Genomic DNA, 57671 nt, shown 5'->3' on the forward strand with positions numbered 1-57671 from the left:
GTCAAGAGCAGCTCCCGCGCATCAAGAACCTGGGCATCGTGGTCAGTTGCGATCCCATGTTCCTGGACCGCAGCTACACTTGGCTGGATGTCTACGGCAAGGACAAGGCTAACCGCATCGGTCCCATCGCCAGCATGATCAAAGCCGGGATTATGCCCACCGCCGAGTCCGAAGTCAACGTCGAGAGCGGCAGCGGCCCCACCTACTTCGCTCACCAGATCCACTTCCTCACCCGCAAGAACAGCAAGGGTGATTCCGTGGCTCCGGAAGAGGCCGTGGACCGCTTCCAGCTGATGAAGATGATGACCACTTGGGCTTCGTACTTCACCCTGAAGGAGAAAGAAATGGGCACGCTCGAGCCGGGCAAGTACGCCGACTTCGCGGTGCTCAGCAAGGATTACTTCACGGTGCCCGAGGCCGAAATTCCCGCCATCTTTCCGCTGGCAACTTTCATGGGCGGCAAGGAAACCGTCCTCCGCAAGGAGTTGGCGGCTGAACTGGGAGTCCAGCCCATCGGTCCGCAGCTGAATTTCAAGTTTGCCACTGAGTTCTCTTCCGGCGGCGGCGAGTAGTTTCACCTGCAACGTGTCTCAAGCAAACGGCCGGGGAGCAATCCCCGGCCGTTTTGTTTTGCGTGGAGTGCGGTGGAGACGAATTTATTTCGCTTGGACAGTGAACTAAAGCATTTCAAGGGTTACCGAAGAGCGGCTTTGAGCCCCGGCAGGGGCGACGAGAAAGTAGCCCACGGCGTGAGCCGTGGGTAACTGACGGGAACAAGAGGCGAGCCCCGGTAGGGGCGAAAGAGCTTCGGCTCCCTCTCTTTCGCCCCTGCCGGGGCTGCTCTTCCTTTTAGGTTTCCTAACCCACGGCTCGCGCCGTGGGCTACTTTCTTTCGTCCCTGACGGGACTCCAAACACAATCCGTTCCGCTACCCCAACTGTAAAAATGAACTAGCGTGCCGGCCAATGCCATGCCGGCTTCTCCGCCAAGTGGTCGTGTCCAGCGAGGTGTGTTTCACTCAATTGTTTTTCAAGGCGAATCGAGCGGCACTCTTTCAGCTGATTGAGATTCGAGATCAACCCATCCGCGTGTGAGACCACTGCGACCTGGGTGCGTTTTGCTGTCTGGGTGATCAGGCGAGCAAGAGGTGGAAGCAGATCGGGGTGCAAGCTGGTCTCCGGCTCGTTCAGCACGAGCAAGGCTGGCGGCCGTGGCGTGAGCAGCGCCGCAATCCATAGCAGATAGCGCAGCGTGCCGTCGGAAAGCTCTCCCGCGGTGAGTGGGCGCAGCAGGCCGTGCTGGCGCATCTTCAGGATGAACCGCCCGCCGATATCCTCGACTTCAAGACTGCTGCGCGGGAACGCGTCGTGGACCGCCGAGTTAAGCTCGGCGCCATCGCCAATCTCACGGATGGTCTGAATGGCCGCCGCAAGATCGTGCCCGTCGTCGCTGAGCACGGGTGTGTGTGTGCCCACTTGTGGTGCTCGGGCGGAGGCTAGCGGGTCGCTGCGGAAATGGTCGTAGAATCGCCAGCCGCGAATGGCGTCGCGCAAGACCAATATCTCCGGGGTGCGGCGCGGATCGGCAATACACGTCATCATGCCTTCGAAGCCTGCCAGGTGGTTCGCCACAACTTCCCACTCGCCGGATTCTCTGCGCGTGCGCACCACCGAACGGTTTCGGTCCACTAACAATGTGGATGGCCGCAGATGCGGGCCATGCCAGATGCACTCACGTTTAATCTCTGGGTCGAGAGAGAACATGGAAGCCTTGCGTGGCGAATAACCCATGCCGGGGGTAGGCAACCCAAAGTCTATGGCGTAACCATATTCGTCACTGGAGAATCCCAGCCGCAGGCTGACTGGCTCCATCCGTGGGCTTCCTTGGATTGGCGCGCTGCCACGCACCATTTCCCGGCTGAACTTTTCCGGCCCGGCCCACAAGGTGGAGGATAGACCGCCTTCATTGGCGAGCCACGGGATGACTCCTCCCTGCGCTGTGGTGGCCAGCAACTGAAGCGCACGATACAGGCTAGACTTGCCCGTGCCATTGGCGCCCGTAATGAGATTCAGGCGTCCCAGCGGGACGACCAGATTTCGCAGTGAACGGTAATTGGCAACAGCTAATGTAGTCAGCATCGGCCTATTTTAGCAAAGCTGAAAGCACCAAGACCAGACCGTGGGGGCGGCCCTTCACGTTACATCAGGTTGAGGGTCGAGGGTTAGAAGATGTACTTCAGCGCGAACTGCATTTAGCGGGCCAAGCCGCGCGTCCCGGAGATGTGGCCAGCCGGCGTTTTCAGGTTGATCCGGACAATGTTCTGAAACGAGTTTTGAAACGAAAATCACCTTAAACATTACACCCGGGACGACGCCCCTCTGTCAGGTAATTCTGAGGACACAAGTTATTGTAAAATAAGGCAAGTAGACGAGATTGGAGGCTATGATTGCGCGGAAGTGAAGCTTTGAATTTTATAATATGCATACTGTGGAATAATTGAGATACTGAATGCATATTAGTAAACAAATTATGATAATTGAATATTTATAAATAACATTATTGCTAATTATGTGTTGCAAAACGCTGTTTTGTGTTGACAGTACTGTACCTCCTGCTTAAACTCAAATTACGGAGTGACATATCGAGTTTCAACTTTGTGAAGCTGGCGCCGCGCGATTTCCCGACTGCGCGCCGCGCTATCACAGGAAGAGAAGCTGAAAGGCAAACTTGTTCATTGCCAAATTGTTCTGTGGCAATTACAATATCCGTTCTTTTGTTTCGACGCCACCGCAGCTATAATTTTTGAACTAACTTTAGTGAACCAAGAATAGAGGAGCAATCGATGTCGAGTGAACTGAGAAATTTTCTAGAGCTCTCCTACGATGAGTTGGAGGATTTTAACCTTCAGGCCAAGGAGCAGCGCAAGAATCGCGTTTCCAACGAGGTGATCCGCGAAGCGCGCCTGAAATACTTGAAGGATGAAAAGCGGATCAAGGCCGTTACCGTGCTGTTCAGCGATCTCGAAGGCCGTCTGCACATGCTCGACTATGACAAGAAGTTTCTGCTCGGCAGTTGGGACAATCTCACTTTTGACGGCTCCTCCATCCGCGGCTTCACCGCGCAGCGCGAGAGCGATCTGCGCCTGGGCATGGACTGGGGTTCGTTCTACTGGGCGCCCTCCGATGTGTTTGGCGGCGGCAAAGTCCTGATGTTCGGAGAAGTCATCGACAAGGACGGCTCGCCCTACGTCGGCGATATCCGCGGCGTGCTGAAGAGCTACTCGCAACAGCAGTTCAAGAAAAACGGCTACACCCTCAACGCCGCCAACGAAATTGAAGGCTTCATCTTCAAAGGCCCGGATGCCGAGCGCAGCTATCATGACACCGGCAAGTTCGAGTACGTCAACACCGGCGGCTACTATCATTCGCTGCCCGGCGATCCGCTGCGCAACTTCATCGACACTTCAGCGGAAGTGCAGCGCGCCATGGGCTTCCAGAATGAGAAGGATCACCCGGAAGTTGCTCCTTCGCAGTTTGAGATCAACTACGGTTATGGCGAAGTCGTACAGGCTGCCGACCAGATTCAGCTCTATAAGCTGATCTGCCGTCAGGTGGCACGCAACATGGGACTCACGGCCAGCTTTTTGCCCAAGCCTGTCGTTGGCGTCAACGGTTCCGGCATGCACACCAACGTCTCCGTCAGCAAGGACGATAAGAATCTGTTCTGGGATCCTAAGGGCGAGGAGAAGCTCTCCAAGATGGGCTGGGGCTTCGTCGATCGCATTCTGACTCACGGCAATGACATTTGCCTGATGCTCAACTCCAGCGTCAACGCCTATCGCCGCCTCGATCCGCATTTTGAAGCGCCCAATCAGATCATAGCCTCGGCAGTGGATCGTGGCTCCATGGTGCGCATCCCTATCGGCAACCACCGCTCGATGCGCGTGGAAGTCCGCTCGGTCGGTCCGGACGCCAATCCCTACATGGTACTGTACTCGGTGTTTAAGACGGGCCTCGATGGCGAGACCTCCAAGATCAAGGACCTGCGCCAGGCCAAGCGCTACCTGCCGGACAACATCTACACCGCCATGGAAAACTTCAACAAAGCCAGTTGGACCACGAAGATGCTCGGCAGCGAGGTGAAGGGCCGTTTTGCGGACCTGAAACAGGCCTCCGCCGACCGCTGCCCGCGTCTGCTGGGCAGCATTGTGAAGACGCAGGAAGTGCAGTTCCACCACGAGGTCTACAACCAGTACCTCTGGAACCAGTTCTAGGCAGAAGCGAAGTCCGCCTCTGTTTGATGGTGCGGCCTCAATTCGATTGTTAGGAAGGAACGGCGGCTCGGCGATTTTCAGTCTGGCCGCCGCTGAATAGAAGTAACCAGTTCAAAACAGATACGCCCGCCAGCGCAGCGCTCACTGCCTTGGCGGGCATTTTTTGTGACAGTGCCGCGCGCGTCAGCAAGCGGACCAATGGAACGACCAAGTGCGGATTACTTTCCTTAGCTCCTACTCAATCACCCGGTGCTTAAAACTTTTTTTGCCCGAGGCATAGTCCGCCACCACGTCGCCGTGCCCGCGCAGCTTCCATTTGTATGTCGTTAATCCTTCCAACCCCACCGGCCCGCGCGCGTGGACTTTTCCGTTGCTGACGCCGATCTCCGCGCCCAGCCCATAGCGGAAGCCATCGGCGAAGCGCGTCGAGGCGTTGTGATAGACTCCCGCGGAATCCACTTCGTTCAGGAAGCGCTCCGCCGCGCCGGTGTCTTCGGTAACGATGGCGTCGGTGTGCTTCGATCCGTAGCGGTTGATATGCTCGATGGCCTCATCGAGTCCCGTGACGATTTTCACGGAGATAATCAAATCCGAGTACTCCGTCCGCCAATCCTGTTCCGTCGCGGCTTTCAGCGCGGCGATGTCGCCACCACTCGCCTTCAGAACAACCAATGTTTTCGGGCAGCCGCGCACTTCAACCTTCGCCTCGCTAAATCGCGCCATCATGGGCGAAAGAAATTTCGCCGCAATGGCTTCGTCCACCAGCAGCGTCTCGGCGGCATTGCACACCGCCGGATACTGAACCTTGGAATCGAAGGTGATCGAAATCGCTTTTTCCAGATCGGCGGCTCGATCCACATAGACATGGCAAACGCCCTCGCCGTGTCCCAGCACCGGAATGCGGCTGTTCTGCATCACGTAATGGACCAGCTCGTAGGAGCCGCGCGGGACAATCAGATCGACATCCTGATCCATCGTGAGCAACTGCGCGAACTCCTCGCGCGAGCGGATCCTCTGCACGGCGTCCGATGGCACGGCGGGGAAGCGCTCGAGCGCCGTGCGCCACACGTTGACGATTACCTCGTTGGTATGCGCCGACTCCGATCCACCCTTCATGATCACGGCGTTGCTGCTTTTCAGCGTGAGCGAGGCTACTTGCGAAATCACTTCGGGCCGTGACTCAAATACAATTCCGATGACGCCCAGCGCGCAGGACTCCTTCACCAGAACGAGTCCGTCATCCAACTCTGTTGCGCCGAGCCTGCGGCCCAACGGATCGGGCAGGCGAGTAACGTCGCGCACGCGCAGCGCCATCTCCTGCACGCCAGCGTTGGATACGCGCAACCGCTTCAGCATTGGCGCCGACATTTTGCCCGCCGCGACTTCCTTCTCCGCGGCGGCGCAATCAATGGCGTTGGCCGCCACAATCTCCGCCGATGCCTGCTCCAGCCCGTCGGCCACGGCGAGCAGCACTTCGTTGCGCACGGCATTCGACATCCGCGCCAGCCGCCGCGATGCGGCCCTCGCGCGCGCCGCGATCTCTCGCACGGATTGCTCTACGGTGGAAATTGTGGTGGCGCCGGTCGCGGGAGTCATATCATTTCCTGAAGAACTATCCGTAGAGGGTCAATTTCAAATTTGTAAAACGTCAGGGCACGGTTTCAACCGTGCCGTAATAGCGAATGCTAAAAGCGGTTTTAACCGCTGAGGGCGGCGCCTCAGGGGCTAAAGCCACCCGCTGTGGCGAGTCGGTTCGGCATGGCTAGCCATGCCCTGACGTCGAACTGACCCACTACCGACCAATCACATCATGCCCGCTACATGAGCACGATGTTATCACGCCGAACCACGATCAGCGAGCCGCCGCCCTTGCCGGCCCAGCCCTTCTTGCCGCCGAGTGATCCTTCGGCTTCGTCGCTTGCGCACGTTGCGATGCCGCGCGCGAACTCGTGTCCCTGGCGATCCACGATGCTGATCACGTCCTTGGCGGCGAATCGGCTTTCGATGCGCACGACGCCTGAAATCAGCAGACTGGTCTGGCCTTCATTGAGTGCGGCTTTCGCTGCGGCGCTCACCATGACGCAGCCCTGCACGTCGGCGGCGAAGGCGATCCAGCGGTGCTTGCCCTTCATCTTCTTGCGTGGCAGGAATGCCGTGCCGACGGCCTCGCCCTTGAACACGCGATCCAGCACGCCCGGCATTCGGCCATCGGCAATCACCGCCGTGCCGCCGCAACGCATGGCGATGTCGGCCGCTTCGAGCTTCGAGGTCATGCCGCCGCGTCCGCCGCCGGAAGGTCCCGCCGCGAGTTTGCGCAACTCTGGCGTGATCTCGACTACCAGTGAAATCACCTCGGCGGGTGCGGCATTCTTATGGCCTGCCCCGCGCGACGGCATTTTGCTCAACAGGCCATCCACGTTGGTCAGCAACGCCAGTGCATCGGCCTCCAGCCCGCTCATCACCAGCGCGGCGAGACGGTCGTTGTCGCTGAATGCGGCGGTGCGTCCGCCGGCGGCGATGGCCTGCAACTCGGCGGTTGAGACGGTGTCATTCTCATTGATGATGGGCAGCACGCCGAACTGCAGTAGTTTGTCGATGGTGTGGCACAAATTCGAGTAGCGCCGCCACACCGCGAAGTCCGACTCGGTGAGCAACACCTGCGCCACCTTCACGCCGAATGCGCCGAACATTTCCTTATACGCGTTCATTAAGAGGCTCTGTCCCACGGCGGCGCAGGCCTGCTTGGTGACCACGTCCAGTTTGCGCGAGGAGCGCAATCCCAGCCACGCGCGACCGAGGCCCACGGCGCCCGACGACACCAGAATCACCTGACGCCCTGACTTCATCAGCGTACTGATGGACTGGGCAATCGGCTCGACGCGTTCACGGCACATGCCGCCTTCGCGATCCGTTACGGTCGAGGTGCCGAGCTTGACCACGATGCGCCGCGCGCCCTTCAAAAGGCGTGCGCGCTCATCGGCTTGCTCATGCAGTTGAGTCATCTCGTTTTCACCGGTTCTCGTGGCACCGCTTGATAGAAGCCGTCTGCTTCTACAACCTGCACCGGAATATCAAACAACTCGCTCAGTCGCGCGCTGGACAGCACCGTGTCCTTCGCGCCGTCGGCCACTACCGCGCCGCGCCGCAGCAGGATCACGCGGCCAATCTCCGGCGGGATCTCGTGAATATGCTGCGTTACCAGTATCACCGTCGTCCCCGCGCGCATCAATTCGCGCACAGTCTGGAGATATTGGAAGCAGGCCTTCAGGTCGAGACCCGTGGTCGGCTCGTCGAGCAGCAGCGCGGCGGGGCGATGAATCAGCGCGCGCCCCAGCAGCAGGCGGCGCTGCTGTCCCGTGGACATCTCCCCGAACGGGCGGTCGCGCAGTTCGCTGACGCCGAGTTCCTGAAGGATTTGCTCCGCCTGTGTCCTCTGCTCTGGCGTGGGCACCTGGCCCGGCCACAGGTCAATGCTTGAGTAGAGGCCGGAGAGAATTACCTTGAGGCCGCTGGTGTGCGGCAGATACTCCTGCTGCAAATCGCCGGAGACGATGCCCAGATGCGCGCGCAAGTCCCAGACGTTCCAGTCCTCGCTGCCAAATATGCGCACCGCGCTATCAGGTGCAAGCACCGGATAAACCTCACGCGCCAGCAGCTTCATCAGCGTGGTTTTACCCGCGCCGTTGGGGCCGAGTAGGGCGGTGTGGCAACCCTCATCGATGCGCAGGTTGAGCCGCTCGAAGACCAGGTTCTCGCCCCGGTAAATGGTCGCGTTTTGTATTTCCAGAATTCGGGTCATGAATCGTTCGCTCAATCCTTGATTGTACACAGGGAATTTACCCGATTGCGAGGAAACGAGCGGATCAGAGCCCCGACCGCGAGGGAGGGGGCACCTTCATCACTAAGGGATTCAAGACCTGTGAATAGAGCTTACTTTCGGGAATCACTCGGACAACTGGTACTGACCACTTTCGAGCGTGCCCCCTCCCTGGCGGTCGGGGCTCTGATCCGTACGGGATTCTTTAGCTAGTCCTTCAGCTCGGGCAGGGTCTTCCAATCCGGCGGCTTGGGAATGGATTGGAGATAGGCGTAGATATTCGCCACATCCGTGTCCTTCAGATACTTGTCCGTATAAGGCGGCATCTGACCCTTGGGCTCTCGAATGTATTTGATGAATGCGGCGAAGGGAATGGGGTTTGGCGCGAGCCGCGCTCCCGCTCCACCCTGTCCCATATAGCTGTGGCACTGGTAGCAGCCCACATCGGAGAACCGCTTCTTGCCCGCCACGGCGTCGCCCTTGGGAGCCGCCGCAGCCTGCGCGTGGGCGGATGCTGTGCCCATCATTGCGGCAACTACCAGCAGCGAGGTTCCCGAAAGAGTTTTCTTCATCTGGTTCATCACTCGTCTCTCCTCGATTCGTCGGGGCTCTGATCCCGGCTGCACTACCTGGGCTGCACAACCGTATCGATCAGCGCCGGCTGACCCTTTTCGACCACGGCGATGGCGCGCTTCAGCGCCGGGCCAATTTCCTTGGGATCGGTGATGGGTCCCTCGGCGTACCAGCCCATGCTCTGCGCCAGCTTCGCGTAGTCGATATTCGGATTGGCGATTTCGTTGCCGATGCTGGCGTTGGTGATCTCGCGGTCATAACGGTTGGCCATGCGCTGCAGGTGCATCACTTCCTGATGATAGGCGCGATTGTTGTTCATGATGTTCAGCATGGGAATCTTGTGATGCGCCGCGGTCCACAGCACACCGGGGGCGTACATCATGTCGCCGTCGTTCTGGATGTTGATGCTGAGGCGACCATATTTCTTGTTGGCCAGCGCCGCGCCCACCGCCGCCGGTGAGCTGTAACCTACGCCCGCGCCGCCCGAGCCGCCATTGTGATGGTAGGGCTTGTTGAAGTCCCACAGTCGCTTGGCCCATCCGCCGCCGCCCACCAGCGACCAGTCCTTGGTCTTGATCTGCTGCCAAACTTCCGCTGCCAGCCGCGCCGTGCTGATGGGGCTCGAGTCCCAGGCCAACGCCGCTTCCTGCTTGGTGCGCTCGGCGGCGAGACGGTTGGCTTCGGCGATCTTCTTGCCGCGAGCCTCAAAGAAAATGCGGCGGTCCGGCGTGATGAGCTTCTTCACCGCTTCGATCAACGCGGGCAGAGTGGCCTCGGCGTCGGCGGCCATGGCGATGTCTACTTCGCGCATACGCTGGAAGTCCTGATAGTTGCTCTTGATGTAGAGGTCGGAGGCGGAGATGGTGATGACCTTCACGCCCGCTTTGGTGTTGGACGACGCGCTGCGATGCAACTGGTCGCGCATGGAGTTCGTCGCGCCCCAGATGTCGCTGTGTTCGAGCGCCAGAATCACGTCGGCGTTGCGCACGTTGCCGCCGGAGGCAAGCGGATGCCGCGACGGGAAATTCACGCGCCCGCCGCCATCATTCACGGCAGCTTGCAGTGTCTCGGCCAACTCCACCAGCAACTCCGCGCCGCGCGGCGTGCGTGCCACGCGATCAGCTAGGATCACCGGATACTCGGCGTTCACCAGGAGCTTGGCCGCCTCGGCCACCGCGCCGGTATCGCCCTGCGGCGGCGACGGGATGGTCAGCTTGGGGATGCGGAACTTTTCATTCGGGCTGATGGGCTTCTCTTGCAAATCCGAGTCGGCCACAATCGCCACGGGACCCATGGGCGGGGTCATGGCCAGTTTGTAGGCGCGCACGGCGGACTCAGCGAAGTGCGTCAGCGAGACGGGCATGTCGTCCCACTTCGTATAATCGCGCACCATGGCGGCGCAGTCCTGCACGCTGTGGTACCACTCGGCCCCGGGCCTTCTGGTTGCCGCGTCAAAACTATTTCCCAGAATCATGTAGACCGGCACGCGGTCGCAGTAAGCGTTGTAGATCGCCATCGCGGCGTGCTGCAATCCCACCGTGCCGTGCGCGAAGATCAACATGGGCTTGCCGGCGATCTTGTAATAGCCGTGGGCCATGGCCACCGACGACTCTTCGTGGCAGCAGGTCAGCCACTCGGGCGCGACGTTCTTGCCGTAATTGATCAGCGACTCCTGCAGGCCGCGGAAACTGGAGCCCGGATTGGAGGCGACGAACTCGAAGTCAAGCGTCTTGAGCACGTCGGTCATAAAGTCCGCCCCGCCGCGCTCACCGACCAAAACTTCAGCGTGCTCGGTGGCATCAGCAGCAGGCTCGGCGGCGGGCTTGGCGGCGACTTGCGCGCTGGCCAGCGTGGACTGCGCGACCATGGAAGCAGCGGCGGCAGCAGCGCCACCAGCGGCCATCTTCAGAAAGTCGCGGCGGTCGTTGGGATTCTGGGCGCCGTTTTGTGGGCCATTCTGTGGAGTAGACTGCGCACCATTCTGGGGCACGCCCGCGCCTTCATTCTTGCCTGCTTGTTCCTTCATGGGATTCACCTTTCTTCTCTTCGGGCATTTGCCATCTGGCGGCTTCCGCCGAGGTCTCAGTGAGACCGATGTTACTGAACGTAAAGGCCGCTGTCAATAAATATAGGCGGGAAAATTGTGGAGAAAAGTGTTGTCATCCTGAGCGCAGGCCCGAAGGGCCTGACCGTGAATAGCCGTAGGTTTCAACCTGCGGGTTGCGGTTCCATCTCAACATTTGTATGCAACCCCGGCTAGGGGTTGACCGCCATCCGAATATGTACGGCCCCGTCAGGGCCGGTGGGGTGGTGAGTGTCGTCGACCGCAGGTTGAAACCTACGGGAAGGTTCCCCATTAATGTATCAGCCCCGGAGGAGCTGACCAGTTCGGCAGATGGACAACCCCTCGCGGGGTTGGTGAGATGTGGGTCCAATCTGTCCGTAGGTTCCACCTACGGCTATTCACGGTGTTGCCCTCCGGGCCATTAGTCGCGGAACGATTCGTCCATCCGAACAGTGGTGTTCAGGCAAATACGGATTCCCGTTCCAGTATTTCAGCCCCGGCAGGGGCGATAAGAAAGTAGCCCCGGGCGCAAGCCCGGGGTACACAGGTAGATGAAATGCCAAGCCCCGGGAGGGGCGAAAGAGAATTGGGACTTCGTGAGTCTTTCTTTCGCCCCTACCGGGGCTGATCGTTTCTATCTACCATCGCAACCAACGGCTCGCGCCGTGGGCTACTTTCTTGCCGCCCCTGCCGGGGCTCACGGCTCATGCTTGCTCCAGGTTGTTTCTGCTTCAGGCCTTTAGGCCTGGTGCGGCGATCATAAGAAATAGAGCCACGTCGCAGTGCGAAGCCCCCTTTTGTCTAGCCCAGTCCTTCAGGGCTGGGTCAACAATCCCCATAAAAAAAATAGCCCCCTTCAGGGGGCTTCGCTGCGAACCGTTTGTGCGTCCAAAGATGCTCGCGGCGCAAGCCCCGCAAACGGGGCTGTAATTTTCTGGCGATCGCAAACCCAGCGCTGAAGCGCGGGGCTAGACAAAATGCAAACCAAATTCGGCGCTTTAGCGCCGAATTGCTAGATTCCCAACTCCACCGCCACTGCGTCGGCGAGCGGGGCCAGCGTTTCGTAATCGAAGCGGAAGCGGATGCCTGCGGCGTCGAACAACTCGGGCAGGCGGCGCGATCCTCCCAGCGACAATGCCTGGCGATAGCGCCGCACGGCATCGGGATAATCCTTGCGGCTGCGCTGCCACACCTGCAGTGCGCCAAGCTGCGCGATGCCGTACTCGATGTAATAAAACGGCACCTCGAACAGGTGCAGTTGTTGATGCCAGCGGTAAGACCGCTGCTCGGCGTAGCCGCCCCAATCGACGATGGTGGAGAAGCGGTCGTAGGTCTCGATCCACGCTTCGCGGCGCTCGTCGCGCGAGTGCGTGGGGTTGGTGTAGGCCCAGTGCTGGAAGGCGTCGATGATGGCGATCCAGGGCAGCAGCGAGACCGTCTCTTCCAGGCGGCTGGTGCGCGCGCGCTGCAATTCGTCGGGGGTTTTGTAGAACGCATCGAGGTGGGGTAGCGCCAACAGTTCCATGGACATGGACGCCACTTCGCAGAACTCCATCGGCGCGTGCCGGTAGTGCAGCACGGGGAGGTCGCGCGCGGCGATGGCGTGGAAGGCGTGCCCGCCTTCGTGCAGCAGCGTGCGCACATCGTCGTCGCGCCCGGCGGCGTTCATGAAGATAAACGGCACACGACGCTCTTCAAGCGTGCTCTGGTAGCCGCCCGGCGCTTTGCCTTTGCGACTTTCGAGGTCGAGCAGATTGTCCTCGGCCATGAAGCGGAACTGCGCGCTCAACTCCGGATCGACGCGCGTGAAGATATCGGCCACTCCCGAGACCAGGTGCGCGGCGTCCGCGAAGGGCCGCAGCGGCGCACGGCCTTGCGGATCTACTTTGGTATCCCATGGGCGCAGCGCGTCGCCCTTTTTACCAAGTCCCATCTGCGCGCGGCGTTTCTCGTGTATGCGTCGGACCAGCGGCAGAATGGCCCGCTCGACGCCGGAGTGAAACTCGAAGCAATGCTCGGGAGTGTAATCAAAGCGCTGCTTGGCCTCGAAGGCATAGTCTCGGTAGTTGTCAAAGCCCGCGTTGGTCGCGACGCGGTGGCGCAGCGGGATCATCTGATCGTAGAGGCCGTCGAGGGCCTCGCGGTCCTGCAGATAGCGCGCCGAAATTTTCTCCCAAGCCTGCTGGCGCAGCGCGCGATCCGTGCCGTCCATGTACTTGCCGGCCTGCGGCAGCGTGAGCTCCTTGCCTTCCATCTCGACAGTCATCGCGCCGACGATCTTCTGATATTCCGCGCCGAGCAACTGGTCCTGCGTCTCCAGCGGGATGTTCTCTTCGCGGAATAGCTTGATGTGGTTCTCCACCATGCGGTCCATCAGGGCATAGCGCTCGCGCGGCAGCTCCAGCCGCCGCGGGTTGGCGAGGTAAGCCTTCTCGAGCTCCTGATCAATGGGCTTGATCTTCGGCTCAATCTCCTCGATGAAGTGCTTGAAGGCGGCCTCGCGCTCGGCGTCATCGGTCTGCAAAGTCATGTTGATGTGGCGGCGCGCACCCTCCTCGTTGATGGCGGCCCACAACTCGAAGTAGTCGGCGAGCCACTGCTCCAACTCAACTGGCGTCTGCGGGCTGCGGTCTCGCAAGGCGAGAAACAACGGCTCGACCTGCGCCCACTCACCCAGGTTCGCGTCTTGAGGAACGAAGCGGCGCGGATAAGTGCGCTGCGGATCAAATGGCGCGATGGGCGGCGAGGTGAGTTGAGTCATGAGGCGATCCTCCGGCAGAGCATTCAGTAAAGGGCTGGGGCCGTTTCGGTCTAAACAATTCTATCAGGATGCGGGGTGTGTCTTTATCCAGCGGGCAGAGAGATAACCGCCGAGCGTACCGAGCAGCAGCCAGAAGACCGCATTGGTGGTGATCGAGGCGATCTGGAATTGGCGGATCAGATCGTCCGGGACGATCTGGTTCTGGATGTCGTGAGGCGCGCCAATTACGTGCGGCAACACCAGCACTATAAGCCCCGCAATACGCACTAGCCAACCCTGCTTGCACTCCCCGAGCAGCAGCAGACCGCCTGCGGTGGCGGCCGCGGTGGCCAGCCACCAAAGCTGGCGCGACTGAAGGTCAGCGGCCATCATGCCGGGAGGCTCAGGCGGCAGTCCCAGCGATGGCGCAAGGACGAAGCAGGCGAGGCCCGCCAAACCCCAGCGCAGGCCGCGCATCGTGCTCATGGGCGCGCTCCACAGCGTGGCCAGTCCAAACAGCAGGGCTGCAAAACCAATGCCGGTGAGCACGGTCGACAGCGCGGTCAACGAAATGCGTTGCCATCCCTCGGCTGGCTCCCAGGAAGCGTTCCTCGGCGAATCAGTCGGAGCCGGTTCCTCGGGGGCGTGTGATTGTTCCGCACGTGCTTCGTAAATTTCGGCGGACTGGATGATGGGATGTATCGTCAGATGCTGCAGGGCGAACAACACGAGGCCGGAAATTGATCCGGAGATCAGCGCCACCCACATGATTTTACGGAACTGGGCCACGGCGTTAGACCATCGCCTAATGGCAGGGGAAGCCCGCAGCGTGGCGGCTGTCATGCGTGGCATTGTGCGCGGCGGATATCTGCGAGAAGCCCACGCCGATGACCATAAGAAAGCCGAAGATCATCACCGCCAGACCGGGCAGCCACGCGGTGGCCTGCGCGGTTCGCGATTGTGCCTGTTCAAGTGCGGCTGTTGCTTGCATTGGTTCCTCCTGCGATGTCCTTCACAATAGCACATACCCATGCAGAGTGTACATTGTCAGCAGGGCACTTGCATCATTCATTCGTAACCAGAAAAAATCCCTTTCAGGGATACCCGGCCTTTTCTGCGTCCGGTGGCCATCCAGGAGTTTACTTGCCAAACGCTTACTTCGCAGCCGCGCGCAACTCCACCGGCTTGCCGTGGGGCGTGTGGCGATAGGCGTCGGCCCAGGCTTCCTTGCGTTCGAGCAGCGCGGACTCGGTGGTCAGCGACTTCTCTTTCACCAACCGCTCAAGCGCAGCTAGCCAATATTCATAGTAACGCGAGCCGTCATCGGGATGACCGGCATCCGCGGCGGCTTTCAACTCATCGGCGAGCGCCGCGGCCCACTCTTTCCAGGTGAAGTGGCCCTGCTCGGAGAGCTTCACAGCCATGGCGAAGGCCTGCGCCTGCCAAGGCTCGGCGAACACCGGCCCGCCTTCGTCGCGCGGCAGCGGCGGCAAGGCCGCGATCTTCTCAGCCAACGGAGTGGATTCATTGGTAGTCATCGTGTGGTACTCCATCCCTTAGGCGATCGTGTAATTGCTGGCCTTCACCAAGCGTCAGGCCGGTTCCAAATGATCGTCCCAAAGATCGAGATAAACCGAATCCTGTGGCTTGGCCTGATCGCCCCACAACTCATGCGCGAGGAAACGCACCGAGTAGCAGTGATGCGGCTTCTCGCCGAGAAAGTGGGCCATGGTGTCGGCGAAGGCGAAGACGCCGTTGTCTCGCACGATGGTTCCCTGTTTGCCGCGAGCGTAACGAGGCAGGCGCGTGTGCCCCGTCGGATGTATGTTGCGCGCGCGCACGCGCTGGCCTTGGCGAAACTTCGGCGCGACCTGCGGCATCGTGGCGGGAGCGCCTCCCTTCAGCAATGCCGGAATATTGTCTACGGTCACCGGGGGATTCGCCTTGGCTAAACCCGGCGCGGGCTTACCGCTGTCCGCTTCAGCCCGAGTGATCAGGCCGCGCGTTACCAGCAATTCGATCAGCCCCGCGTACCAGCGTTCGTAGTAGCTCATGCGCAGATAGTCGGCGGGTGGGATCAACTCCTTCACATGGCGCGAAGCGTCGGTGTTCCATTTGCGCCAGGCGCCCAGAGCGCGGTTCATCACATAGACGCGCCCTTCCCACGGAGCATGAAAGACCGGCTCATTTTCCTCGTAACGGATAGGGCCCATGCCGTGCATGCCGCCCATGTCATGTACGCCGTTCATCGCGCGCCTCCCTTCGGCAGGAGCGCCTGGCTGACGCCGATCATCGAGTTGCGCGTCACCAGATCTGCGAGTTGCTCCTCGCTCATGTTCTCGGTGCCCGCCGGGCGCTCCGGCAATACGAGATAACGCTGTTCCGCCGTGCTGTCCCAGACGCGGACCTCGGAATCTTCCGCCACCGCGGCACCAAACTCTTTCAGCACGCCGCGTGGATCGATCACCGCGCGCGAGCGATAGGGGGCCGACTTATACCACACCGGCGGCAGCCCCAGCACCGCCCAGGGATAGCAGGAGCACAGCGTGCAGACAACCATATTGTGTACCTTGGGAGTGTTCTCCAGCGCCACCATGTGAGCGTTGGCGCTGATGAATCCGAACTCGGCGATGGCCTTGTCGGCGTCGGCCAGCAGGCGCTGTTTGAAGGCTGGATCGCTCCAGGCTTTGGCCACGATGCGCGCCCCGTTGCGCGGGCCAATCTTGTTTTCGTAGGTGTCCACCAGCACGTCGAGCGCGGCGCGGTCCACCAATCCCTTTTCCACAAGCAGCGATTCGAGCGACTTGACGCGCAGGGTCAGGTCGGAGGGAACGTCCTGATGATCGTGCTCCTGACCATGAGCGTGGTTGGGCAACGCCGACGCACCGGCAGCGGCTCCCACCGCGGTACTCGTTGTCTTTAGAAATTCCCGGCGCGATGACTCCTTGCGCGATGACTCCATGATATGTTCCTTTCCGGCGCTTCGTGGTCAGTCCTTCATGGGCCGATTAGGCAGCAGTATACATCATTCTGCATCGACCGGCAGTAGAGTTGGCTGGCTGGAGACGGATTCAATTGTTTGGTTGAGAAGGCAGGCGAGGGTGGCTGCGGCCCGTGCCATCGCGAGAACATGTTTCCACGACGGCGCCAAGCCGCAGGCTTGGGAGGGATTCCCGGCCCCGTCAGCCACCGTCAGACTTTCGCCGGACAGTGGGTGGCAGGGCAGGGAACTTTTGCGGACTCGAAAAATGTTTGCAGGATACTTCCGTCCGAAGCAGAGTCGCCCGGACGGTCTGGATTTTTACCTTCCCGTATCCGTCGCGCCCGCGGTTGTGGCGATGAGCAAACGGGCGTGAAATGGTTCCAACCTTGCGGTTCCGTCGGAATCGTCAGAAGCAGCGGGATGTGCGGAATAGGCGGGCCAAATTACCGGTGACTCTGAAAGTTTGTAGTTTGGCCATGGCCGCGAATCCTGCAAATTTTGATAGAAGATTCCGAGGCCGGGTGCGGCATTCGGGATGTGGTTTTTTGCGGTCGGCTCACTCGCGGGAGCGCTGCTCTCCTCGGCGGCGACATTCGCCGGGTCGCTTGCCGGCTCCTCCGGCGTGCTGGCCTCGATGCGGCCGGGCGTGACGACGTCGCGCTGCGCTACCGCCTCAAATCCCACCGTGCGATTGCGGCCCGCCTTGCGGTCGCGAACCGGCGAGCGCAGCAGGAGCATCACGCGAACCATCTGCGGGTCGGGTGCGACAGGAAGTTCGCCCGTGAGGTCGCCGTCGAAGGTGAACACGGGCAGTCCGCCATTGTCGACGCGCTCGGCGATGGTTTCATAGATGGAAGCCGGCACGGAGCCATCGGCATTCTTGGTAACCGCGCTGCGCTGGAGGTTCTCTCCCTGCAGGCGATACTCGATGCGCTCGACCGAGCCGTTGTTGTCCACGTCGGCTTCAAAGACGATCTGCTCGCCGGTAGCCAGCAGGAACGCGCGGGCCGCGACACGATTGGAGTTGGTGAAGTCGAGCGTGGCATCGGAACCGTCCACTGGCAATGCGGGCGATCCGGCCAGGCGTACCTCCGCCGCAATTTGATCGACGGTTTCGCGACCATCGAGCACCATCTGACGGTAGATTTCCTCGTTGGTCGAGCGGCTGCCGTTCTTCTTGTGGACCAACGTCATCACGCCCGTTGATACAAAGGTGAATAGAGAAGTGACTAGAAGCACTTCTCCCATGGTGAATCCGCGCTGCGAAGTTAGTTGCATACTTTCCTCCACGCCCTGGTTCAGGCCGGTCCTGGCTCGCTCGTAAAACACCTCGATGTCGTTGGCTGGAACGAGTATCCGGCTTCGGACACTACGCCACACTGCATCACGGAGGAGTAGGCACTTGAAGGACCAAACTATGAAGACAGGCACGGCGGCGGCGGATTGCTCCTACCAGATTGAATGTAAGTGTGTTGATCGTGATTTGCGTGGGAGCGTGAGATGGTTGCCCGCGCGGAGGGCTGTCACGATTCTGGCGAATTAGTCAGTAGAATGACGTGCCAAGCGGGCTAGAAATAAATTTTGATGGCTAGCTGAACGTGGCGCGGCTGCTCATTGAGCGGCGAAGCGCTGGGCAAGGATGAGCCAACACCTTGGCGTCCATACTGCGCTTCGCCGAATTGGGAGGACTCAAAACGCGGGTCTGGATTGCTTAAATTGGTGTGATTGAATACGTTGAACATCTCCAGGCGGAACTGCAGATTTACTTGCTCACCGAGTTGCGAAAGCGCAAAGCTGCGCGCGAGCGATAAATCCACGTTCCAGAATCCAGGGCCGCGAAATGCGTTGCGCGCCGAACTGCCGACCTTGCTGGAGACGGGTCGCTTGAACTTGGCGCGATCCAAAAACACAACTCCTCCCGCAATGGGAGTCGGATTTTTCAGAGTCGCATCGCTGGATTTGCCTCCATCGAAGTCGAGTCGATTGTCTAACAACTGGCCCGAACCCGGCTCAAGGTAGTAATAAGATCCCGGATCGAGCGGATCCAGAAACACGGGCTGGCGCGTGGCCGCCGAATAAGAGAATCCGGATCGGAAGCCAGCCAGCGCACTGACCTGCCATCCGGACATGGCCCTGGGCAGACCGCGCAGCAATGGTGCCTGAGCCGTGAAATTGAACACCAGACTATGCCGCTGGTCAAAATCGGAGTATCCGTAATCGGAGTTGGTATCCATCTGGCGGACGAAGGAGGACGAAGACTGAAAGATGGAGAATGAAAGGTCTGCCAGCCGCGCCCGCCGCTCGGACGATTTGCGGCGGAATGGGTCGCTCTGAACGTCCCGGCTGCGCGAGTAGCTATAGGACGCTTGAAACTGCAATCCCGTTCTCCACCTGCGATTGACGGCAAGCTGCATGGCTGCGTTGTCGGAATGGCTCTGATTGCTGCGAAAGTTAATGTCGGGCAGCGAGGGATTGAAGCGTCCCTCGAAGTTGCTTGCGGTAACCGGTCGCGCATAGCTGCGATTGATAATGTCGGAGGCCGCCAGCTTTCTTCCGAGCGCGCCAGTGTGATTGATTTCGATCAAAGTATCGGCGGCGATCTCGTGCTGGATCCCGACGAACCAGCTCTGGGCATACGGCGTGCGAAGATTTTGATCGATGGCAATCGCCGACGTCGGTTCGCTAGAACTGGCCGTGGGGATACCGTTGCGTACCGGCAACGTGTATTGAAAGCGCGGCGGAGCTCCTGGGAAATTGGCCAGAAACCGCAACTGAAGATTGTTGCTGCGCGAATCCATCCAGAAATTGTTGAAGATGCGGTCGAAGAAAATGCCGTAGCTGCCGCGCAAAACGCTGCGGCCCGAGCCGGTGAGATCCACGGCGAAGCCGACACGTGGCGCGAAGTTGTTACGGTCCGGCCGGTAGAGTTCCGCTTGCTGCATCCTGCCGCCGGCAATGCGTTCGGCGGGGGTGGCGCCGGAGCCGAAGACAAAGTTGAAATCCTGTGTGCCATTGCGCGGGTTGGGTGCGCCGAATAGCTCCCAGCGAACGCCCAGATTCACGGTCATGCGGGCCCCAAGTTTCCAATGGTCATGCACGAATGCCGCCCATTCATTCTGAAAATAGTTGCGGCGGAAATCCGCGTCCTCGGCGGGACGGCCCGTCTGGCGATTCAAAGTAATGATGACGCTTTCCGGCAGGTCGAACAGGAAGTTCAGGAGGCTGGGGAACCCATAGGCGCCATCGCGCGCCGGGGAGAGCAGCGAGTCATGCAGGAACGGACGCCATTCAAGCCCGAGCGAAAGCGCATGCCGACCAACGAGGCGGTTGTAGTTGTCGAGCACGTGAAAGATGGTATCGCGGAAGGCGTAATCATATGCCGCTTCGCTGCCGGGTAGCAGCACGCCGTCATTGGAGCTAAGAGTGGGGATCTCCGAGTGCGGGCGAATGAAGCGGACGCTGTTGCGGTTCATGCCGAACTTGAACTCATTGGTTCCGCCGAGCAGGTCACGCGTGTAATTCAAACTCAGATTCTGTCCGCGAATGACCAGCGGCGCGTTGAGATTAGGGTACGGGCTGAACGCAAAATCATCCTGCGTGTTCTGGGAAAATGCATAGCGACCGCTGAGGCGATCGCTTCCGTTGGGAGAGGCGTAGTCGGTGCGGCCCAGCAGGAAGTTGTTGCGCTGCACAAACGGGAGGACGTAGTCCTTCTGGATGACTGCCTGATTCGTGGCCAGCGGAGTTCCCCCCGGCGGCGGGAACAGACCGAATAGTTGGCGTGCTTTACTGCCCGCAGGGGCCAGCGCCACAGCTTGAGGACTGGGGAGGAATAGCTGCTGCGGCTGACTCTGCGTGTGGGAGCGGAATTGTTCGAAGTTGCCAAAGAAGAATATTCGGTCGCGCTGGAGGGGGCCACCCAGCGAGCCGCCGAACTGATGAAGCTCGAAGGGTTCCTCCGGAAGATTCTTCCAGTTGTTGCTGAACGAAGTGGCGTTCAGCCGTTCCTGATTGAAAAACTCGAACAGGGAGCCATGAAATTGATTGGTGCCCGAGCGCGTGATGGCGTTGGCGATGAACCCGGATGACCGCCCAAAGTCAGCCGTGAAGTTGTGCGTCGCCATGCGGTATTCCTGCACCGCGTCGGCGGAGACGCGCGTGGCGGCGCCGGTAACCTGCAGATCATTATTGTCCACACCATCGAGCAAAAAATTGGAGCTGGAGACCGGCTGGCCGTTCACCGAGAGACCCAAGCCGCGTCCCGTGGCATTGTCGGAAGTAACGCCGGGGTTCAGCACCAGCAGCGTGTAGACATCGCGTCCGGAGAGCGGCAATTCCAGTATCTTGTTTTCATCGACTAGCCGCGAGAGTGTTCCGGAGAGCGTTTCTGCCACCGACACGGGAAGTTGAATCAATACCGCACTGGGGATGGCGGCATCAGCTCCATACATGACGGAAAGAATATTGCTCGGATTCGCTCCCGCCGCGGCGGGAGCAGGTGCGGTGGGAGATGGCGGAGCCGTCGCAACAGGCCTCGTTCCCTGCAGAGAAAAATTCAATTCAATGCGCGAGGCCACTGGTAGTTCCACAGGGGAGCGCTCTTCCGGCTGAAAGCCAAGAGCGTCCACGCGAACCCGGTACATGCCTGGCTGTAGCGAGGAAAAATAAAAGATGCCCTGCGCGTTGGTGTAGCGGTAGGCCTGCACGTTGGTCTCCGGATTGCGGAGTATAACCAGCGCCCGCTCAATGGGCCGCGATGACGTCTGGCTGAGCACCTGACCCTGCAGCGTTGCCTGGGAAGTTTGGGCGCGAAGGTTGGTGAGAACGGTGGCGAATAAAAAGACCAGGAACAGAACGGCGATCAACTGGGGGGATTTTTTCATTGACTCCGCTCCACATTGCGAAGTTTCCTCTCCAGTTCGCCGGTAACGCGGCGATCGGTGGAGCGAGCGATAGCTTGGCGGTAGTCATCGACGGCTTGCCCTCGATTACCCTGCGCGGCGTGAACATCGCCGAGGCCAGTCAACGCAATCACCGGCTCAACGCCGGCGCCGAGCATCTGCATGTACACCATCTCGGCGTCTGCAAACTTCTTCTCGTCCAACAACACGCGCCCGAGTGTCTCATAGGGCCCTGCAACCGTTGCGCCGGCATTCACGGCCTCGCGAAGCACGGACTGCTGAAGCTGCGGATTGCGTTGGCGGCGATAGATCTCCGCGAGCTTCATGCGTGGCTCAATCAGCTGGGCGTTCAAATCCGCCGCGCGCCGGAAGCTGGCCTCCGCCTCGCGCTGATTGTTGCGCTGCTCGAAGATCAGGCCTAGGTTGTGGTGGGCCATGGCTTCGTCCGGCTTCATTTCAATGGCTCGGCGAAACTGTTCTTCCGCCTGCGGCAGTCGTCCCTGAAACAGATACAGTACGCCGAGATTGTAATGCAGGTAGGAATACCGCATGCCCAGTTCCTGCCCCAGTTGGATACCGACGCGGAACTCCTCTTCGGCTTCGCGATAGCGCAGCTGGCTGGCGTAAACATTGGCAAGATTGTAATGCGGGTAGACCCATTTGTCAGCTCGCGCGGAGGCCGCGCGGAAATTGTCGATGGCATCGTTCCAGCGCTGCTGCTGCATGTAGGCGATGCCCAGCGCGTTGTAGGAGAAGGCGGCTTCGGGGTCCAGCGCGATGGCTTCCCGCAGTGTGCTGATGCCCGCCACGAACTGACGATTCTCCACCTGCGCGCGGCCCTGCATGAATTTGGCTTTGGCTTGCAACGAAATATCATCAACGGCCACTTCGCTCGCGCGTCCAAACAGCCTGGCGCCCTCTTCATACTTGGCGGCATCCAGACGGATCACCTGATCGCCACGCCGATAGGCCCACAAAACTTTGTCTCCCGCCGAGGCCAGCGCAATTACCAATTTCTCGTCCGCTTCGGCGCGGTCATCCTCGTCTACCGGTAGCGCCGTGTAGCGCTGATGCAGCTCAATGGCATTGTTGCCCGGTGGCGCCAGCAGGCGGCCATCACGGATTGACTGCTCAAAGCTGTTGCGCAGTTCATCGCTCGGCGAAATGCCTGCTCGGGGTTGTTGGCCAGGAGCCTGTAACGCTGCTGACATCCCCAGTGTCGGATATCCGCGACCGCGACGCGCGGTGGGGGAGGCAGGGCCGAGTTTCCAATCCTTCGGTGCGGCCTTGTCCACGAACGACATGGGCGTCTCCGGCTCGAAGTTGCCGAAATCGCGGATGTGCTGCTGGCGCTCCGTGGCATTCTCGACGTTGGTTTGCAGATAACTGACAATCTCCGCCGCGGTCACCGTATTGTCCTTGTCCTCGTCCGCTTCGCCGCTGAGGCCGCGCAGCAGGAAGTAGGAGAAGACGCCGTGGCCGCCGCCCCACTGATCGCTCTCTCTGGAAAACTCATTGGGGCGGCTGGCCAGCAGCCCCATGGTCTCGCCGCGCGAACTGGCGTCTTCGATGTAGCGGTTCACATTGCCCTGCACCTGCCCAAGTTTTCCGGCGCGGCAGACGTCCGCGAACAGGAAAATGCGCTTGGCGTTCTTCAGTCGGTTCTGCATGATGTTGCCCAGCTCGCGCATCGGCAACGCGCTGGTATAGAGGTCTTCGCGATCCGAATCAGCCGCCAGCAGATAGCCTTCGCGCGCGGCATCCTTCTCCACCATGCCGTGCGAGGCGATGAAGATATACACGGTGTCCTCGGGCTTAAGCTTCTTGGCCAGAGTGCTGCCCAGGCGGCTGCGCATCGCCGCCTGCTTGGCCTCTTCATTGGTCATCAAGAAAACGTTCTCAGGGGGGAAGCCACGTCCGCGCGGGCTGGTTACGAAATCGTAGAACGCCTGAGCGTCGTCATCGGCGTAGTCCAGCCACTCTTCCTTGGGCAGGTTTTCAAACTCGGACACGCCAATGATCACGGCATAGAATTGCGGCTGGGCCGGCGCGACCGCTTCCTGCGCGAATAGCGCCGGGGACAGCAGCACGGCCGCCGCGCTCAGTATAACTCTGACTGCCCGGCTCCGTTCACGCCGAGCAGGGAGAGAAGTTTCCCGGCCCGCAATGTATCGCAGAAACACCAGCTAATCCCTTGTGCGACCAGTAGGAGATTGTAAGTAAACTCGCTAAGCTAGTTATATAGTTATCAGAGGGTTCAGTCAATTACCGAATGATCGTGATGGGCGGATATTGTGTTAGTATATTGGCACGAGTGGTATTCCAGTCGGTAGGCATCCCGGAAGAGCGATCTTTGGGGAATCCCAGCTTGAATTCCAGCGCAAAGTCTTGACAAATTGTTGATGCTCGGCTACTTTGGTAGTTTCCGGCCAACACTTTAGGGAATGCCGGTACTACAACTATGTCTACTTACGTTCCGAAAAAAAATGATGTAATCCCCAAATGGTATCTTGTCGATGCCGAAGGGCAGGCGCTGGGGCGAGTGGCTACGTGCGTGGCCACGCTATTGCGTGGCAAGCATCGGCCGACCTTCACGCCTTATTTGGACACGGGCGATCATGTCATCGTGCTGAATGCCACCAAGATTCGCTGGACCGGCAAAAAGCTTGAGCAGAAGGTCTATCGCCACTACACCGGCTATCCCGGCGGAGTGCGCGAGAAGTCGGCGCGCCGGAGCTGGGATGAAAATCCTTCCGATGCCGTGCGCGAGGCCGTCTTTGGCATGCTGCCCAAGAACAAGCTACGTGACCGCATGACCAACCGTCTGTTGGTCTACAGGGACACGAAGCATCCACATCAGGCGCAGCAGCCGGAGGCCTATAAAATGGCCGCTGCCAAGATATAGACAAGATATAGAACTGGTATAGGGCCAAGTTGGGAGTTGGCCACACCCGATACGTTTTGGCTAGTTAAGGAAGTATTGGATTGTCCCAGGCCAGCTCCGCGCTGGCCCTCAATTCCGCGGCGGAATGGCCGTCGAGCCCAGATAATGGGGAAAGAGACAGGGTAGAGGACCAATGGAACAGTACTACGGAACCGGCAGACGCAAGACCAGCACGGCGCGGGTTTTCCTGCGGCCCGGCCAGGGCAACTATAAGGTAAATGGCAAGACCGCGGACGAATTTTTTCTCACACCCACTCGCCGCAGTCAGGTGCGCCTGCCCTTGCAACTGGTTGACATGGCCGAGAAGTTTGACGTGCTGATTACCGTCAAGGGCGGCGGCAACAACGCCCAAGCCGGCGCCGTTCGCATGGGTATCTCACGCGCACTGCTGGAGTTCAATCCGGAGCTGCGTCCGGTCCTGCGAAAAGAAGGTTTCCTGACGCGTGATCCGCGCCAGAAGGAGCGCAAGAAGTACGGACAGAAGGGCGCTCGCAAGCGCTTCCAGTTCTCCAAGCGCTAGTACGGAATTTGGTTTCTACTGGGGTGCAGAGGCGGGATTAGGGTCTCCCCAGTTGGGCAAGACTAGTTGATTTTATTTGTTTAACGGCCGTGCCTGATGGGCAGTTTTCAGGGCGTGCTGAAGGAGGCTTTTTGCCGGCAATTACGATGAAAGAACTTTTGGAGGCGGGCGTCCACTTCGGGCACCAGACTCGTAAGTGGAACCCCAAGATGAAGGAATACATCTTCGGGGAGCGCAATGGCATCCACATCATCGATCTGCAAAAGACCCTGAAGCTGTTCAAAGAAGCGGCCCGCTACGTGGCCGAGACCGTTGCCACCGGACGTACCGTGCTGTTTGTAGGTACCAAACGCCAGGCTCAGGAAGCCATCGCCGAAGAAGCCAAGCGCTGTTCCATGTATTACATCAACCAGCGTTGGCTCGGTGGACTGCTTACCAATCACGTTACCATTCAGAAGTCCATTGTGCGCATGAAGGAACTCGAGGTCATGTCGCAAGACGGCCGCTACGAGATGTTGACCAAGAAAGAAGTCAGCAAGCTGGAGCGCGAGCGCAAGCATCTGGAACTGAACTTGGCGGGCATCAAGGATATGCCGGGCTTGCCCGATATGCTGTTTATAGTCGATTCCAACATGGAAGAGATCGCCGTCAACGAGGCCCGCAAGCTGGGCATACCGGTGGTGGCCGTGGTGGATACCAACTGCGACCCGAACGTCGTGAGCTTCCCCATTCCCGGCAATGATGATGCGTTGCGCGCCATCCGTCTGTTTACCTCCAAGATAGCCGATTCCGTGATCGAGGGCCAAGGATTGGCGGGCGACCGAGGGTTAATTCCCGTTGCCGCCGAGCCTGCAGCGGTGGCGCCTGCCACGGTGGAATCACTCAGCACCGGAAGCGGAAGCGGGTATCTGCCTCCCGAGCCATCCGGAGCCGAGGTCGCGGAATCCGATGCCGTCCGGAGTTAGTGTTCCTGGCATCCTTCAGCAACAGGCCTAAAACTGGATTTTGTTTTGCGGGCTTGTAGTGTATCTGCCCGGTCCCGCCCGAAGTCCTCATCCTCACTGACTGCGGTCCGGTCAGCCGGCGGGGACTTGATACACAGCCCACTCAAGCGAAATTGAAAGCAATAGAGAGGAATTGAAACACGTCATGTCCGATGTTCAAGTTTCCGCACAACTGGTGAAGGAATTGCGCGAGCGCACGGGCGCTCCATTTGGGGACTGCCGTTCAGCGCTGATTGAAGCCAAGGGCGTCATCGCGGACGCGGAAGTCGTGCTGCGCAAGAAGGGCCTGGCATCAGCCGCCAAGCGTGCTGGACGCGCGACACTGGAAGGTCTGGTCGGTTATTACATACATGCCGGCGGCAAGATCGGCGTGATGATTGAACTGAATTGCGAAAGCGACTTTGTGGCGCGGACCGAAGTGTTTCAGCAGCTCGCTCACGATATCTCCATGCACATCGCCGCCACCAATCCTCGCTTCATCCGGAAGGAAGAAGTGACGCCGGAGATTCTGGAAAAAGAAAAAGAAATCTACCGTGCTCAGGCCAAGGCCACTGGTAAGCCCGAAAAGGTGGTTGAGAAAATCGTTGAAGGCAAGATGGAGAAGTTTTACGAAGAGGTTTGCCTGCTCGATCAACATTTTGTAAAGGACCCCACTGGGGCGCAGACCGTATCTCAGTTGATTGCTTCGGCCATCGCTAAGCTGGGCGAGAATATAAGCGTGCGGCGGTTTGTGTACTTCAAGGTCGGTGAAGCCGCTGGACAATCATCTGGACAAGCAGCCGGACAAGCAGCTGGCCAGGCCGCACCTGTGCAGGCATAGCCAGCACGCATTCGTTCTTGGGTGATATTGAGCATCCAACCCGTATGTGAAGTTTCGGCGCAGTAGAACTGCAAGAGCCCCCATCATGATGGCCAAACCCATCTATCAGCGCATTCTGTTGAAGTTAAGCGGCGAGGCCTTGGGCGGAACCCAGGGCTTCGGCGTAGATCCCACGCGCGCGCAGGACATCGCGCAGGAGATCGCCGATGTTCAAAAATCAGGAGTTGAGACCGCGCTCGTGATTGGCGGTGGCAACATCTTCCGCGGCGTTACTGCTTCGGCGATGAAGATGGATCGCGTGGCGGCCGACCACATGGGCATGCTGGCCACGGTGATCAACGCTCTCGCGCTGCAAGATGCTCTCGAAAAGCTGGACGTTAGCACCCGCGTGATGAGCGCCATTCAGATGCATCAGGTGGCCGAGCCGTTCATTCGTCGCCGGGCCATTCGTCATTTGGAGAAGGGCCGAGTAGTCATCTTTGCCGCTGGAACGGGCAGCCCGTATTTTTCCACCGACACGGCGGCGGCCTTGCGCGCAGTGGAGATCAAGGCGCAGGTAATCATGAAGGCCACTAAAGTGGACGGCATCTATGACGCCGATCCGCTGAAGGTGAAGGATGCCACCATGTTCCAGCAGATGACCTACTGGGACGTGATGTCGAAGAATCTTGGCGTCATGGATTTGACCGCCATTTCGCTCTGCCGCGAAAACAACCTACCCATCATAGTTTTTAACCTGAATGTGTCTGGAAATATCTCCCGCGTGGTGCATGGTGAAAAGGTGGGTTCAATCGTTACCGCTTGAGCTTGCCAGCCCACTGCCTCTGCTTGCGCATCCCCGATGTATAATATTGACTTGAGTAGGTCCAGGAGGGACAGCCATGAGTCAGGAAACTGTCAAAGAAGCAAAAAAGAGGATGGAGAAGGTGGAGGCCGATCTGCGCGCTGAGTTGTCCACGCTGCGCACCGGGCGGGCATCGCTCTCTTTGCTGGATCATGTGCGGTTTGATTATTATGGAACGCCCACGCCGCTCAAGGAAGCCGCCAAGCTCGCGGTTACCGACGCGACCACGCTGACCATTCAACCCTTCGACCCCAGCATCCTCGGCGAAATCGAACGAGCCATTCGCGCCGGCGATCTGGGCCTGAATCCTGCTAACGACGGCAAGCTCATCCGCGTGCCGATTCCCGCTCTTACCGAAGACCGGCGCAAGGAGCTGGTCAAGCATCTGCATAAGATACTCGAATCGCATCGCACCGGCGTCCGCAATGTTCGCCGCGATGTGAATGAAGTCCTGAAGAAGATGCTCAAGGACAAGCAAATCTCCGAAGACGACGAGCGCCGTTACATGGAGGAAGTCCAGAAGACCACCGATCAGGCCATTGCGCGCCTCGATGAGATGGGCAGGAACAAAGAAAAAGAAATCACCACGGTTTAGTTTTTTGACGGACCGGAGATATCGGTGTTCTTCGAAATGTCTTTTGCTGCAAGCCCCCGAAATGTCTCCTCGAAACGCGGGTCGGATCGCAGTAAATTCTTTTGCACCTTCCCCATGGCGTTGCGCGGCAATTCCTTTACGATAAATATCTTCCTGGGGATTTTGTAGCCGGCAATCTCACGTTTCAGCCACGACAGTAGTTCAGCGGCTCCGCCGACTTCCCCCGCGCTTGCCGCACCTCTGCTGTCCAGCACCACGATGGCCACCACGGCCTCGCCATAATCGGGATGGGGCACACCAATCACGGCGGATTCCATTACTCCCGGGTACGCGTCGATCGTGATCTCAATCTCTTTCGGATTCACATTCATCCCACCCGTAATGATCAAATCCTTGGCGCGCCCGGCGATGGCATAGGCTCCGTTGGCGAGGCGGCGTCCCAGATCGCCGCTGCGAAAGAATCCATCGGATGAAAAAGCCTCCGCTGTTTCGGCGGGGCGGCGCCAGTATCCGGGGAATACGCTCTCGCCGCGAATTAAAACCTCCCCCACTACACCGTCTGACACAGCTTGCCCGGCTGCGTCAGCGATGCGCAGATCAAACCCTGGCAGAGGCAGTCCAACGCTGCCGCCAATCCGCTGCCCGTCCACCGGGCTGGAGGCGATGCCGCCCGTCTCGGTCATACCATATCGCTCGACGATGGCATGACCTGTCCGTTGCTCAAACTCGCGGAAGGTTTGCTCGCGCAGTGGTGCCGATCCGGAGATGAACAGCCGGATATTCCCGCAGCTCTCGCGCGTGAGCGGTGACTTTAGCAAGCGTGTGTAATACGTGGGCACGCCCATGAAAATAGTCGCGTGAGGCAGCGCCGCCAGTATAGCGGGAGCTAGAAACCGCCGATGCAGAATGATCCGGGACCCGCTCAATAACGTCGGGACAGTGGCCACGAATAAACCGTGCAGATGATAGAGCGGCAGCGAATGAAGCAGAACTTCGCTGCTTCGCCAGCGCCAGAATTCACGCAGCGCCGCACCGTTCGCATATAGATTGCGATGCGTGATCATGGCTCCCTTGGGACGGCCCGTGGTTCCAGATGTGTACATCAACGCAGCGACGTCGCTGCCGGAACAGTCTTCAATGCGAGTCGTTGATTCAATAGTCTTCGCCTCCTCGTAGGCTTCTCCGTAGCCGGAGACATCCATCGTGGACATGGCAAAACTTGTCTGCATCTCCTTCCGGAGCGACTCGTATTCCTCGCGCCGTCGCGGATGGCAGATGGCCATGCGGGGATCGGCGTCTTCCAGGATTACTTGAATCTCTCCTCGGCGGCTGGTGGGGTTCAGGGGTACAAAAATGGCGCCCATACGAATGCAGGCGTAGCAGAGCATCAGCAGGTGAGGCGACTTGTCCGTCTGCGCCAGCACTCGGTCGCCCGGACGCACACCTTTCGATGCGAGCCACGCGGCATACTTCCCGGTCCATAGGGCAAAGTCCGAGTAGGTGTAGATCGCCCGCGCGTCCGTCTCCAGCAATACGCAACTGCGGTCGGTGGGAAAACAACTCTCGATGATGGCGTAAAGGTTATCGTTCATTTGATTGTTGGCTGCGCTGGCGGGCAGGCCCAATACTTCATCTTCGCAAAGTCCGTGGGTGAAATTCAATGTGTGTGCCAGGAAGCAATCATCCGGAGTATCCAAAAACCATGATGAATGCAAAAATCTGATAAAATCCATAGTTTCATGGATGAATCACAGTGTCGTGCCGGATTTGACGATCGGGAGCGACCTGAAGACACCCGAATTCCAATTGAGGTAGATCATGTCCAGCAAAATTCAGAAGAATGGCAAACCGGAGCCGCGCCGCTTCATCATCGGTATGTCCGGTGCGACGGGCGCGATCTACGGCATTCGCATGTTGCAGATGCTCAGAACCGTGCCGGGCGTGGAGACGCACCTGGTGATGTCCAAGGCGGCGGAACGAACGATCGCTTACGAGACGAGCTTTACGATTGATCAAGTGCGGGCGCTGGCGCATGAGTCGTACAACATTCTGGATATCGGCGCCAAACCCTCGAGCGGATCATTTCCCGTCGAGGGCATGATCGTCGCGCCCTGCGCCATGAAGACCCTCGGGGCGGTCGCCAACTCTCTGAGTCTGGACCTGCTCAGCCGCTCCGCCGACGTTACGCTCAAGGAGCGTCGCAAACTGGTACTGATGGTGCGAGAAGCCCCTCTACATCTGGGCCATCTGCGCCTGATGGTGCAGGCCGCCGAGATCGGGGCCATTATCTCGCCGCCGGTTCCGGCATTTTACAATTTCCCGAAGACACTTGACGACATGGTGAATCACACGGTCGGTCGCGTGCTCGATCTGTTCGGCGTAGACGTGAATCTCGTCAAACGCTGGGAAGGCATGAGCGCCAAGAACAAGAAGCTCGCCAGTACGAAGTGACTATGACTCATTCGGATGTGTGGATCATCCCCGGAGTGGTGGCCAGCGGTCTGGGCCAGGGTGCATTCTTTGTTTCTATTGAGTGGGTGCGTAGCCGATTGACTGAGTTGATGGGCATCCCGCCATTTCCTGGAACGTTGAATGTTCGCGTGGCTCCCCAAATGTGGGCGGCGTTGTTTGCGCAGCGGACGCGGTTTGACCTGGTCTCCGAGCCCGGCATGGCCGGCAGTTGTCCCGGATATCTCGCGGCGATCACCTTGCGCACTCACAGCGAGAGTGTGCAACAAGCATGGGTAATTTTGCCAGAGGTGACGGTGCATACCGATATTTTGGAGATCGTTTCGCAGCATCATCTGCGCAACGTGCTTGGCTTGAGCGATGGCGACATTCTCGAAGTGATTGTCTCTATGCCGCTCGATTAATTTCTGGTTTGGGAGAATCAAGATGCCTTCAAATGCTCCAACGGATGTGATCCCCGTGGTGGACATTCCCACCACGCTGAATATCGCCAGCTATTTCATCGACAGCAATATTGAGCAGGGACGCGGCGGCACAATTGCCATCTATGAGGAGGGCCGCACCACCACCTACGAGCAGCTTGCCGAGGCCATGAATCGTGCGGGCAACGCGCTGCGCACCTTGGGTGTGGAGCAGGAAAATCGTGTGCTCCTGGCCATACCGGACTCAGTTGAGTTCGTCGCTGTATTCTTTGGCGCCGCTAAGATCGGCGCCATCCCCATTCCAGTTAATACGGCGGCCAAGCCGGAAGACCTGCTCTATTTTCTCAACGACAGCGGCGCGCGCGTATTAGTGGTCCAGGATGACCTCTGGCCCGATCTTCAGCCTTTGCTGGCGCAGGCACCAAGCCTGTTGCATGTTCTGGTCATGCCGTCGGTGCCTGCCCAGTCGCAGATGGTAACGACCGTGCCGCCAATGAAAGCGCACTACGGATTTCATCGCCTGAGCGAGGCGCTGGCCGCCGCCTCTCCCGCGCTTGCCGCTGAACCCACTTCCAAAGACGACATGGCGTTTTTCCTCTACACTTCCGGCAGCACCGGAGGGCCGAAGGGCGCCGTGCATCTGCACCATGACATGATTGTCTCCACCGAGCTATACGCGCGCAATATCCTGAAAATTTCAGCCCAGGATATTTTCTTCTCCGCCAGCAAGCTGTTCTTCGCCTATGGCCTGGGCAATGGTTCCTACTTTGCGTTCGCCGTCGGCGCGTCGGTGGTCTACAATCCACACCGCCCCAAGCCCGAGACCATTCTGGAATACATCGAGAAGTTTCGGCCGACGCTTTTTTTCAGCGTTCCAACGCTCTACGCCGCGATGCTTCAGGTGCCCCCAAAACCAGACACCCAGCGGAACCTCTCCAGCGTGCGCTACGGAGTGTCGGCGGGGGAGGCGCTTCCCGATGAACTGTTTCACCGCTTCAAGGAGCGCTTCAGCGTGGAGATACTCGATGGCATTGGGTCCACGGAGATGCTGCACATATTTATCTCCAATCGCCCCGGCGATATTCGTCCCGGCACCAGTGGAAGGATCGTTCCGGGATACGAGGCCAGGATTGTGGATGAAGCGGGAAATGCGCTGGCGCCTGGCGATATTGGAAATCTCTGGGTGAGCGGCGATAGCGCCGCGGCATTCTACTGGCGCAAACACGGCAAATCCAAGGCCACCATGGTGGGCGAATGGCTGGTTACGGGCGACAAGTATTACGTCGATCCCGATGGCTATTTCTGCTATTGCGGCCGCGCCGACGACATGCTGAAGTGTTCAGGCCAGTGGGTCTCGCCGGTGGAAGTTGAGAATGCGATCATCGCTCATCCGAGCGTTCTGGAATCAGCCATCGTCGGCCAGGCGGACGAGGACGAGTTGGTGAAGCCCAAGGTCTTCATCGTTCTCAAGAATGGCGCGACAGCGCCAAACGAAGATGATCTGCGGACATTTTTGAAAGGGAAACTTGCTGGCTACAAAATTCCGCGCTGGGTCGAGATCGTTCCCGAGCTACCCAAAACAGCTACTGGGAAGATACAGCGATTCAAACTGCGTAGCTAATTGCCATTGCTCTCGCGCTTCTTCTTATTCACTTCAATGCTGAGACGTTTAATTTTCTGATTCAGCGTGGACAAGGGAATCTGAAACCGCTCGGAGGCCTCTGTCTGATTGCCCTTGGTGCGGTCGAGCATTTCCAGGATGATGCGGCGCTCGCACTCGTCCATGATCTCAAACAGCGAAGCCTGCGGGCTGCCTCCCAGAGTGGGCAGCAGTCGCCACAGTTTTTTTCCGGTTTTGAGGATGGCCTCGGGGAGCATCTCCGGGCCGACTTCCTCGCCCGGTGAAAGAATGACGGCGCGCTCGACGGCATTTTCCAACTCGCGCACATTTCCTGGCCAATCATAATCGAGCAGCAGGCGCAGAGCTTCCTGAGAAAAGTGTCGCGGAGGTTTGCTGTTTTCCGCGCAGAACTTGCGGAAGAAGTGCTCCGCCAGCAGGGGCACATCCTCACGGCGCGCGCGCAGCGGGGGCAGGGTAATCGTGATCACGTTCAACCGGTAAAAAAGATCCTCGCGGAACTTGCCATCCTCCACCATGCGTTGCAAGTCCACGTTGGTGGCGGTTACCACGCGTACGTCCACGTGAATCGTTTCGTTGCTGCCGAGTGGCATGAACTCGCGTTCCTGCAGAACGCGCAGAAGTTTGGTTTGGGTTTCGACGCCGACTGTTCCAATCTCGTCAAAGAATAGCGTGCCGTGATCGGCCAGCTCGAACAGTCCTTTTTTGGAGGCCACCGCGCTGGTGAACGCGCCGCGGACATGCCCGAACAGGATGCTCTCCAGCAGGTCCACGGGCAGGCTGCCGGTGTTGACGGGAACGAAGAGTTTGTCCATGCGCGTGCTGTTGGCGTGAATGGCTTTGGCGATCAGTTCCTTGCCGGTGCCACTCTCGCCCTGGATTAGCACAGTGGCGCGTGCGGGGGCCACCTGACCCACCAGCTCCAGCACTTTGCGCATGGCTTCGCTCTTGCCGATGATTTCTGTAAACGCGTAGCGCTGCTTCAGCGTGCGCTTCAGCTCACGATTCTCTTCAGTGAGCCGCTGCTGCCGGACCAGTATGGATATCTCGGCGAGCAGCCGTTCATTGTCCCAGGGCTTGGTGATGTAATTGTTGGCGCCGTGGTGGATGGCCTCGACGGCGCGCTCGACCGAGCCATAGGCGGTGATCATCACCACGGCCAGCGCGGGGTTGCTGGCGCGAATCTTTTGCAGCACATCAATTCCGCTTTGATCGGGCAGCGCGGCATCGAGCAGAACCAGATCGTAGACACGCTTTTCGATCCGCCCCAGCCCCTCTTCGCCGTTCGCGGCGCTATCGACCAGATAGCCCTCGCTCGAGAGCAGTTCCTCAAGGCTTTCGCGAAGCTGTGGCTCATCGTCAATCACCAGCAACGACCCACGCGATTCAGGCATGAACAGGTTTCCTCAATGCGGGGAATTGCAGTTCGAAGCGGGTTCCCGCGCCGGGCTTGCTCTCCACACGGATCACGGCGGAGTGTTCCTGAATGATCCCGTAGGTGACCGCCAATCCCAACCCCGTCCAGTTGGCGGGATCGCGTCCGGGAATTTTCCCCGGCCATTTGGTGGTAAAGAATGGATCGTAAATCCTGGGCAGAACTTCAGGCGCGATGCCCACTCCAGTGTCGCGGACTTCGACATGCACAGAGCCTTCCTCCGTCCACGTGGTCAGCCGCAGACGACCGCCGTGCGCCATGGCGTCGCGCGCGTTGAGGATCAGGTTCAGCAACACCTGCTGTAGTTTCCCGCTGTGCCCGGAGATGAGTGCAAGGCCTGGTTCCAAATGCGTTTCCGTCTGAATCTGCGACGCTCTGAGCGGATGATCCACCAGCAGCAGAGTTTCCGAGATCAATTGGTTCATATCCACCGGAGCGAAGTCCTCAGCCACGCCGGACGTTGCCGCATCGCGCGGGCCGTTGCCTCGCGAGAGATTGCTGCGCGAGAACTTCAGTAGGCCGTTGACAATCTCCGATGCGCGGAACGTCTGACTGATGATTCGCTCCACAATTTTGGAAGCCTTTTCCGCAGTCTCGCTCCCGTTGCCGCCAGTAGGCGATGCCGCAGGAGCGTCAGTCGGTCGGTCCTGATGCGGACGGGCCAACATCTTTTCCAGCGCCTTTTGCAGCATCTGTGCCTGCGTGGAGATGACCGTCAACGGTGTGTTGACTTCATGCGCCACGCCGGCCGCCAGCAAGCCGATGGAGGAGAGCTTGTCAGCCTGCGCGAGCTGCGACTCCAGAGCCACGCGATCCGTTACATCATCAAACACCATCAGGCGGCCAATGCACTCGCAGTTGCGCGAAAGCAGCGGGGCGATGGAAATGTTCAGGACACGTTCCTGTCCACTACCGCCATTGTTGTCACCAACGACGCGATAGCGATTGATGTTGTGGATGCCCATATCTTCGCGGCTGCGGTCGTATTCAGCCAGCAGATCGGCGGGCAGCAGCTCGTGCAGCGGGCTGCCTTTCGCCTGACGGAAGGGCAGGGGAAGCATCAGCTCGAGCGGTGTATTGATGGCCTCTACGCGGTCTTCGAGATCCACGGCGAGCAAGCCGACGTTGATGGACTCCAGAATGTTTTCGCCGAACTGTTGCAGGTCGGCATACTGCCGCGCCTTTTCGGTGAGAGACTCGAGCAGCGAACCACTCTCCAGCGCCAATGCCAGATAACCGCAGAGCGTCTCCACCAGCGCGACGTCCTGCTCCGGGAGCAGCTCGCCTCCGGTCGTTCGGCCAAGGCCGAGCACGGCCACTAAGCGGTCCTTGGCGCGGCATGGGAAGTAGTACGGCATTCTCATGTCACGCAGGGACCGGTGCCATTGCGGGTGTTCCCACATCTCTTGATGGATCGGGTCGGAGTCGTCCCGGTCCGCTTGGTCCCATTCCGGCCAGCCGGGAAAATGCAACCAATCACGCCGCCGCCGCAGGCCCCGCGACCCCGATTCGCCAGCGGATTCTTCCAGCAGGCCGATATAGCCGAAATCAGCAGTGTGCCCGTCGCCAGCGCTCGCCGATTCCTGCGCGCGAGTGTCCGCGCTCAGTCCGTCGTTCTCCATCCCGCACTCCAGAAATATCTGGTAACCGCCATTTGCCGCGGGAATGAATACGGCGGCGCGGTCCAACTCCAGCAACTGCGTCAGAGGATCAAGCAGCGAGCGGACCATCTCCTCCCGGTCCGTATGGCGGCCAAGCTGATGTCCCAGGTACAGGACGGCCTGACGATAATCATAGCGGTGGCGGAGAAAACTCTCATCCAACTGGCGCTGAATCCAGCTTTGCAGAGGGCGTAGCAGCAAACCTGTGGCGATCACTGCTGCGATCAACCCCAAGGTTCCCACATCTGGAATGGTGCGGCGGAACAAGTCGCCCGCCAGCGCTGCAGCGCCCATGTAGCATCCCACCAACAGGCCGGTGGCCAGCGTCCAGGCTACGCCGCGACCGATGGCAATGTCCACATCGAGAAGCCGGTGGCGCGCCATGGCGTAGGCCATGCCGGCGGGCAGCGCGATCAGCGACATTGCCGACAACGCCATCCACGGTTGCGCAACGATCCCCAAGAAATATGGGACGGCATAGTTCACCACGAAGGGAGCCAATCCCGCCAGCGCTCCGCCGAGCACCCAAGCCATCTGCTTCCAAAGCTGGCGGGACCCAGACGGGCGAGAAGTAGCCCTGCGCAGCGCCGCTGCCAACAGTCCCGTGCCCAGCATGTACATCGCCGCCAGATACCCGGTCTCGATGCGATCCATCCACCAGCTCGAGTCGCTCAAGGGGGCCGAAGCGGATGTGAGTACTCCGAGCGCGAAGCCAATGTGGAGGAGACCCAGCAACGTGGCCGAAGCGTAAATGCCAAAGCGCAGGTTCCCCGCGCTGGCGGAGGATGCTGGGCGATTCGCGCCAGCCGATTGCCAGTACGTCAGGCAGAAGTGCGCGAATAGTGCCGGCTGCAACAGCATTGCCGCCGCATCCGTCCAATAGATGAGCCAATCCAGTGAGTCGAATTTTCCCGAGTAAGAAAAGGCGAACAGGACAAATGAAGTGAGGCAGTAAAGCACAAATAGCCGCGCCCGCGGAGCCCGCATTCTGCGCCACAGTACCCATGCGCCCAACATCAGGTAGAACAATCCGGCGATCCACAGAACAGTTTGCAACGGCGTGGAGTCGGCCCGAGCCGCCAGCCTCAGATGAATCGTTAGTGGCGCGCCCTCGCGGATGACCGTGTAGTCCACGGCAGTGTCCGGGGTGGCTGCGTAGAGGCGGCGCGTCAATTCCTCCAACGACTTAATCTGGTCCGTGTGCCCGCCGTTTTGGGTGGCGTAGAGAATGTCGCCACTGCGCACGCCAGCCCTTGCCGCCGGCCCGCCGGATTCGATATTCCTGGCGACCAGGCCCAAAGCGGTTTCTGACCAGAGCACGCCATCGGATGGGATCTGAACCGTGCGCCGCTGCTGCCAGTTGGCCACTGCGAGGACCAGCGACACCAGCATCAACGATGCCAGGAGGTAGCGCGCGACTTGGGGTCTGTTTTCCAGTAGTTTCACTTAAGCGAATGCGCAGCCTTGACCGAGATCGGGACGAACAATGACTAGGCAAACTGATTGCACTTCATGTACCAATTATCCGTTGCTTCCAAACTATTTTAACCGATTTAGTATCAATATGTTGATGCCACTCAACAGAGCCTGAATGGGCCTTCTCCGGAAAAGCGAATGGTTCCTATGCAAAAATGTAGAAAAGTCTACAAAAATGCAAGCAACGCTTTTTCTGTTATGGCGATACAAATTCTAGAATACGAAATTAAAGCCGCCGCGGAAGGCTCTGGCCGCAGGGAACAAAGTTCCCTGAATTCCACTCGCTGAGCGCACCGACAGATAGCCATCGGCTAGCAGGTTAGTGAAGTCAGCGATGGCCTCAAACTGGCCTTGGAGGATATTGGGGGAGGGAAGAGGCTGCAGGATATAGACACTAAGATAGGGATCGGCCTGACCGATGCCGCGATTATAGGGATCGGCGACAGTTATGGCGCGCTCGGGCAACCAGCGATAGGAAGTGATCACGTGGGTGCGTAATCCCGGCATCGTCGAGTCGATCTTCAATGCCACGGAGTGACTGCGCTGCATGCGCAAAACTTCCCGAAGCTGCTGCGCGCTTTCGATGACCGGGGCCTCGGTGGAGGCAACCATTGATCCGGCGTAGCTATACGCGGCAATCAGGGCCACGCCAGGGCTGATCTCCGTGGAGATTGCGGCCCGCGCACCCGCCGAGCGGTAGTTGCCCGCGCTGATGAATTGGCGATTGGAGAATGGATCACGCAGCATTCCCGAGGGGAGGACCTCTGCGCCGGAAGCTTTGCGCGGGAAGGCGATGGTCAACGCCGCGTCTTCTAGAGAATCAAGGAAGAAGGAAGCCTCTGTCCGCATTTGTGTGGCGAACACTGGATCGATCCAATGTTGCTCCCAACTTGCTTCTGCGTGCCGACCGGATTCCATGACGGGCGTTCCGTCTACCCCCGCGCTGATCTGCGGAATAGCCAGCCACTGCTCCGCCGCCTGCTTCTGCGTATCCCATCCGGAAGGAATTGCGCGCGGGCCAATCCCCGCGTAGGAAACGGTGAGCAGTCCGCCGGACGGCGTTGCATATACGACTCGTCCGTACGGGCTCAACTGGAAGGTCTGTCCATTGAGGCTGAAGGAGTCCAGCAGCGAGCCGAACTCGGCGGTGATAGCGTTCGTAATCTGGCGCTCCTGCGCGTAGCCAAATGTGACGGACTGCACTCTCTCGCCGCTGGGCGCGTCGGGGCCAAACTGGCTGACCCAGTATTCACGTGGCAGGAAAAGCTGGCGGGCCGTGGCCGTGATATGCGTGGTCGCGCGGTCGCCATCCTGACGGTCCCAGGAAATATGCAGACTGGTGGCGGGCGTGCCCTGCTTGATACCCGCCGAGCCGGTGAGGCCCAGCGACTGGTTTGCGCCGAGCTGATAATCCATATCGAACGATGTTTGCAGGCCAGAGTCATGGCCGAAGCCCGCTCTATCGTCGCCCGCCAGAAGTTTCACGGTGCCATGCAACGCGCGCTCGCGCGGATCAATCGAGGCGGCTTCGCCATTGCTGACTGCGACGGACCGGTCTGGTCCATTCTGTTGGAATCGCAACACGGGCCGCGTCGGATGCTGCGCACGCAGAACCCACTTCCAATCTTCGCTGGCCTGCTCGATGCTGCTGGGGATCGAAAACTCCACCGACTCGGCCAGCTTGTACAGGCTGATGTCGAGCAGCGCCAGACCACCTGCTTTTACCGCGATGGCCGTCTTGAGGTAGGGAAGAAAACTGGGACTGACTACTTCCGCCGAGTAGATGCCGGGTGCAAGTTTCGGCACGCTGAAGCGGCCGGTGGTCTGCGTGGTGGCGCGCGCTACGACGCGTCCCCCAGGCGAGAGGATGCTCACGGGAACCCCGGCCTGTGCCGCGCCCCGACGATCCGTGATCTTGCCCGCGATGATGCCAAACTCCGTGGCCTCAACGCCGCCGGCGGCCATCGCACTTGCTGGAGCCACCGCCAATAGCGCCAGCAATGACGCTACTTTTGTCTGGGCACGGAACACGCGCGCGAAATAGTGCAAGCTCACGATACTCCTCCCCGAATTACGCGATGTCTATTCGATCGTGAAATCGGCCGCGGGCGAAATGGACTGGTTGGTGTTGGTGTCGGTTACCGTTACTTTGAGTTTGTATTTGCCAGGCTCGAGCGATGTGAGCGGCATGAGTTTTTCGATGTTTACCTGACTGGGTGAGGAGTTGGGCAGGTCGGCGGCGTTCTCCGTGGATTCAAAGACCGCCTTGTCGCCCTTCAGCAATTGATACTTGATGGTTGCCGCGGGGCGCGCGCCGCTGATGTCCGGCTTGATGTTATAGACCTGCATGTAGACGCCCAGACGTTGCTCACGCTTGAATGTCTCGCCCACCGCCGGACGGACTTTGGAATCACCGATCACGAACTGGCCGATGCCGATGCGCTTGGTGGGCACTTTCTCCAGTTGATCCGCGAGGATCAACGAGCTGACCGAGAACTCGTCTTCCTTGAACAAGGGAACTTCCAGCCGCATCTCCAATGTGCCGAGGTTGCCGCTGTTCACGTCCTTCAGCGCCAGGCTCAGGCGATAGAGGCCCGGGCGCAACGGGATGGACTTCCAGTAGATGGACTTCTTTTCGAGCGACTGTTCGAGCAATGATTCCGGGATGTCCAGCGCGATGGTGTCTTCAAATGTCTGGACTACACGGCGCGTCAGCGTGGTGATGCGCCCGAAGATGTTCACCACGGCCTTCTGCACGCCGGTGGAGTTATTGAACGCCAGGTCCTTGTTGAGCAGACCAATCGTGAACGCCGAGAGCACCGAACTATCGGTGATCTTCACGAAGTCGGTGCGCACCTGAAACGGCAGCACGTTGAAGCGGATGTTGGTCGAGATGGCCTCTTCCAAATCCTTGAACTTGATCGCCGGAGGCCTGTTGATATTGGCCATCAGCGCCAGACGATCAAACTGTCCGCCGTAGCGCGTCGAGGTCGCGTAGCCCGCGCCGGGGCTGGAGTCAATCATGCGCTTGGGCATGCGCGTGCCGTCGGTGCGCGTGAAGCGGTCCACCTTCGACGACAGGCCCATCTCTTCCATCTGCGACAGGCCGGCACCGGGCACGTAGAGTAGCGCGTCCTTCTCCGCCGGGTCGATGGTGAAACGATACTCGCCAGTCATGGTTGGATCGACGTACTCAAGCTCCACGTTCTGGCCGATGCCTTCGATGTAGCGATAGCGCCAGACTTCAAACGGGAACGTGGAAGTTGATCCGCCGCCTTCTTCCATAGGCCTTTCGTAGTGCCCGCCGGAAGGATGCGCTTCCACTTCGTCCGGTGGTCCGTACATGATGTACATGCGCCCGCGATCACTCTTCCAGCCGGGGATGCCGCTGGCGTAATGCTGATTGGCGTAGGCGATGCGCCGGTAATGCTCTTCCTTGTAATCGTTGGTGAGTGCCTCGGGATCGGGGCTGCGGCGCAGCCAGAACTGCTCGATGAACTGCTCGCGCTCCTCGTCATTGGCCAGGGTCAGGAAGACCTTGCGCTCTTCGTCGGTGATGATGTAGCCGACGTCTTCGTTGAGCCACTTCTTGAAGGCCGAGGCCAATTCTTTTTCAAGCGACTCGCGGGCGCGCTGGCGATCCTTGTCGCTCATGCCCTTGGCTTCGCTCTGTCCGACCAGGTCCTTGGCCTCGCCCTGCTTCTCTTGAGCATGCAGCGGAGCCAATAAATACTGGCCTCCCAGGAACATCGCCCAGCCAATCAGCATGGCGATTCGCGCAGTCGATAACAGCCACCGCGTCGAGCTGCGCTGCGAGTTGTCCCGACGGCTTTCAGGGGCCTCCCGTTTGGTCTGTTGAAAATAGGACTGCATAGTTCGACCCGCTTTCCTGAATCCCGTGCTCAAACTTAGTGTTATTGTAGGTCTCGCTCCCCGTCCAAGTCAAGCAAAACGTCATGCTGATCGTCATGCCAAAGGGGCGCCAACAAAAGATTAAAATCATTCTGGTTAGCTGAAATTTGGACACAGAAAACCGCCCTTCCCGTAGGGGCTGGCACCGCACAGTTGGACATCATCCAGCCACGCGGGGTTGCCCGCGAAAATCCATGGTGCTCGGATTGCTTCGTTTCCGCACTCCCGCAAGATACTAAACCCGTCATACTAAACCCGTCGTCATCCTGAGCGTAGCGAAGGACCTGCTTTTTTATCTCGGGGGGACGCGCTGGGGAAAGCAGACCCTCCGCCCACCTCGCGCTCCGAATCGCCCGCCGATGATCACCCGCGAGTTGCCCCAGGATTCTCCCGTGACAACTTTTCCAAATTTTCCAGTAGCTTTCACGCCTAATCCAGGCCCCCTCACATGACCATCCATCCCGCAGATGCCCGCAGGGCATCACCGTGAATAGCCGTAGGTGCCAACCTACGGACTACCGCGTCCCCAACCGAAACAACCCCGGAGGGGTTGACCATTCAAATTGCCAGACGATGCTTGCATGTGGGGAAACCGTGGCCCCTCCAGGGCCGAATTTGATATGGGGATTCGTCCCGGAGGTTTCACTTGCGGCTATTCACAGTCCTGCCCTCCGGGCAGGCTGGCAATCGGGGCCGTCTCATGGAAGCCGAGATGTTCCCGAATCACGATAATCTTCATAATCAATGCCAGTGTTTCGTGGCGGTCCTCCGTGTACCTCTGCGTCCTCTGCGGTTAGGAAAGATGTTTAACCGCAGAGGACGCAGAGGTACACGGAGGAAACACCACGATAGGACACCGCCCAATAGCCGCGACTGTATCCATTCGTTTCGCGCGGCACTTTCGTGCGCCGACTAATTAGCCTGGCTGGCAAGAGCGTGGCACAGCGCGGCGGACTGCGCCTTTGTCAGCACCTGCTCTAAATCTTCCGGCGTGGCGCGGCGCAGATTCTCGATGCTACCGAAATGTTCCAGGAGTTTGCGGGCTGTTGCCGGGCCGATGCCGGGGATGTCGAGCAACTCGCTGCGCAACTGCCGTGAGTCGCGGCGCTGGCGGTGGAACTTCACCGCGAAGCGGTGCGACTCGTCGCGTATCTGCTGGACGAGGCGCAGCACCGGCGAGTGATGATCGAGGCGCACCGGCTCATGCTCGTGTCCCAGCACGTACAAAATTTCCTCGCGCTTGGCGATTGAAGCCAGCGGCTGGTTGATGATGCCCAACTCTTCGAGCGCGGCCGCGGCGGCGTGCAACTGTCCGATGCCGCCGTCGATCAAAACTAAACTGGGGAACGGGGTGGCGTCTTCCCGCGCAGGCTTCTGCGCGGCTTCCTCCTGCAAGCGGCGATAGCGGCGGCCCACCACTTCGCGCATCGAGGCGAAATCGTCGATGCCTGCGACGGTCTTCACGATGAACTTGCGGTACTCGCCCTTCTGCATTTTGCCGTCCGCCCACACCACCATGGACGCCACCGTGTCGGAACCTTGAATGTGCGAGATGTCGAAGCACTCGATGCGCGCGGGCGGCTCGGGCAGGTCGAGCGCCTCCTGCAATCCCTCGGCGATCATCTTCGCGGAGGGTTGCAGGATGCGGAAGCGCTGCTCGAAACTCAGTGCGGCGTTGCGCTCGGCCAGCTCCATCATGGCGCGCTTGGGCCCGCGCTGCGGCGTGTGAATCTCTACGCTGGTTTTCCTGCCCGTCTCGGCGGAACGACGCTCGCCGAGCAACTCTTCCAGCGGCTCGCGGTCTTCAAAGTCCACTGGCACGTGCAGGATGGCGGGGATGTAGCGAGCGTCGAGATAGAGCTGCTTGAGGAGCGAGGAGAAAAACTCCGGCGCATCGAAGTCGTGCTGGCTCTCCCAGAAAAATTCGCGGCGGTCGAGCACGCGCCCGTAGCGGGTGTGGAAGATGTTGACGGCCACCAGCGGGCCTTCGCGGTGATAGCCGAAGATGTCGATCTCCTCGCCCTCCGTCGCCGCCATCTTCTGCCGGTCGGCGTGGTCCTCGACCGTGGTAAGCAGATCGCGGCACGCTGCGGCCTCCTCGAATCGCTCGTGCTCGGCGGCGTCCGCCATGCGCCGCTTCAGCATCTGTGCCAGATCGTGATTGCGCCCTTCCAGAAACAACTTCACGTCCGCCACCGCTTCCGCGTAAAGCTCGTCGGTGGTGAGTCCGGCGACGCACGGCCCCTGGCAGCGGTGAATGTGAAATTGCAAACAGGGCCGCGCGTGCGTGCGCGTCAGATCGACGGTGCAGGACGGCACCAGAAACGTGCGGTGAATAAAACTCGAAAGCCGGTGCGCCAGATTGCCGGGAAAATAAGGCCCAAAGTAGAGCGAGCCGTCCTTCTTCAACCGCCGCGTGACATATACGCGCGGATATTTCTCGGCCACGGTCAGCTTGATGTAAGGATACGTCTTGTCGTCGCGCAGCAAAATGTTGTAGCGCGGCTGAAGCTGCTTGATGAGATTGTTCTCCAGCGCCAGCGCCTCGCGCTCGTTGTCCACAATGATGGTGCTGACGCTGTCGGCCTCGCGCACCAGCGTGTCCGTCTTGGCCTCCGCCAGCCGCGCTTCCAGAAAATACGAGCGCACCCGCGCGCGCAAGTTCTTGGCCTTCCCAACATAGATCACCTCGCCCGCCGTGTTCTTAAACTGATAAACGCCGGGGCCGGTCGGAATGTTGGCTAGTTGTTCCGCAGTCATCATGGTGGTTAGTTCATGTTAGCAAATCCACAATGCCTGTTACTTGCGTTATGATTGCTGCATCTAATGGATCGCGCGCTATGGTGTGAACCGGCGCGACGAGGAGGCGGGACGGATATGAGCGGAATCATCGAGAAGATTTTTGTGGTGGCCAAGGGCGGCGACAAGATGCAGGTCGTCGAGCAGGTGGAAGCGGTGCCGGGCAAGGGCTTGCGCGGCGATCGTTATGCAGAGAAGAACGGTTACTGGACGCATGTCGATGAGTGCGAAGTGACGCTGATCGAGGGCGAGGACATCGACGAGATCATTGCGTCAGGCATTCGCGTGCAGGACGGCGAGCATCGCCGCAACATTGTGACGCGTGGCATTCAACTCGAAGGCTTGACCGGGCAGCGCTTCCAGATTGGCGAGGCGATTCTGGAGTTCGATCGCCCGCGTCCGCCCTGTTCTTACATACAGGGATTGACCGGCCAGGAAGGTCTAACGCGCGCCTTAGGACGTCGCGGCGGCATCTGCGCCCGCGTGGTGCAGGGCGGCGCGATCAAAGTAACCGATACTATCAAAATCCTGTAAACCCGGTCTAGCTACAGAGGCACGGAGACACAGAGACTTTAGGGGCGAAGCATTTACCCTTAAATACTCTGTGTCTCTGTGCCTCTGTGGCTTATATGGGTGTAACTTTTCCGTTGGCGATGCGTATTTTCTGGCCGTCGAACTTAGTGAGTTCGTAGCCACTGAAACGCTCCAGATAAGTACGGCTGTAGTCACATAGTACGCTGATGGTCATCGCCTCGCCCAACCACATTCCCTGAATACCGTCCGAGCGATAATGCACGCCGCCGGCATCGCGACCGAGTGATACGTTGTGCGCCATCTTGTTCAGCTCATTGCCGATGGTGAGTGTCGGTCCCGTGTAGGGCTCCAGCTTCGAGCCGTCCGCGCTGGGCTGCACCTGATTGGGGATGGGATAGCTCTCGTTGAAGAAGGCCTTCAAGAGCGTCGCGCCCGCTCCAGCATTGGTCGCGTGGCCGGCCGGGTAGGCCGGATGCATGGGGCTGCCCTCGGGATAACTCATCGGCAGCAGACGCGAACCGTGCAGCGCGAAGGATCGCGCCACGGCGTCGCATTTGAGTAAGTCAGAGTGAATGTCGAATGACTTCTTTCTGCTCAGGTGTAAGTCGAGCTTGCCGCCGAAAGCGTCGGGACGGGCGCGGCGATGCACCAGCCACTTATGGTAGTAACAAGCCTTCTGCGACGGCGTGGATATCTGACCTAGAAGAGTGACTGCTTCGCGCCCCAGAGTAACTCCTCCGGATTGAGTCTTTGACTTGAGATAGGGATTGTTTTGCGCCTGCGCCTCGTCTCCCCAGCGCTGGATGATCAGCGCGGCGTTCAGCGCGGCCTGGAAATTGAAATCGCCGTGAACCCACTCCGCCATATCGCGGTTGGTTGAGATGTAGCGCGGAGTGCTTTCAAACTCAGCGCGCGTGGCGCTGCGCATGCCGCGCTGGTTGGCCACCCACTCGGGGAACTTGGTCAGAAACGCCTGATCCTTGCGCGCCGGACGATAGCGCTGGTCGATGGTCTTTACTCCGTAAGGAATATCCATCCAGAAAAACTGGCTGATGTAAGGGCCGATCAGGTCGCCCGCCGATTCGCCGCGAAAGAGGGTGCCGGGTGTGATCTTCCCGCCCACGCGCGGCGCGAGTTTCGTGGTGAAGGCGTTCAGATCGGCGGTGGCGGCCAGCACCAGTGGGTTGCTGTCATACTCGCCGAGCGGCACATCCACCGTCAGCAAGTGCCAGAAAATCTCGGCCATCTCAAAGGCGTGCGCCGCGCTGGCGAACGCCGGAGGAGGCGGCAGCGGCACGGATTGCGCGTCGGCTCCGACAATCTCATAGGCATATGCGGATATCGGCGAGCTCAGCTTGGCGTTGGCCTGCGCGTCGCGCGGGAACTGCTCGAAGCGCGCCGCGTCGCCACTCTGCAATATGGATAAAAATTCGTCGTAGGCCTTGGGATCGACCTCGCCCGTGTCATTATGCGGAAGCGATTTGGTGAAGTTGCCGCGCTTGTCGGGGTAACGGGTCTCATCGCCGTTGTTGGTGGAGGGAGCGCGGGTCTCGTCAAACTGCATCTGCGCGCATTCGCTGCGAAGTTTCAACGCGGCCTGCCGCCGCTGCTCGCGCGGTGATGCGGACGCCGCCGCGGGTGCCGAGGTCGTTTGCTGCGCCTGCGCTGGAAGGCTGGCGCCCGCCGTTACCGCGGCCAGCACCGCGCCGGACTCCGCGCTCGTGCGCAGAAACTTGCGCCGCGAAACCGGTCCCGGATGGATTCCTTGCTCAACGGACTTCTTCGAATTCTTATCAATGCGTTTCATGAGGGACCTCCGACGTTCAACCAAATCCTACCTTCGAAGAGCAGCTATCGTCAATTCGATTCCCAAAGGGCACAGGCTACCTCCGCCAACCAGCGGGATTCACCGCGGCATGCTTAGATATTCGAGCAACGAGAGGCCCACGCGCAGCGCGAACTTCTCCGCGACGGATGGAATGTCCCCGGCGGCTTCATCCATGACGATGCGCTCAACGCGGTGCATGGGATAGAAAGCGGTCGTCAGTGGCAGCACCACAGGTTGCGATTCCATCACCTGGCGCAGCCAGTCGTCAAAGGCGTTCAGGTCAATTCCCTGCACGGTTACGCCGGCGGGAGTCAGCGTCAGCACACGCCCCCAGATTTTTTCCTTCGGCGTGTGCAGCGCCACGATAACGATGTGATCGCGTTCCATAGTTTGATCCGAATAAAATTAACGCGAATGGGCCACAGAGGCACGGAGGCACAGAGAAAATATCTGTGAGTTTTTCCCCTTAGCTCCTCTGTGTCTCCGTGCCTCTGTGGCTAATCTGCATTTTCCGTTACCGCGCCGCTGGCAACCACCTCCGGCGATTTCAGGCGCCGGCGCAGCTCGTTGCCTTGCTCGAACAGCGTCTCCAGTTCGCGCGAGCGCAGATTGTCGCGCAGATGCTCCAGAGCCTGCACGTAGGAGGTGATGGCGCGCTCGAGATTCTCGGCGTTGGTCAATGCGATGTCGCGCCAGACGTGATAGGAACTCTCCGCCAGCCGCGAAGTGTCGCGCAGTCCACCGGCGGAGAGCTGCAAGTCTTCTGGAAATTTCAGATTTTCGAGCACCGCCACGCCCAGCGCGGTCGAGACCATCTGCGGCAGGTGGCTGGTCCATGTGACGATCTCGTCATGCACGTCGGCGTTCAGGATCATCACGCGCGCGCCGATTTTGTCGAGCCAGGCGACGAACTCGCGCACCAGCGGCGGATCCAGATGATGGCGGCTGAACGGCGTCAGCGCATAGCGCGCGCCGACGAACAAGTCCGCGTCGGCGTTCTCGACCCCGGTCGACTCCTTGCCCGCCATGGGATGTCCGCCGACGAACCACGGTTGCGATGGAAACAGTCCCGAGCCTTTCTCGGTGATGACCGCCTTGGTCGATCCCGCGTCGGTGATCAGCGCCGTGCTCTTCACCAGCGGTGGAAGCTGCTCCATCAATTCGAGGATGTGCAGGATGGGGCCGGAAAGATAAATGACGTCGGCGGCGGCGACGGCCTCGGCGAGATTGGACGAGCCCGCGTCAATCGCGCCCGCGCGCAACGCGCGCTCCATGGTGGCGGGACGTCCAAAGCCCATCACCTTGCCGCCGAAGCCCGCCTTCTTCAGCGCGAGGCCGAGCGAGCCGCCGATGAGGCCCACGCCGCAGATGGTGATCTGTTGGATGTGGCCGCCGGAGTTAGCTGTCATATCGTTTGGATTTGCTCAGTCGTTTGGATGAGTTCAAGCAGGGGTCGCGCGGCGTTTCCCGTGGCCACTAGGGTTTCTTCCCTACCGCTTTGCGCGTGGTTTTCTTCTCGAATAAATCCTGCTCCAAAGCGCGGCTCTCTTCGATAATGTGCTGGAACATGCGCTGCAGCGCGCCGTTTTCGAGCGGCCCCTGATTGCCGCCGACGATGTTCTCAAACACCTCGCGCTCGCGCCGTGGATCGAGAACGGCCAGCCCACCTTGCTTCTTGATCCTGGCAATCTCCAGCACCACGCGCGCCCGCTCATTCAGCAGGCGCACCAACTCGCGGTCCACGTCGTCAATTTTCTTGCGCCAGTCTGTGATGTCCATAAGCGATTCCGAGGTCCACGTGTACGCCGTACAGAATAGCTTCCCGTGCGAAGAGCGAATTTTTATTATGCCACATTCGCGCAGTGCCACACGCGTAGAAGTGGTAATGGACCGCTTGGGGGTCTGATCGCGAATCCAGTCGGGCAGTGCCCCACCTCATCCTCGCTACTCCGTGGCTAGCAACGGTCCAAAAAGAGTTGTGATCAAGAGATACAGGAACTGTTTTGCCGTGCTGACGGGTCAGGCCACGCAAAGATTCGGGACCGTTAATTTCTCAAATAGATGGGGTGAGGCAATCGCGCTGGCAGGATACCTTGTCAGTGCGGTTTGAAAGTCAGGATGAGAGAATGCTTGGCGGAATGCGCTACTGATTCCCATACAGCATAATTCAAGAATATGCAGCTACCGCCGATACCGCGATGTAGCTGCGTGGAAATATATCCGGGTTGGCTTTTCATCCAATTGGCATCGGCCTCCCATGCTTTCAGTAGAACAGCAACATCGTTGGGAGAAACCGTGAACAAATTGATGAGAATCACCGGCGAATGTGTTTCCCCGGCTGTTGCTGAATGGGCATGTTGTCATCAAGTGGGCGCAATTGAAGCATTGGGTATCTCCTGAAAGTACTATTCCGACTTTTAACTTTAACTCCTGACCCCTGTTACCTTTAAGCCTTCCCGTAGCCAGCGGGCCATCTCGGCGACGTGCGGGGCGGGATTGTCGAGATGATCTTCCAGACATTTCACCAGCGCGCTGCCCACTACTACGCCATCGGCGTGCGGGGCGAGCGCGGCGAGGTGCTCGGGGCGCGAGATACCGAAGCCGGCGGCGATGGGCGTCGCGGTGAGCGCGCGCAGTTTTTCGAGCAGCGGGACGATGGCCGTCGACAGACTGGCCTGCGTGCCGGTGATTCCAGTGCGGCTGACGGCGTAGACGAAGCCGGTCGAATATTCTACGATGCGGCGCAGGCGCGCGTCGGTGCTGGTGGGCGAGGCCAGGAACACGGTGTCGAAATTGTGGCGTGGCGTCTCGGTGCCCGCGTCGCCGCGGGCTAAGTCGGCCCCGGCATCACTCTGATTTACGTCGCTGCGGATTGCCCTGCCGCGAATTACCTTAATGTACGGGCCGGCCTCCTCGACGCTCAGGTCGGTGATCAGCGCGCCATCGGCCCCGGCGGCCACCGCGTCGGCGGCGAATTTCTCGAAGCCGTAGCGCAGGATGGGATTCAGGTAACTCATCAGCAGCAGCGGGACTTGCGACTGCTTACGAATCTGCTTCACCAGATCAAGTATGGCAGGCAGAAATGCGCCGTTGGCGATAGCCCGTCCGCCGGCGCGCTGGATGACCTCACCGTCAGCGACCGGCTCGGAGAAGGGCACGCCCAGCTCAATGATGTCCGCGCCCGCATTGGCGAGCGCCAGTACCACCTCGAGACTGCGTCGCATATCCGGATCGCCGGCCACCACGAACGGGATCAGCGCCTTGCCGCCCGAGGCGCGCAGTTCGTTCCATCGTTGCTGTATGCGTGTGGACACAAAGTCTCGCAGTGGAAAATTTCCTGAAATCGATTACGGTAATGGATCAATCTTTCCGGGGGGCTGCATGTTCGCCGCCCGCGTCCAGGCTTCTCTAATTTCATTGCGGTGATGGGATGCCCACTCCACCACTAACCCTGTGCCCGTGTCGGAAGATCGCCCGCGATCATAGCCAAGGTTTCAAGATGGAACAGGCCTTCGTGTTCAGCATACTCGGCATGAAAGTGCGCAGGAAGATGGTCGGCGTAATAAATTTTGATAATGACGCCGTAGAAGCGGCTTACTTCAGGCATGGGTGTTCGTGGCGAGACCAGGAAAAATTTCTGCCGCACTTTTCCCTGTCAGTCGAAGATAGATTGAGTCGGGGCATAAATCGATATTGTCGCCCCACTCCAACGCACCGCTCGCATTGATGTGAACTGATTCAAAAAAGTGCCGGTCATCCCACGCTGAAAAAATGCCCTGTCCCGCTAGATCGGCAAGGTCGAGGTCTCCCTCGATGCCGTCAGCGAAGCGCAGCCAGAGCCGGCAACCATCCAATGCCCGCACGTCCGTTATGCGATTCATAGCCTACTGATCTCCAACATCATTCTGACTCAACTCGGTGGATACTCGCAACCGCCCGCGCTTCACAGCTTCAGTTCGCGTTGCAGGATTTCGATGTCTTTGTCGCCGCGGCCGGAGAGGTTCACGATGATGATCTCGCCTTTCGCTTTCGGGGCGCGCTTGATGACCTCGGCGATGGCGTGCGAGGATTCGAGCGCGGGCAGGATGCCTTCGAGGAGCATCAGGCGCTGGCAGGCGTCGAGCGCATCGGCGTCGTTGCAACTCGTGTATTCGGCGCGGCCTGAGTCGTGCAGCATGGCGTGCTCGGGGCCCACGGCGGCGTAATCGAGGCCCGCCGAGACCGAGTGCGTGTTGACGATCTGGCCGTTGTTGTCCTGCAACAAATACGTAAATGTGCCTTGCAGCACGCCGGGTGTGCCGCCGCTGAAGCGCGCCGCGTGCTCGCCGAGGCCGGTGCCGCGCCCGCCCGCTTCCACGCCAATCATCTTCACGCTGGGGTCATCGCGGAACGCGTGGAACAGGCCGATGGCGTTGCTGCCGCCGCCGACGCAGGCGATGAGCTGATCGGGCAGGCGGCCCTCGGCGGCGAGAATCTGCTCGCGCGCTTCCTTGCCGATCACCGACTGAAAATCGCGCACCATCAGCGGATACGGATGTGAGCCGAGCGCCGAGCCGAGCAGGTAATAAGTGTCTTCAACATTAGTGACCCAATCGCGCATGGCCTCGCTGATGGCCTCCTTCAGCGTGCGCTGGCCCGCCGTAACCGGGATCACTTCCGCGCCGAGCAACTTCATGCGGAAGACGTTCAGCCGCTGCCGCGCCATGTCCTCCTCGCCCATGTAGACGCGGCAAGTGAAGCCGAACAGCGCGCAGACAGTGGCCGTCGCCACGCCGTGCTGACCCGCGCCGGTCTCGGCGATGATGCGGCGCTTGCCCATACGGCGCGCCAGCAGCGCTTGTCCCACGCAGTTGTTGATCTTGTGCGCGCCAGTGTGCAGCAGGTCTTCGCGCTTCAGATAAATCTTCGTTCCCGACATTGATCCCGACGACGCGCCGCCGAGCGATTCGCTAAGACGTTTGGCGTAGTAGAGAGGCGAGGGCCGTCCGACATAATTCTTCAAGAGGTAATCGAACTCGCGCCGAAACTCCGGGTCGGAGCGCGCGGCGAAATAGGCCTGCTCCAATTCTTCGAGCGGATGCATGAGCGTCTCCGGCGCGTAGCGTCCACCGTAGGCGCCGAAGCGGCCCTGCTCGCCGATGGGCGGTTTGGTTTCGATCATGGAATTAGTCCTTACGCTGCGCGCGCGTTGCGGATGAACTCGCGGATCAGTGTCGCGTCCTTCACGCCGGGCGCGGTCTCGACGCCGCTGGCCACGTCCACGCCCCAGGGCTGAACTTGCCGGATGGCCTCAGCGACGTTCGCCGGAGTCAATCCGCCCGCAAGAAGTATGGTCGCATATTTTTTCGCTGCAATGGCGAGCGACCAGTCAAACTTTTGTCCCGTGCCGCCCGTCATGCCTGCTACGGCGCGGTCGAGCAGGATCACCTCGGCGGCGCGATAGGATTCAATTTCCGCTACGTCGAGTTGCGCGCCCACTTTGATGGCCTTGATTTTCCGGTAAGCGCCGAGCTGCGCCAACACTTCCGGCGACTCGTTGCCGTGCAACTGAATCGCGCCGATGCCGGTGAGCGCGGCGATTTCCAACATGCGCGCGGGAGTCTCATCGACGAAGACGCCGACGGTTAGAATGTTCTTGGGCACGCTCTGGATTATTGGGGCGGCCTCGGCTGGATCGATGTAGCGTTTGGTGCCGGTCCAGAAGTTGAAACCCAGCGCGTCGGCTCCGGCTGCGACGGCGGCGGCGACATCTTCGGCGCGGCGCAGGCCGCAGATTTTCACGTGGATCATTTTCATTTTCCAATACGGCCAGGTTTAACAGAGCCACGACCGTAAGGGAGTGGGGGTGGCATTCATAGCGAAACGCCAACCCCCACTCCCTTACGGTCGCGGCTCTGTTAAAAACGCGGCTCGGTTAACGCGATTCCGTCAACAACTGCGCCAGCGCGGCGCCGGGATCGGGTTGCTTCATGAAGCGCTCGCCGATCAGGAAGGCGTTGAACCCGGCGGCTTCCAGTTGCGTCAGATCGGCCCCAGTACGCAGTCCGCTCTCGCTTACTGCCAGCATGGCATCTGGTATTATATCAATTAGTTCCAGGGAAGTATTCAACGAAACCGAGAAGTTTTTGAGGTCGCGGTTATTGACCCCGATGAGGGCCGTGGACGGCTCGGTTGCGGCACCGGTTCCGGCGATGGCTTCGAGCGCCAAATCCAGTTCGGCGCGGCTGGCCACCTCCACCAGCGCGTCCAGATTTAACGACCGCGCGGTTGCCAGAAATCGCCTCAGCCGGTCGCGGTCCAGGATGGCGACGATGAGCAGCACGGCGTCGGCTCCGGCGGCGGCGGCCTCCACGATGTGATACTCGTCGAGCGTGAAATCCTTGCGCAGCACGGGCAGGGAAGTGGCCGCCTTCACGCGCCGCAGGTCATCAAGGGAACCCTGAAAAAATTCAGCATCGGTGAGCACGCTCATGGTGGAGGCACCGGCGCGTTCATACGCCAGCGCGTTGCGCACAGCGTCATAGTCGGACTGAATCACGCCGAGCGACGGTGAAGCTTTCTTCGACTCAGCGATAATCGCAAAGCGCGAGGTCCCGCCTCGCCGCGCGAGCAACGCGTCACGAAACCGGCCCGGCACGCGGGAGGCATTAGCGGCAATTTCCTTCTCCAGCGTGGAGACAGGCACAGCGGCGCGCACACGCTCCAACTCAATCAGTTTGGCGCGCACAATGCGGTCGAGAATATGTTCTGCTGTGGATTCGGATGTCATGAAAGCGCGGCGGTGAATAGGGCGACCACCAATCCCGATGCTAGCGGGAAGCTCTCCGGCAAGTCAAGGAATGTGCATTGCGCGCGGGGGAACGGTCTGTGTTTCCAAGGTAGGGACAGGCCTCCGGCCTGTCCTCCAGCGGGCAGGCCGGAGGCCTGCCGCTACCTAAGCAAAGACAGGATCGCCTGGCGGGGCGAGGGTAGGGTGTCAGGAGGCGGCTAATAAGGAGAACAGCCACTTGGCTTGGTCGCGATGGAGATCGCGGATCGCCGAGGCCCGTTCGATTCGGGATGCGGTGGCATCGCCGGAAGCGGCAGAAGGCAGTGCTGCCAGCGCCGCGACCTGGGCATCGCGAAGGAGCAGCCATTCGGCCTGTGCCTGTTCGACCGCCGCCTTCTTCTCAGAATCAAGCGACCCGAGCAACGCCTGATACGCGCGGTCGATCTCCGTCTGCCAATACAAGGTGCCGGTGGCGAAGCATTTCTGCAAGCCGGGTGTTGTGTCCTGTGTTGAGGAACTTGAATTCTGCTCCAGGCATTCGGCGACGATCATATCGATGGGGTGCTCGCCCTGCCATTCAATGATTGGCAAAAAGTTTTTAGTGGCCATGTCGAGCAGCACCAGGCCCGCGCGGGGGCGATACGCGATGTGCAGCTTCCTGCCCGGCTGCCAACTCTCCTCGATCTCCGTGAAGCGTTCCGGCGCGGGATATTGCACGCGCAGCGCTCTGCCGTCCGTCAGCACGATCCAATAGACTTGCGAAGTGCCCTTGAAGGAAATGGCCTCGGTGTAGTTCCAGTTATCCTGCGCGCGCAACAGCGGCGGGGATACACAGAGGAGAGCAAGTAAAAGTGCTGTCTTCAAAGCGATCCCTTCGTTAGGCAGGCAGAATGGTGCTGGACTTCCAGACTGTACAACCAGACTGTTCAACTAAAGTTACCGCCTACCCAAGAGTCTACTCCCATTTCGCTGTGGCCGATGGCTAGCAGGCCCGTGCGTCAGCGTGGATTGCGCTTTTGCTTCGTGTAGGTGGCCGTGAACGTAGTGTTCACCGCCGGCACGGTGATCTGGTGCGTGGCCGCGCCGTTGTCGGGCCAGCGCGTGAAGTCGTATGTGCCGTTCGGACGCGTTTGCGTGGCGGCTGCGCCGATTGTTCTAAACATTCCGACAACGGCGGTGAACGAGTAGGTCGCGGTAATGGGCTGGCCATCCAGTGTCAGAGCGAAGCCGCCGGGATTGCTGGACAGGGTTACCGTTACGGTGCGGGGCAGCACATCGCGGGTGGTGATGTGCTCCAGCCCGGCTGAGTCGCGGACCTTCAACTCGATGCGGTAGAAGACATTGGTCGCGGTCTCACCGGTCGTCGGAATATTGAACGAGCCCGTGGTGATGCCCGAGGTCGGAAGCAGCACCGGATGGGTGTGGTCGGCGTGATGGAAGTTCACCGTCCAGGTGAAGGCGCTGGGCGGGAGGGTTCCATCCTGAATGTCGGTGCCGGTGCCGCCGAAGGTGATGGTGTTGCCGCCGCTGTACAGGCTGCCTACGGCAGGCGAGGTGATGGTGCCGGTGGGCGGCGTGTTCGATGTCACCGACAGCGTTGCCATGTCGCTCAATGCCGAGCCGAAGGCGTTGCTCGCAAAGCAGTGGAAGAAGTCACCATGCTGCGAGGCCAGCGCCGGAGGCGTGGTGTAGCTGGATGCGTTCGCGCCGGGGATATCCCCGCCGTTGCGCCGCCATTGGTAAGTGATGGGCGCAGCGCCGGTGGTGCTGACGGTGAACGTCGCGGTCTGGCCCACGGCGACCGTTTGATTGGTGGGCATCAGCGTGAAAGACGGTGGCTGCTCATTGTTCGGAAATTGAATCTTCCATACCGCGCCCGTTCCGCGCGCCAGATAATGCAGACTGCCATCACTGGCCACTTGCAGGTCCACTGGAAACGATATGCCCGAGGCGAAGTCCGAGGCGGTTCCCGTGGCTGGGTTGAACTGGCGAATCCATCCGCTACAGTAGTCCGCGAAAAAATATTTACCCAGGTAGATGGCCGGAAACTGCTCAGTGGCGGGGTTGTAAAATGCCCCACCGACGATGGCGCAGCCCGTGGTGGGGCTGGAGCCGTGCGCATACGCGAACAACGGTTCCACGAAACTGGGATTGCCGCAGACGCCTTCGCAGGTGGGCCATCCGTAATTTTCTCCGGCCAGCCCGTCGTTGATTTCTTCCCAGGTGTTCTGACCCACGTCATTGATGAACATGCGCCCGCTGCCCGGCTGAAACGCAAACGTAAACGGATTGCGCAAGCCCCGCGCCCATATGGCGCGGTTGTCATTCAGGGCCGTGTTGTAGAACGGATTGTCGGTGGGAATCGTGCCGTCGGTATTGATGCGCAGCATCTTGCCCAGGCGGTTGGTCAGCGCCTGCGCATTCGAGCCGACCGCGTTCTCGCCCACGGCTATATAGAGTTTGCCGTCCGGGCCGAAGTGCATGGCGCCGCCGTTGTGATTTGTAGCGGAGAGATTTTCGAGATTGAGTATCTGTAGTTCGCTGCCCGCTACGGCCAGGTCGCCCGCGGCCGTGAAGCGGCTGACCCGATTATGAATCGGCGAAGCCGAGGTGGTGTAGTAGAGGTAGATGAAATTATTGTTGGCGAAGTCTGGATCAAAGGCGACGCCCAGCAGGCCGCGCTCGCCCGTGGCGTTAACGGAAACGGTGAGGAATGGCGTGCCCAACAGCGCGCCGTTCTTGATGACGCGGAGCGCTCCGCCCTGCAGCGCGACAAACAGGCGACCGTCAGGTGCAAAAGCCATCGCCGTGGGATTGGCCAGGCCGCTGGCCACCTGCGTCTCAGTGAATCCCGCGGGCAGCGTCGCCGCGCGGAGGTGCGCGCCGCCGGCGATCATAGTGAGCGCCAGGGTGAGCGCTAGCACGAAGGCCGCACCATGTGCGCGGATAGTTTGACGAAGGGTAATCGGAATCATGGTCACCTCAAAGGGCGGCGAACAACGCCGCAACAGATTCATCGAATTGCTTTCGGGGGGAGGATGCTACCGCTACAGTGTAACTGGCTCGCTGCCGGCCAGCCAGTCCCAGTGGGACGTATTGTGATTACTCGATTACCTGCCGGCAATTGGAGCAGGCAGGGTCTGGAAACTTCGCAATACTATTTGGCCTTGGCGCTGGCCTGGTTGGATATTCCGCTTTCGCCGACGGCGTTCGCCGCGGTAACCACGTAGTAATAGGTTACGCCGGTCTGCAGGCCGGTGTTGCTGTAAGACGTGGTGGTCACGCCAGAGACGATGGTGGTGTACGGGCCGCCGCTTACGGTCGAGTGCTTTACTCGATAGCTGGTCGCGCCGGGCGAAGCGGTCCACGTCAGGTTGATCTTCTTCTTCGCGCCGGTGGCAGTGAGGCCTGTCGGCGCGGCGGGCGGCGTCGCGGGGCCGAGCGGCCAGGTGTCATTCAGCGCGGGCACCCAGTCCGCTGCGGTGCGGAACAGCGGGTCCTGCTCGTTGTGAATAAATTTGCCCGTGTAGAGCGACGCGGCGATTCCGCAGACGCTGCCGGGGAACACTTCGTTCAGCAGGCGACCCTGCACATTGTCTGTGGCGTTCAAGCTGCACGCGCCGGTGCCGGGCGTGTCGATGAGCCACGTCGGGTGATAGGTCAGCATGTTGTTCTTCAGCGCGACAATCTTGTCGCCCGCCGCCGGAACCACGTTGCGGCCGTGCGAGAGATACGCATTGGTGTTGGGGCAGGTGGCCTCGGCCATGCCGTGCCACTGGATGGCGTTCCAGCTCTGGCCCGCGTAAAAATCCTTCAACTCCTCGTTGGCCGGGTGGTACATGTTGTTCACATTGTGCGCGCAGTCGGCCTGATTGTAATCAGACTGGCAAGTGCTGACCACGGTGTTGGCGTCGCGATGCGCGCCGCACATCAGGTAACTGCGTGAGTTGGTTTCGCGGAAGGCCAGTACGGCCTCGACCTCGGTGGTGCTGTCGGAGATGGGGTGCGGCGCCTGCTGGCTCAGTTCGCGCTGCGCCTGCGCGTTGACGATGAACGTTCCCCAGCCGCGATCCACTTTGCCGTTGCTGTTCGAGTCCTGCACTTCCATGAACAGGCAATAACTCTTCGCGTTGCTTGCGTCAGTGAAAGTGCGTAGTTGCATGATGCCGGTCAGCGTGGCGGGCAGCGGGAAACTGCACGAACCGCCGAGCATCTGGCGGACCACCCAGCGGAAGTCAGCCTGCTGCGTCGAGTTGGGGACGACGAAGCCGTTCGAGCCGTTGCCCGGCATCTGCGTGCGGATGCAGGTGGCCAGCGCGTCCAGCGTGGTGGACGTAGCGCAGGTCAAATCCGCCGCGCGAGCGGTTTGCGGGATCACCGCGAGCATAGTCGTGAAAATGAATAAGCAAGCCAGGCTGAATCGACGCATGAAAGGTTCCTCCGCGACGCTAAATTGACGCCAAGGAATAGGATCGCCCGCGCGAGGCGCTAGAGAAATGGGACTCAGGTCCGCATTTAAGGGCGACCCAAAGTACTATCCATGCCAAGGCGGAACAGGTCGATCAAGCAGATTGTCGGCACACTACCGGAGCTGTCATTCCGAGCGCAGCGAGGAATCTGCTTTTCCTGTGGCCGAAGCGAACACACA

General features: G+C 59.7%; 43 protein-coding genes and 4 pseudogenes. 12 read left to right on the forward strand and 35 right to left on the reverse strand.

Going from position 1 to position 57671, the window contains the following annotated elements; translation table 11 throughout:
* A partial coding sequence (locus EXQ56_02555; GenBank protein MSO19335.1) for a hypothetical protein occupies window positions 1-572 on the forward strand: 572 nt, incomplete at its 5' end.
* 378 nt (window positions 573-950) lie between these two features.
* Here the strand turns inward: EXQ56_02555 and EXQ56_02560 are convergent.
* Window positions 951-2138, reverse strand: a complete 1188-nt coding sequence (locus tag EXQ56_02560; GenBank protein ID MSO19336.1) for an ATP-binding protein — start codon at window positions 2136-2138, stop codon at window positions 951-953.
* A gap of 704 nt (window positions 2139-2842) precedes the next feature.
* On the opposite strand from EXQ56_02560, the gene EXQ56_02565 reads away from it, so the two are divergent.
* On the forward strand, window positions 2843-4273 hold the full coding sequence (locus EXQ56_02565; GenBank protein ID MSO19337.1) for a glutamine synthetase: 1431 nt from the start codon (window positions 2843-2845) through the stop codon (window positions 4271-4273).
* 234 nt (window positions 4274-4507) lie between these two features.
* Here EXQ56_02565 and EXQ56_02570 read toward each other — a convergent pair whose 3' ends face one another.
* The 14 genes from EXQ56_02570 to EXQ56_02635 form a co-directional block, all read right to left on the reverse strand.
* Complete coding sequence (locus EXQ56_02570) at window positions 4508-5869, reverse strand: glutamate-5-semialdehyde dehydrogenase (protein MSO19338.1); 1362 nt, start codon at window positions 5867-5869, stop codon at window positions 4508-4510.
* A gap of 221 nt (window positions 5870-6090) precedes the next feature.
* Window positions 6091-7275 (reverse strand): glutamate 5-kinase, encoded by a 1185-nt coding sequence (gene proB, locus EXQ56_02575; GenBank protein MSO19339.1) that lies wholly within the window; start codon window positions 7273-7275, stop codon window positions 6091-6093.
* Window positions 7272-8072 (reverse strand): ATP-binding cassette domain-containing protein, encoded by an 801-nt coding sequence (locus tag EXQ56_02580; GenBank protein ID MSO19340.1) that lies wholly within the window; start codon window positions 8070-8072, stop codon window positions 7272-7274. Before EXQ56_02580 ends, proB begins: the two co-directional genes overlap by 4 nt.
* A gap of 227 nt (window positions 8073-8299) precedes the next feature.
* Window positions 8300-8674, reverse strand: a complete 375-nt coding sequence (locus EXQ56_02585; protein MSO19341.1) for a cytochrome c — start codon at window positions 8672-8674, stop codon at window positions 8300-8302.
* 41 nt (window positions 8675-8715) lie between these two features.
* Entirely contained in the window at window positions 8716-10689 is a 1974-nt protein-coding gene (locus tag EXQ56_02590; protein MSO19342.1) for a twin-arginine translocation signal domain-containing protein, read from the reverse strand.
* 1051 nt (window positions 10690-11740) lie between these two features.
* Complete coding sequence (locus EXQ56_02595; GenBank protein ID MSO19343.1) at window positions 11741-13489, reverse strand: M3 family oligoendopeptidase; 1749 nt, start codon at window positions 13487-13489, stop codon at window positions 11741-11743.
* A 63-nt stretch (window positions 13490-13552) separates the two neighbouring features.
* Window positions 13553-14320: a cobalt transporter gene (locus EXQ56_02600; protein MSO19344.1), complete on the reverse strand. Its 768-nt coding sequence runs from the start codon at window positions 14318-14320 to the stop codon at window positions 13553-13555.
* Complete coding sequence (locus EXQ56_02605; GenBank protein ID MSO19345.1) at window positions 14274-14459, reverse strand: CbtB-domain containing protein; 186 nt, start codon at window positions 14457-14459, stop codon at window positions 14274-14276. The genes EXQ56_02600 and EXQ56_02605 overlap by 47 nt, the downstream gene beginning before the upstream one ends.
* A 163-nt stretch (window positions 14460-14622) precedes the next feature.
* Complete coding sequence (locus EXQ56_02610) at window positions 14623-15006, reverse strand: nitrile hydratase accessory protein (GenBank protein ID MSO19346.1); 384 nt, start codon at window positions 15004-15006, stop codon at window positions 14623-14625.
* Between the two features lie 54 nt (window positions 15007-15060).
* Window positions 15061-15717 carry a nitrile hydratase subunit beta gene (nthB, locus tag EXQ56_02615; protein MSO19347.1) on the reverse strand — a complete coding sequence of 219 codons (657 nt, stop codon included), beginning with the start codon at window positions 15715-15717 and terminating at the stop codon, window positions 15061-15063.
* Entirely contained in the window at window positions 15714-16430 is a 717-nt protein-coding gene (gene nthA, locus EXQ56_02620; protein MSO19348.1) for a nitrile hydratase subunit alpha, read from the reverse strand. The genes nthB and nthA overlap by 4 nt, the downstream gene beginning before the upstream one ends.
* A 339-nt stretch (window positions 16431-16769) precedes the next feature.
* Complete coding sequence (locus EXQ56_02625) at window positions 16770-17729, reverse strand: hypothetical protein (protein MSO19349.1); 960 nt, start codon at window positions 17727-17729, stop codon at window positions 16770-16772.
* 290 nt (window positions 17730-18019) lie between these two features.
* Window positions 18020-21334: a TonB-dependent receptor gene (locus tag EXQ56_02630; GenBank protein ID MSO19350.1), complete on the reverse strand. Its 3315-nt coding sequence runs from the start codon at window positions 21332-21334 to the stop codon at window positions 18020-18022.
* Window positions 21331-23442 carry a tetratricopeptide repeat protein gene (locus EXQ56_02635; protein ID MSO19351.1) on the reverse strand — a complete coding sequence of 704 codons (2112 nt, stop codon included), beginning with the start codon at window positions 23440-23442 and terminating at the stop codon, window positions 21331-21333. The genes EXQ56_02630 and EXQ56_02635 overlap by 4 nt, the downstream gene beginning before the upstream one ends.
* A 371-nt stretch (window positions 23443-23813) precedes the next feature.
* On the opposite strand from EXQ56_02635, the gene EXQ56_02640 reads away from it, so the two are divergent.
* From EXQ56_02640 to EXQ56_02665, 6 genes are all read left to right on the forward strand, one after another.
* Window positions 23814-24257 carry a 50S ribosomal protein L13 gene (locus EXQ56_02640; protein MSO19352.1) on the forward strand — a complete coding sequence of 148 codons (444 nt, stop codon included), beginning with the start codon at window positions 23814-23816 and terminating at the stop codon, window positions 24255-24257.
* Window positions 24258-24429: 172 nt separating this feature from the next.
* The gene (locus tag EXQ56_02645; protein MSO19353.1) at window positions 24430-24816 is read left to right on the forward strand and encodes a 30S ribosomal protein S9; all 387 of its coding nucleotides are present in this window, start codon (window positions 24430-24432) and stop codon (window positions 24814-24816) included.
* A gap of 131 nt (window positions 24817-24947) precedes the next feature.
* A complete protein-coding gene (rpsB, locus tag EXQ56_02650; protein MSO19354.1) occupies window positions 24948-25781 on the forward strand; it encodes a 30S ribosomal protein S2 in 834 nt (277 codons plus the stop codon).
* Window positions 25782-25965: 184 nt separating this feature from the next.
* The gene (gene tsf / locus EXQ56_02655; GenBank protein MSO19355.1) at window positions 25966-26640 is read left to right on the forward strand and encodes a translation elongation factor Ts; all 675 of its coding nucleotides are present in this window, start codon (window positions 25966-25968) and stop codon (window positions 26638-26640) included.
* 88 nt (window positions 26641-26728) lie between these two features.
* Window positions 26729-27445, forward strand: coding sequence for a UMP kinase (locus EXQ56_02660; protein ID MSO19356.1), 717 nt, complete (start codon window positions 26729-26731; stop codon window positions 27443-27445).
* A 76-nt stretch (window positions 27446-27521) separates the two neighbouring features.
* Window positions 27522-28079 carry a ribosome recycling factor gene (locus tag EXQ56_02665; GenBank protein ID MSO19357.1) on the forward strand — a complete coding sequence of 186 codons (558 nt, stop codon included), beginning with the start codon at window positions 27522-27524 and terminating at the stop codon, window positions 28077-28079.
* On the opposite strand, the gene EXQ56_02670 is transcribed toward EXQ56_02665, so the two are convergent.
* Window positions 28076-29812 carry a malonyl-CoA synthase gene (locus EXQ56_02670; protein ID MSO19358.1) on the reverse strand — a complete coding sequence of 579 codons (1737 nt, stop codon included), beginning with the start codon at window positions 29810-29812 and terminating at the stop codon, window positions 28076-28078. The genes EXQ56_02665 and EXQ56_02670 overlap by 4 nt on opposite strands.
* Window positions 29813-29897: 85 nt before the next feature.
* Here EXQ56_02670 and EXQ56_02675 point away from each other — a divergent pair, with 85 nt between their 5' ends.
* The 3 genes from EXQ56_02675 to EXQ56_02685 are packed head-to-tail and all read left to right on the forward strand — an operon-like array spanning window position 29898 to window position 32591.
* Window positions 29898-30530: a UbiX family flavin prenyltransferase gene (locus EXQ56_02675; protein MSO19359.1), complete on the forward strand. Its 633-nt coding sequence runs from the start codon at window positions 29898-29900 to the stop codon at window positions 30528-30530.
* 2 nt (window positions 30531-30532) lie between these two features.
* A complete protein-coding gene (locus tag EXQ56_02680; GenBank protein MSO19360.1) occupies window positions 30533-30952 on the forward strand; it encodes a DUF120 domain-containing protein in 420 nt (139 codons plus the stop codon).
* Window positions 30953-30974: 22 nt separating this feature from the next.
* Window positions 30975-32591, forward strand: coding sequence for a benzoate-CoA ligase family protein (locus EXQ56_02685; protein MSO19361.1), 1617 nt, complete (start codon window positions 30975-30977; stop codon window positions 32589-32591).
* On the opposite strand, the gene EXQ56_02690 is transcribed toward EXQ56_02685, so the two are convergent.
* The 5 genes from EXQ56_02690 to uvrC form a co-directional block, all read right to left on the reverse strand.
* Window positions 32588-34003: a sigma-54-dependent Fis family transcriptional regulator gene (locus tag EXQ56_02690; GenBank protein MSO19362.1), complete on the reverse strand. Its 1416-nt coding sequence runs from the start codon at window positions 34001-34003 to the stop codon at window positions 32588-32590. The genes EXQ56_02685 and EXQ56_02690 overlap by 4 nt on opposite strands.
* On the reverse strand, window positions 33996-37151 hold the full coding sequence (locus tag EXQ56_02695; protein ID MSO19363.1) for a PDZ domain-containing protein: 3156 nt from the start codon (window positions 37149-37151) through the stop codon (window positions 33996-33998). The genes EXQ56_02690 and EXQ56_02695 overlap by 8 nt, the downstream gene beginning before the upstream one ends.
* Window positions 37152-37394: 243 nt before the next feature.
* Window positions 37395-39236, reverse strand: coding sequence for a carboxypeptidase regulatory-like domain-containing protein (locus EXQ56_02700; GenBank protein MSO19364.1), 1842 nt, complete (start codon window positions 39234-39236; stop codon window positions 37395-37397).
* A gap of 27 nt (window positions 39237-39263) precedes the next feature.
* On the reverse strand, window positions 39264-41054 hold the full coding sequence (locus tag EXQ56_02705) for a GWxTD domain-containing protein (protein MSO19365.1): 1791 nt from the start codon (window positions 41052-41054) through the stop codon (window positions 39264-39266).
* Window positions 41055-42005: 951 nt separating this feature from the next.
* Entirely contained in the window at window positions 42006-43856 is a 1851-nt protein-coding gene (gene uvrC, locus EXQ56_02710; GenBank protein MSO19366.1) for an excinuclease ABC subunit UvrC, read from the reverse strand.
* A 165-nt stretch (window positions 43857-44021) separates the two neighbouring features.
* Here uvrC and EXQ56_02715 point away from each other — a divergent pair, with 165 nt between their 5' ends.
* Complete coding sequence (locus EXQ56_02715) at window positions 44022-44426, forward strand: MOSC domain-containing protein (GenBank protein MSO19367.1); 405 nt, start codon at window positions 44022-44024, stop codon at window positions 44424-44426.
* 91 nt (window positions 44427-44517) lie between these two features.
* Here the strand turns inward: EXQ56_02715 and EXQ56_02720 are convergent, their stop codons facing one another.
* The 14 genes and pseudogenes from EXQ56_02720 to EXQ56_02785 form a co-directional block, all read right to left on the reverse strand.
* The gene (locus EXQ56_02720) at window positions 44518-46233 is read right to left on the reverse strand and encodes a phosphoesterase (GenBank protein MSO19368.1); all 1716 of its coding nucleotides are present in this window, start codon (window positions 46231-46233) and stop codon (window positions 44518-44520) included.
* A gap of 99 nt (window positions 46234-46332) precedes the next feature.
* Window positions 46333-46641: a hypothetical protein gene (locus EXQ56_02725; protein ID MSO19369.1), complete on the reverse strand. Its 309-nt coding sequence runs from the start codon at window positions 46639-46641 to the stop codon at window positions 46333-46335.
* A 110-nt stretch (window positions 46642-46751) separates the two neighbouring features.
* Complete coding sequence (locus EXQ56_02730) at window positions 46752-47663, reverse strand: prephenate dehydrogenase (protein MSO19370.1); 912 nt, start codon at window positions 47661-47663, stop codon at window positions 46752-46754.
* Window positions 47664-47730: 67 nt separating this feature from the next.
* Window positions 47731-48033, reverse strand: coding sequence for a chorismate mutase (locus tag EXQ56_02735; protein ID MSO19371.1), 303 nt, complete (start codon window positions 48031-48033; stop codon window positions 47731-47733).
* Window positions 48034-48273: 240 nt separating this feature from the next.
* A pseudogene (locus tag EXQ56_02740) lies at window positions 48274-48640 on the reverse strand (antibiotic biosynthesis monooxygenase).
* Window positions 48641-48677: 37 nt separating this feature from the next.
* Window positions 48678-49562 (reverse strand): annotated as a pseudogene (gene trpA / locus EXQ56_02745) (tryptophan synthase subunit alpha).
* A gap of 39 nt (window positions 49563-49601) precedes the next feature.
* Window positions 49602-49861: pseudogene (locus EXQ56_02750) on the reverse strand (DUF4160 domain-containing protein).
* Window positions 49854-50135 carry a DUF2442 domain-containing protein gene (locus EXQ56_02755; GenBank protein ID MSO19372.1) on the reverse strand — a complete coding sequence of 94 codons (282 nt, stop codon included), beginning with the start codon at window positions 50133-50135 and terminating at the stop codon, window positions 49854-49856. Before EXQ56_02755 ends, EXQ56_02750 begins: the two are co-directional and overlap by 8 nt.
* A gap of 62 nt (window positions 50136-50197) precedes the next feature.
* Complete coding sequence (trpB, locus tag EXQ56_02760) at window positions 50198-51415, reverse strand: tryptophan synthase subunit beta (protein ID MSO19373.1); 1218 nt, start codon at window positions 51413-51415, stop codon at window positions 50198-50200.
* A gap of 11 nt (window positions 51416-51426) precedes the next feature.
* Window positions 51427-52044 carry a phosphoribosylanthranilate isomerase gene (locus tag EXQ56_02765; protein MSO19374.1) on the reverse strand — a complete coding sequence of 206 codons (618 nt, stop codon included), beginning with the start codon at window positions 52042-52044 and terminating at the stop codon, window positions 51427-51429.
* A 124-nt stretch (window positions 52045-52168) separates the two neighbouring features.
* Complete coding sequence (gene trpC, locus EXQ56_02770; GenBank protein ID MSO19375.1) at window positions 52169-53023, reverse strand: indole-3-glycerol phosphate synthase TrpC; 855 nt, start codon at window positions 53021-53023, stop codon at window positions 52169-52171.
* Window positions 53024-53230: 207 nt separating this feature from the next.
* Entirely contained in the window at window positions 53231-53887 is a 657-nt protein-coding gene (locus EXQ56_02775) for a DUF1311 domain-containing protein (protein ID MSO19376.1), read from the reverse strand.
* A 134-nt stretch (window positions 53888-54021) separates the two neighbouring features.
* On the reverse strand, window positions 54022-55920 hold the full coding sequence (locus EXQ56_02780; GenBank protein MSO19377.1) for a glucose sorbosone dehydrogenase: 1899 nt from the start codon (window positions 55918-55920) through the stop codon (window positions 54022-54024).
* A gap of 545 nt (window positions 55921-56465) precedes the next feature.
* Window positions 56466-57410: pseudogene (locus tag EXQ56_02785) on the reverse strand (hypothetical protein).
* Window positions 57411-57671 lie beyond the last annotated feature (261 nt).

It is taken from the genome of Acidobacteriota bacterium, from assembly GCA_009691245.1.
Taxonomy (GTDB): domain Bacteria; phylum Acidobacteriota; class Terriglobia; order 2-12-FULL-54-10; family 2-12-FULL-54-10; genus SHUM01.

What these genes read in the sequence shown, in the direction of transcription:
- EXQ56_02630 (MSO19350.1), bottom strand. Translation starts at nt 21,334, where the DNA reads ATGAAAAAATCCCCCCAGTTGATCGCCGTTCTGTTCCTGGTCTTTTTA.
- EXQ56_02685 (MSO19361.1), top strand. Translation starts at nt 30,975, where the DNA reads ATGCCTTCAAATGCTCCAACGGATGTGATCCCCGTGGTGGACATTCCC.
- EXQ56_02565 (MSO19337.1), top strand. Translation starts at nt 2,843, where the DNA reads ATGTCGAGTGAACTGAGAAATTTTCTAGAGCTCTCCTACGATGAGTTG.
- EXQ56_02675 (MSO19359.1), top strand. Translation starts at nt 29,898, where the DNA reads ATGTCCAGCAAAATTCAGAAGAATGGCAAACCGGAGCCGCGCCGCTTC.
- EXQ56_02645 (MSO19353.1), top strand. Translation starts at nt 24,430, where the DNA reads ATGGAACAGTACTACGGAACCGGCAGACGCAAGACCAGCACGGCGCGG.
- EXQ56_02690 (MSO19362.1), bottom strand. Translation starts at nt 34,003, where the DNA reads ATGCCTGAATCGCGTGGGTCGTTGCTGGTGATTGACGATGAGCCACAG.
- EXQ56_02670 (MSO19358.1), bottom strand. Translation starts at nt 29,812, where the DNA reads ATGGATTTTATCAGATTTTTGCATTCATCATGGTTTTTGGATACTCCG.
- EXQ56_02595 (MSO19343.1), bottom strand. Translation starts at nt 13,489, where the DNA reads ATGACTCAACTCACCTCGCCGCCCATCGCGCCATTTGATCCGCAGCGC.
- EXQ56_02570 (MSO19338.1), bottom strand. Translation starts at nt 5,869, where the DNA reads ATGACTCCCGCGACCGGCGCCACCACAATTTCCACCGTAGAGCAATCC.
- trpC (MSO19375.1), bottom strand. Translation starts at nt 53,023, where the DNA reads ATGACATCCGAATCCACAGCAGAACATATTCTCGACCGCATTGTGCGC.
- EXQ56_02765 (MSO19374.1), bottom strand. Translation starts at nt 52,044, where the DNA reads ATGATCCACGTGAAAATCTGCGGCCTGCGCCGCGCCGAAGATGTCGCC.
- EXQ56_02640 (MSO19352.1), top strand. Translation starts at nt 23,814, where the DNA reads ATGTCTACTTACGTTCCGAAAAAAAATGATGTAATCCCCAAATGGTAT.
- EXQ56_02605 (MSO19345.1), bottom strand. Translation starts at nt 14,459, where the DNA reads ATGCAAGCAACAGCCGCACTTGAACAGGCACAATCGCGAACCGCGCAG.
- uvrC (MSO19366.1), bottom strand. Translation starts at nt 43,856, where the DNA reads ATGATGACTGCGGAACAACTAGCCAACATTCCGACCGGCCCCGGCGTT.
- trpB (MSO19373.1), bottom strand. Translation starts at nt 51,415, where the DNA reads ATGATCGAAACCAAACCGCCCATCGGCGAGCAGGGCCGCTTCGGCGCC.
- tsf (MSO19355.1), top strand. Translation starts at nt 25,966, where the DNA reads ATGTCCGATGTTCAAGTTTCCGCACAACTGGTGAAGGAATTGCGCGAG.
- nthB (MSO19347.1), bottom strand. Translation starts at nt 15,717, where the DNA reads ATGAACGGCGTACATGACATGGGCGGCATGCACGGCATGGGCCCTATC.
- EXQ56_02560 (MSO19336.1), bottom strand. Translation starts at nt 2,138, where the DNA reads ATGCTGACTACATTAGCTGTTGCCAATTACCGTTCACTGCGAAATCTG.
- EXQ56_02680 (MSO19360.1), top strand. Translation starts at nt 30,533, where the DNA reads ATGACTCATTCGGATGTGTGGATCATCCCCGGAGTGGTGGCCAGCGGT.
- nthA (MSO19348.1), bottom strand. Translation starts at nt 16,430, where the DNA reads ATGGAGTCATCGCGCAAGGAGTCATCGCGCCGGGAATTTCTAAAGACA.
- EXQ56_02715 (MSO19367.1), top strand. Translation starts at nt 44,022, where the DNA reads ATGCAGGTCGTCGAGCAGGTGGAAGCGGTGCCGGGCAAGGGCTTGCGC.
- EXQ56_02600 (MSO19344.1), bottom strand. Translation starts at nt 14,320, where the DNA reads ATGCCACGCATGACAGCCGCCACGCTGCGGGCTTCCCCTGCCATTAGG.
- EXQ56_02665 (MSO19357.1), top strand. Translation starts at nt 27,522, where the DNA reads ATGAGTCAGGAAACTGTCAAAGAAGCAAAAAAGAGGATGGAGAAGGTG.
- EXQ56_02580 (MSO19340.1), bottom strand. Translation starts at nt 8,072, where the DNA reads ATGACCCGAATTCTGGAAATACAAAACGCGACCATTTACCGGGGCGAG.
- EXQ56_02705 (MSO19365.1), bottom strand. Translation starts at nt 41,054, where the DNA reads ATGCAGTCCTATTTTCAACAGACCAAACGGGAGGCCCCTGAAAGCCGT.
- EXQ56_02625 (MSO19349.1), bottom strand. Translation starts at nt 17,729, where the DNA reads ATGCAACTAACTTCGCAGCGCGGATTCACCATGGGAGAAGTGCTTCTA.
- proB (MSO19339.1), bottom strand. Translation starts at nt 7,275, where the DNA reads ATGACTCAACTGCATGAGCAAGCCGATGAGCGCGCACGCCTTTTGAAG.
- EXQ56_02730 (MSO19370.1), bottom strand. Translation starts at nt 47,663, where the DNA reads ATGACAGCTAACTCCGGCGGCCACATCCAACAGATCACCATCTGCGGC.
- EXQ56_02725 (MSO19369.1), bottom strand. Translation starts at nt 46,641, where the DNA reads ATGGAACGCGATCACATCGTTATCGTGGCGCTGCACACGCCGAAGGAA.
- EXQ56_02660 (MSO19356.1), top strand. Translation starts at nt 26,729, where the DNA reads ATGGCCAAACCCATCTATCAGCGCATTCTGTTGAAGTTAAGCGGCGAG.
- EXQ56_02720 (MSO19368.1), bottom strand. Translation starts at nt 46,233, where the DNA reads ATGAAACGCATTGATAAGAATTCGAAGAAGTCCGTTGAGCAAGGAATC.
- EXQ56_02735 (MSO19371.1), bottom strand. Translation starts at nt 48,033, where the DNA reads ATGGACATCACAGACTGGCGCAAGAAAATTGACGACGTGGACCGCGAG.
- EXQ56_02755 (MSO19372.1), bottom strand. Translation starts at nt 50,135, where the DNA reads ATGAATCGCATAACGGACGTGCGGGCATTGGATGGTTGCCGGCTCTGG.
- EXQ56_02590 (MSO19342.1), bottom strand. Translation starts at nt 10,689, where the DNA reads ATGAAGGAACAAGCAGGCAAGAATGAAGGCGCGGGCGTGCCCCAGAAT.
- EXQ56_02610 (MSO19346.1), bottom strand. Translation starts at nt 15,006, where the DNA reads ATGACTACCAATGAATCCACTCCGTTGGCTGAGAAGATCGCGGCCTTG.
- EXQ56_02780 (MSO19377.1), bottom strand. Translation starts at nt 55,920, where the DNA reads ATGATCGCCGGCGGCGCGCACCTCCGCGCGGCGACGCTGCCCGCGGGA.